General features: G+C 60.6%; 39 protein-coding genes, 1 tRNA gene and 1 pseudogene. 23 read left to right on the forward strand and 18 right to left on the reverse strand.

What is annotated here, in order from left to right:
• Positions 1-192 precede the first annotated feature (192 nt).
• Positions 193-1,041: a DUF6030 family protein gene (locus C5L13_RS25620; protein WP_105386099.1), complete on the forward strand. Its 849-nt coding sequence runs from the start codon at positions 193-195 to the stop codon at positions 1,039-1,041.
• Here the strand turns inward: C5L13_RS25620 and C5L13_RS25625 are convergent.
• On the reverse strand, positions 1,038-4,490 hold the full coding sequence (locus C5L13_RS25625; RefSeq protein WP_105386100.1) for an ATP-binding protein: 3,453 nt from the start codon (positions 4,488-4,490) through the stop codon (positions 1,038-1,040). The two genes, C5L13_RS25620 and C5L13_RS25625, sit on opposite strands and share 4 nt — an antisense overlap.
• Positions 4,490-5,722 (reverse strand): metallophosphoesterase family protein, encoded by a 1,233-nt coding sequence (locus C5L13_RS25630; RefSeq protein ID WP_105386101.1) that lies wholly within the window; start codon positions 5,720-5,722, stop codon positions 4,490-4,492. The genes C5L13_RS25625 and C5L13_RS25630 overlap by 1 nt, the downstream gene beginning before the upstream one ends.
• A gap of 111 nt (positions 5,723-5,833) precedes the next feature.
• Between C5L13_RS25630 and C5L13_RS25635 the strand changes: the two genes are divergently transcribed.
• Positions 5,834-6,820 (forward strand): aldo/keto reductase, encoded by a 987-nt coding sequence (locus C5L13_RS25635; RefSeq protein WP_105386102.1) that lies wholly within the window; start codon positions 5,834-5,836, stop codon positions 6,818-6,820.
• An 89-nt stretch (positions 6,821-6,909) separates the two neighbouring features.
• On the opposite strand, the gene C5L13_RS25640 is transcribed toward C5L13_RS25635, so the two are convergent.
• From C5L13_RS25640 to clpP, 6 genes are all read right to left on the reverse strand, one after another.
• On the reverse strand, positions 6,910-7,365 hold the full coding sequence (locus C5L13_RS25640; protein ID WP_158693532.1) for a GNAT family N-acetyltransferase: 456 nt from the start codon (positions 7,363-7,365) through the stop codon (positions 6,910-6,912).
• Positions 7,366-7,430: 65 nt separating this feature from the next.
• Positions 7,431-9,626 carry an esterase-like activity of phytase family protein gene (locus tag C5L13_RS25645; protein ID WP_105386104.1) on the reverse strand — a complete coding sequence of 732 codons (2,196 nt, stop codon included), beginning with the start codon at positions 9,624-9,626 and terminating at the stop codon, positions 7,431-7,433.
• Positions 9,627-9,772: 146 nt separating this feature from the next.
• Positions 9,773-10,048, reverse strand: a complete 276-nt coding sequence (gene hupB, locus C5L13_RS25650; protein WP_105386142.1) for a DNA-binding protein HupB — start codon at positions 10,046-10,048, stop codon at positions 9,773-9,775.
• Between the two features lie 200 nt (positions 10,049-10,248).
• A complete protein-coding gene (gene lon / locus C5L13_RS25655) occupies positions 10,249-12,669 on the reverse strand; it encodes an endopeptidase La (RefSeq protein WP_105386105.1) in 2,421 nt (806 codons plus the stop codon).
• A 406-nt stretch (positions 12,670-13,075) separates the two neighbouring features.
• Positions 13,076-14,353, reverse strand: a complete 1,278-nt coding sequence (clpX, locus tag C5L13_RS25660; RefSeq protein ID WP_105371980.1) for an ATP-dependent Clp protease ATP-binding subunit ClpX — start codon at positions 14,351-14,353, stop codon at positions 13,076-13,078.
• A 282-nt stretch (positions 14,354-14,635) separates the two neighbouring features.
• Entirely contained in the window at positions 14,636-15,268 is a 633-nt protein-coding gene (gene clpP / locus C5L13_RS25665) for an ATP-dependent Clp endopeptidase proteolytic subunit ClpP (protein ID WP_105386106.1), read from the reverse strand.
• Between the two features lie 378 nt (positions 15,269-15,646).
• Between clpP and C5L13_RS25670 the strand changes: the two genes are divergently transcribed.
• Both C5L13_RS25670 and ggt read left to right on the forward strand, forming a co-directional pair.
• Positions 15,647-16,897, forward strand: a complete 1,251-nt coding sequence (locus tag C5L13_RS25670; RefSeq protein ID WP_158693533.1) for a GGDEF domain-containing protein — start codon at positions 15,647-15,649, stop codon at positions 16,895-16,897.
• Between the two features lie 65 nt (positions 16,898-16,962).
• Complete coding sequence (ggt, locus tag C5L13_RS25675; RefSeq protein WP_105386108.1) at positions 16,963-18,720, forward strand: gamma-glutamyltransferase; 1,758 nt, start codon at positions 16,963-16,965, stop codon at positions 18,718-18,720.
• On the opposite strand, the gene C5L13_RS25680 is transcribed toward ggt, so the two are convergent.
• The gene (locus C5L13_RS25680; protein ID WP_105386109.1) at positions 18,721-19,542 is read right to left on the reverse strand and encodes a hypothetical protein; all 822 of its coding nucleotides are present in this window, start codon (positions 19,540-19,542) and stop codon (positions 18,721-18,723) included.
• 113 nt (positions 19,543-19,655) lie between these two features.
• Here C5L13_RS25680 and C5L13_RS25685 point away from each other — a divergent pair.
• Positions 19,656-20,902 (forward strand): annotated as a pseudogene (locus C5L13_RS25685) (cytochrome P450).
• Positions 20,903-20,905: 3 nt separating this feature from the next.
• Here C5L13_RS25685 and C5L13_RS25690 read toward each other — a convergent pair.
• The gene (locus C5L13_RS25690) at positions 20,906-21,727 is read right to left on the reverse strand and encodes an SDR family NAD(P)-dependent oxidoreductase (RefSeq protein ID WP_105386110.1); all 822 of its coding nucleotides are present in this window, start codon (positions 21,725-21,727) and stop codon (positions 20,906-20,908) included.
• Positions 21,728-21,879: 152 nt separating this feature from the next.
• Here C5L13_RS25690 and C5L13_RS25695 point away from each other — a divergent pair, with 152 nt between their 5' ends.
• Positions 21,880-22,347 (forward strand): MarR family winged helix-turn-helix transcriptional regulator, encoded by a 468-nt coding sequence (locus tag C5L13_RS25695; protein WP_105386111.1) that lies wholly within the window; start codon positions 21,880-21,882, stop codon positions 22,345-22,347.
• A gap of 10 nt (positions 22,348-22,357) precedes the next feature.
• On the opposite strand, the gene C5L13_RS25700 is transcribed toward C5L13_RS25695, so the two are convergent.
• Positions 22,358-22,702 (reverse strand): cupin domain-containing protein, encoded by a 345-nt coding sequence (locus C5L13_RS25700; protein WP_105386112.1) that lies wholly within the window; start codon positions 22,700-22,702, stop codon positions 22,358-22,360.
• Positions 22,703-22,709: 7 nt separating this feature from the next.
• Positions 22,710-23,993 carry an O-acetylhomoserine aminocarboxypropyltransferase gene (locus C5L13_RS25705; RefSeq protein WP_105386113.1) on the reverse strand — a complete coding sequence of 428 codons (1,284 nt, stop codon included), beginning with the start codon at positions 23,991-23,993 and terminating at the stop codon, positions 22,710-22,712.
• A 122-nt stretch (positions 23,994-24,115) separates the two neighbouring features.
• Here C5L13_RS25705 and C5L13_RS25710 point away from each other — a divergent pair, with 122 nt between their 5' ends.
• Complete coding sequence (locus tag C5L13_RS25710; protein ID WP_105386114.1) at positions 24,116-24,544, forward strand: DUF6455 family protein; 429 nt, start codon at positions 24,116-24,118, stop codon at positions 24,542-24,544.
• A gap of 6 nt (positions 24,545-24,550) precedes the next feature.
• On the opposite strand, the gene C5L13_RS25715 is transcribed toward C5L13_RS25710, so the two are convergent.
• Complete coding sequence (locus tag C5L13_RS25715; protein WP_105386143.1) at positions 24,551-24,979, reverse strand: CoA-binding protein; 429 nt, start codon at positions 24,977-24,979, stop codon at positions 24,551-24,553.
• 88 nt (positions 24,980-25,067) lie between these two features.
• Here C5L13_RS25715 and C5L13_RS25720 point away from each other — a divergent pair, with 88 nt between their 5' ends.
• The 3 genes from C5L13_RS25720 to rpsI all read left to right on the forward strand — a co-directional run bounded on the left by C5L13_RS25720 (position 25,068) and on the right by rpsI (position 27,024).
• Entirely contained in the window at positions 25,068-25,418 is a 351-nt protein-coding gene (locus C5L13_RS25720; RefSeq protein ID WP_105386115.1) for a hypothetical protein, read from the forward strand.
• 671 nt (positions 25,419-26,089) lie between these two features.
• The gene (gene rplM, locus C5L13_RS25725) at positions 26,090-26,554 is read left to right on the forward strand and encodes a 50S ribosomal protein L13 (protein WP_105386116.1); all 465 of its coding nucleotides are present in this window, start codon (positions 26,090-26,092) and stop codon (positions 26,552-26,554) included.
• Between the two features lie 2 nt (positions 26,555-26,556).
• Positions 26,557-27,024: a 30S ribosomal protein S9 gene (rpsI, locus tag C5L13_RS25730; RefSeq protein ID WP_105386117.1), complete on the forward strand. Its 468-nt coding sequence runs from the start codon at positions 26,557-26,559 to the stop codon at positions 27,022-27,024.
• Between the two features lie 74 nt (positions 27,025-27,098).
• On the opposite strand, the gene C5L13_RS25735 is transcribed toward rpsI, so the two are convergent.
• A complete protein-coding gene (locus C5L13_RS25735) occupies positions 27,099-27,560 on the reverse strand; it encodes an Lrp/AsnC family transcriptional regulator (RefSeq protein WP_105386118.1) in 462 nt (153 codons plus the stop codon).
• Between the two features lie 148 nt (positions 27,561-27,708).
• On the opposite strand from C5L13_RS25735, the gene C5L13_RS25740 reads away from it, so the two are divergent.
• The 4 genes from C5L13_RS25740 to C5L13_RS25755 all read left to right on the forward strand — a co-directional run bounded on the left by C5L13_RS25740 (position 27,709) and on the right by C5L13_RS25755 (position 31,377).
• Positions 27,709-28,500, forward strand: a complete 792-nt coding sequence (locus C5L13_RS25740) for a phenylalanine 4-monooxygenase (protein WP_105386119.1) — start codon at positions 27,709-27,711, stop codon at positions 28,498-28,500.
• 81 nt (positions 28,501-28,581) lie between these two features.
• Complete coding sequence (gene speB, locus C5L13_RS25745) at positions 28,582-29,532, forward strand: agmatinase (protein WP_105386120.1); 951 nt, start codon at positions 28,582-28,584, stop codon at positions 29,530-29,532.
• Between the two features lie 73 nt (positions 29,533-29,605).
• The gene (gene argC / locus C5L13_RS25750; protein WP_105386121.1) at positions 29,606-30,538 is read left to right on the forward strand and encodes an N-acetyl-gamma-glutamyl-phosphate reductase; all 933 of its coding nucleotides are present in this window, start codon (positions 29,606-29,608) and stop codon (positions 30,536-30,538) included.
• Complete coding sequence (locus C5L13_RS25755; RefSeq protein WP_105386122.1) at positions 30,538-31,377, forward strand: aminoglycoside phosphotransferase family protein; 840 nt, start codon at positions 30,538-30,540, stop codon at positions 31,375-31,377. Before argC ends, C5L13_RS25755 begins: the two co-directional genes overlap by 1 nt.
• Here the strand turns inward: C5L13_RS25755 and C5L13_RS25760 are convergent.
• Both C5L13_RS25760 and C5L13_RS25765 read right to left on the reverse strand, forming a co-directional pair.
• Positions 31,374-31,799, reverse strand: a complete 426-nt coding sequence (locus tag C5L13_RS25760) for a DoxX family protein (RefSeq protein WP_105386123.1) — start codon at positions 31,797-31,799, stop codon at positions 31,374-31,376. The two genes, C5L13_RS25755 and C5L13_RS25760, sit on opposite strands and share 4 nt — an antisense overlap.
• A gap of 97 nt (positions 31,800-31,896) precedes the next feature.
• The gene (locus C5L13_RS25765; protein WP_105386124.1) at positions 31,897-32,997 is read right to left on the reverse strand and encodes a COX15/CtaA family protein; all 1,101 of its coding nucleotides are present in this window, start codon (positions 32,995-32,997) and stop codon (positions 31,897-31,899) included.
• Between the two features lie 108 nt (positions 32,998-33,105).
• On the opposite strand from C5L13_RS25765, the gene C5L13_RS25770 reads away from it, so the two are divergent.
• On the forward strand, positions 33,106-33,348 hold the full coding sequence (locus C5L13_RS25770; protein WP_407070473.1) for a DUF2842 domain-containing protein: 243 nt from the start codon (positions 33,106-33,108) through the stop codon (positions 33,346-33,348).
• Positions 33,349-33,463: 115 nt separating this feature from the next.
• Positions 33,464-34,714: a GNAT family N-acetyltransferase gene (locus C5L13_RS25775; RefSeq protein WP_105386126.1), complete on the forward strand. Its 1,251-nt coding sequence runs from the start codon at positions 33,464-33,466 to the stop codon at positions 34,712-34,714.
• Positions 34,715-34,718: 4 nt separating this feature from the next.
• Here C5L13_RS25775 and C5L13_RS25780 read toward each other — a convergent pair whose 3' ends face one another.
• Positions 34,719-36,938, reverse strand: coding sequence for a GumC family protein (locus tag C5L13_RS25780; protein WP_105386127.1), 2,220 nt, complete (start codon positions 36,936-36,938; stop codon positions 34,719-34,721).
• Positions 36,939-37,123: 185 nt separating this feature from the next.
• Here C5L13_RS25780 and C5L13_RS25785 point away from each other — a divergent pair, with 185 nt between their 5' ends.
• The 7 genes from C5L13_RS25785 (at position 37,124) to C5L13_RS25815 (ending at position 43,033) form a co-directional block, all read left to right on the forward strand.
• Entirely contained in the window at positions 37,124-37,714 is a 591-nt protein-coding gene (locus C5L13_RS25785) for a polysaccharide biosynthesis/export family protein (RefSeq protein ID WP_105386128.1), read from the forward strand.
• A gap of 7 nt (positions 37,715-37,721) precedes the next feature.
• Positions 37,722-38,882, forward strand: coding sequence for a glycosyltransferase family 4 protein (locus C5L13_RS25790; protein ID WP_105386129.1), 1,161 nt, complete (start codon positions 37,722-37,724; stop codon positions 38,880-38,882).
• An 80-nt stretch (positions 38,883-38,962) separates the two neighbouring features.
• Positions 38,963-40,516 (forward strand): undecaprenyl-phosphate glucose phosphotransferase, encoded by a 1,554-nt coding sequence (locus C5L13_RS25795; protein ID WP_105386130.1) that lies wholly within the window; start codon positions 38,963-38,965, stop codon positions 40,514-40,516.
• Positions 40,513-41,754, forward strand: a complete 1,242-nt coding sequence (locus C5L13_RS25800) for an O-antigen ligase family protein (protein WP_407070474.1) — start codon at positions 40,513-40,515, stop codon at positions 41,752-41,754. The genes C5L13_RS25795 and C5L13_RS25800 overlap by 4 nt, the downstream gene beginning before the upstream one ends.
• A 52-nt stretch (positions 41,755-41,806) precedes the next feature.
• Positions 41,807-42,103, forward strand: coding sequence for a DNA-binding protein (locus C5L13_RS25805; protein WP_105386131.1), 297 nt, complete (start codon positions 41,807-41,809; stop codon positions 42,101-42,103).
• 241 nt (positions 42,104-42,344) lie between these two features.
• The gene (locus C5L13_RS25810; RefSeq protein ID WP_105386132.1) at positions 42,345-42,533 is read left to right on the forward strand and encodes a hypothetical protein; all 189 of its coding nucleotides are present in this window, start codon (positions 42,345-42,347) and stop codon (positions 42,531-42,533) included.
• A gap of 173 nt (positions 42,534-42,706) precedes the next feature.
• Complete coding sequence (locus C5L13_RS25815; RefSeq protein ID WP_105386133.1) at positions 42,707-43,033, forward strand: hypothetical protein; 327 nt, start codon at positions 42,707-42,709, stop codon at positions 43,031-43,033.
• 90 nt (positions 43,034-43,123) lie between these two features.
• Here the strand turns inward: C5L13_RS25815 and C5L13_RS25820 are convergent.
• Positions 43,124-43,200 (reverse strand) — tRNA-Pro (locus C5L13_RS25820).
• Positions 43,201-43,595 lie beyond the last annotated feature (395 nt).

The following is a 43,595-nucleotide window of genomic DNA, read 5'->3' on the forward strand; positions in this document are numbered from 1 at the left end:
GAGTTAAATGCCTTTTAAATGATTTGGTTAATGCAGAGCCCAGAAGCCGGCATTGGAGACGGTTATTTTTGATGCCAAACAGCTTACTAGCCTCAGGGTTAAGCGGGCTGAGAGAAACGGTTCCGAGCGGCTCGGCAATATGTTATGCGCCTTGACCACCGAAGGGATTTCCCTCGGTCGGAAATGAAGTTGATGCCGAAAGAGGACAAGCCAAACATCGTGACACCTGCCGATCAGCGCCGAAAGCAGCGCTCGGCCGTTTTTGTCTTCGGCGTGTTCCTGGTGGTGATCCTGGCAGGACTCGCCGCGACGGTACTTTTGGTCAACGATGGACGAAACTACAAGCGCCTGGTCCGCAAATTCGGGTTGGAAGAATATCTTCTTCCTGCGCCGCCACCGCCGGATCTGCGTGTCGACAGGCAGCGGCAGTTGCAGCCCGCGGACCGCTATCCGCCCTGGCTGCTGAGGACGAGGCTCGAACGTAGCGCCCTCTTCGAAAAGAACACGTTCCTTTCCCCCGAGGAGCGCTGCGACAAGGTGGGTGCAGAGCGGGATGCCGCTCCCGAATTTACAAGCGCGAACGATGACTGGGAATGCCTGTTCTTTGAGAGCTTCGGCACGGCAACGGAACCTGCATCCCTGTTCGTTCAAGCCAGAGGCAGTTTGCCAGATGTGCTTCAGAGCTTTCGAATCAAGCTCAGCTTTACCGATCCGCTCGTCGAGCGAGCCGTTGCCGACGAAACGATGGCGATCATCGATCGCTTCGGTATAGCGATCACTCGGGAAACGCGAGACTACCTCGCAAACAAGATCTCGAGACGTGAAGATTTCACCTCCGTGCTCGAAAACTATCGACTGACGTTCAGCCGGGAAATGATGGATGATCGGCGCCACAACCTGCTTGTTCTCCCGCGACCGCCGAAAGTCGCTTGTGGCGAACCCGCACCGCCCTCGCCCGACAAGAATCTCAGACCGATCTACCGAATGCCGATCGGGTGTCTGGTCTCGAACGGGCCGCCCAAGCCCCTGCCCGCATCCTAAAGTCTTTCCAACTGGATGAGATCCAGGCGATCTCCGATCTCCCGCCGGGCAATGTCTACCAAGCTCGTCTGATGCGTGAAGAGCACCGTCTGGAATGCTTTGCCCCCTTCCGCGAGCACACGAATGCCGGCTGCCGTGCGCTCGTCGTCGAAGGTCTGAAAAATATCATCCAGGATGAGCGGCACCGGTTCGTTGCGGCTGCAATAGTCCTCCAGGAATGCAAGACGCAGCGCCAGATAGAGCTGGTCGCCCGTCCCCTCGCTCAACCCTGGAAGCGCCACCTGCTCGCCCGTCCTGCGTTCCACGGCAAGCTGCAATTCGTCTTTCTCGTCGTAAACCTGCACCAAACGGGAGAAGCGCCCTCCCGTGAGATCGGCAAAGATTTGCCCGGCCCGTTTCATTACCGGATCGGCCTGCCGTTCCCGATAGGCTTCCATCGAATTCGCCAGGAGGTTTGATGCAAGCTTCAGCACCACCCAGCGCCGCGCAAGTTCCTTCGCCTCCTGCTCGGCAGCAAGCTTCTGGAAAACGGCGCGTTCGGCGCCTATCCCGGCCTCCAGTTCCCGGCGGCGACGAAGATTGTCGGCCTCGGCAGTCCGCAGGGCGGAAATGCGATCCACCTGCCGATCGTCTTCCGCCTCCAGACTTTCGATTGCCAGCTCCGCCGCTATCCGGTCGAACTCTACAAGAGCGGCGCGTACCTCGTCCTCATCGGAGCCATCCGCCTGCTCGATAAACCGTGTGCGACACTGGCGAAGATCCGCTTCAATGCGGCTGCGCTGCCGCAGATCCTCAAGCACGGCCGGCAGATCGGAAACGGATTTGGACGCCAATTCGGCCAATTGTTCCAGTTCGGCTTGGCGATCGCCTGCCTCCTCGGAAAGCCTTGCCGATATCAATTCGGCACGCTCCAGCGCAGCCAACAATAGGTGCCGTTGATTCTCCTCCGCCTTGGCAGACATCGCTCGCTCGTTCATCATGCCGGCCGCGACATCGGCGGGCAAAGCGGCCAAGTCCGGCGCGACGTCGCTACAAATTGCTCTGACCTCGCCTTCGAAATTCTCCATATCGCGCGCCATTCCGCGTACGCGGCGGTCGCGGTTCTCCCGTTCAGACAAAAGGTCAGGTACAGTTCGCCACACTTCGAGTAATGCGAAAGCCATGTCCACCGTCGCGTCCTCAGAAAGTCCCGTGAGGACGGCGGCGTTGGCAAAATCGGTGCGCCAGCGCTGGATATCACGGCGCAGTTCGGCCTCCCGCTCCTCCATCTTGTCGAGCGCCTCCTGGGCGGAATGACGCTTGCCCTCGCGTGACCGGCTTTCATTCCAACGATCGGTGATTTCACCGATCCGACGGTCGAGCGAACGCGCAAGTGCGATCGACGGCAGAGCGCCAGAGGCAGGCTCGATCGCCTCTGCGATCGCCGTTAGAGCGGATTTCAGCCCCTCTTCCTTGATCCGCAGCGTCTCGAACTCGTCCTTTGCCTCATCCAGCGTCTCGGACAGCACAAGGATCCGGTCCACGGCACGGCGCCATTCGATCATCCGCTCCGGGTTGGAAGGCAGGACGGGGGCGGCGTGAAAAAGATCTTCGAATTCGGTAACGGCGTCCGAGGCTGCAATCTCCGCTTCCCTGGCGGCCAGTTCGGCCGCGTCAGTCGCCTGTTCGAGCTCCCTCCGCCTCAAGGAAAGCTGGGCGTGCCGGGAAACCCGTTCGGCATCTGAAAGTGCGGCATCGGAAAGGCCGTCCGCCTCCCTGACTGCGTTCCTCACCTCGCTCAACGTATCCGCGGAAGGTTTTCCGCCCAACGCGTCGACAAGCTCGTCGCGCCGTGCCCGGGCGGTGGCGATATCCTCTCGGGAAACGATCCTCCCCTCGCCTTCCAGTACCGCGAGCTGGCCGCCGACCACCTTCGCCTCCTCGCGCAGCGCCGCAAGCTTTTGCGCCGCCTTCACGCTTTCGGCTCTCGCCGCTTCAATAACGCCCCGGTGTTTGGTCAGGGTCGCTATATCCGGCAGAGGTGCGGAAAGAAGGCGGGCAATATCCTTAACCGGCGGATCGAGGCGAGCGCAAGCGGCAGCAATATCGGCTTCCGCCCGCGAAACACGCACCTTCAAAGACTCGACGTTCGAGAGTTCACCGATCTCGGGACGCAGCGCCGCAAGCTGGTCGGCCCAAGGTTTCGGGTCGATCAGCCGCCCATTCGGCCCGTCGCTTTCCAACCGACGCAATACGTCTTGCGCATCTTCGAGCTGCTGGCGGTGCAGCTTCAGGCCGCGATCAAGCTCCATCCCTTCATCCGCAAACCTCTTGAGGCGGGCGAGGTCGGCGTCGGTCGGCTGGGCCCGTTGCAGAACGTCGAGCCCTGCAAAACCGAGGCGCCGCGCCGCTTGGGAAAGCCGCATGTCAAAACCGTCGACCTCATGCCGGACCCTGGCGATATCCTCTTTCGCGTTGAGGTACGCGCCCTTTTGAGCATGCATGGCGACTATTTTCGGCGCTGCTGCGATCAAGACCTCATCGACGTGGATGGCCTTGATCTCATCGTTGAGCCTCGACGCTTCCGTCTCGGCCAGATGCCTCGCCTCCGCATTTTGGCGGGCCGCCTCCAGCGCGCGTGCAAGCCGCTCCTCGAAATCGGCCGATATCCCTTCCAGCACCTCGTATTGCGCCAGAAGCGCGCGTTCACGATCGATTTCACGCAGCACCGGCTCGAGGCGCATAAGCCTGCGCAATCGATCCAGGGCACGTTTGGTTTCTTCCCGTTGCGTCTGAACCGCTTTCAGATCGGCCTCGATCTCGGCCTGTTCAGCCAGCAACTTCTTCCAGTCGGTCGACTTCAGCTCGTTGTCGCGCTCGCCCTTGCGGGCGTCTTCGTGCGCGTCGAGCACCTGGTAGAAGAGCCTGTCCTTCGATTTTCGCGGCGCGTAGATGCCGTCCGCATCTGCCTCGAGCTGCCTGCGCAGATCCGAAAGTCCGGTAAGTCCCGAGGCTGCCGAAAACAGCAGGCTGCCGATCTCCCCACCGCTCTTCAGCATCGTTTCTCCGCCAGCCCGCAGAGAAGCGGAATCAAGACCGAAGGCACGTTCGAAGACTTCACGCGAGAGCGTGCCGAGGAAGCGCGCCAGGATATCCTCGGGCAAGGCCTCCTCACCTTCGCTCGCGGTCAGGAGGGTATTCTTGCGGCCTCGCCTGCGGCGAAATGAAAGCATCTGCCCATCGCGGGCAACTATCTGCGCCCCCACCCGCAATGACGCCGGATCATGAAGGAAGCTATATTCCGCCGCGTTGGGAAAGCCGAACAGAAGATCCGATATTGCCGATAGGGCTGATGATTTTCCCGCTTCGTTCGGTCCGTAGATCACATGAAGGCTGGCATCGGGCCGGAATGGCAGCACCTGGTCCGTGAGCGCGCCGTAACGCAGAATGTCGAGGCGATCGAAACGCATCAAGCCCTCGCCGCGCGTGCAAGGAGAAGATCACGAGCTTCCGCCAATAGCGCCGCTGCGTCATCGTCGAGCGGCAGATCGCCAGCTCCGATACCGCTCGGCAGACGCGAAGCGATCTCCGCGATCCGCGCATCAGCGTCCGCGATGAGTTCGGACGAAAACGTACCCATGGGAACCAGTCCTTCGAGACCGAGCAGGTCCATGGATACCGCAGCACCGTTCACCACCGGCTCCACGCGTACATCGAGCTTTTCCAGCCAGATATCTTCATGGCAGCGGTGGCAGGCAGCCTGCACCTCGTCCCGGAAATCGTCGGCACGCGCCTTCAATTCGCTGCGGAAGCGGCTCTTGCCGGTCAGCCGAATGCGCAGGGCCAGCGGGCGGCCCTCCATCCTTTCCGCAGTCGTATCCAGGGTGTTTTCCAGACGGCGGAGAATGGCAGGGATGTTGTCATCCGGATCGATCTCCACGGCAAGTTCGGCGAAGCGTGCAAAATCCGTGATGATGCGCTCATAGACCATGTGACCATCCTCGACCGTCACCAGGACAGCGCCCTTGGCACCCTGTTCACGGATCGAGCGGCCCTGCAGATTGCCGGGGAAAACGATGAGCGGGTCGCTGGAAACGATCTCGAAATCGTGGACATGGCCGAGCGCCCAATAGTCGTAGCCCCGGGAGCGCAGGTCTTCGACGGAGCAAGGCGCATAGGGCGCATGCGGTTCGCGCCCGGTGAGCGAGGTGTGGAGCACCCCGATGTTGAACCAGCCAGGCTCCGGCTTCGGATAGGCAACTGCGAGGTTTTCACTTGCCGAACGTTCGGCAAAACCCTGGCCGTGCAGCGCCACCTTCAGGTGGTCCAGCCGGAACGTCCCGGGCTTGTTGACCGGAAATTCGCTGACATTCTTCGGCAGCGTGATCGTCCTGGTGATGACGCTTTCGGCGTCATGATTGCCTTTCAGCAGGAAGACCGGAATTCCGGCGCGCTCCAGCCGCGCCACTTCCCGGTTGAAGAACAGGCCGATCTTGTTGTCCTTCCAGTCGCCGTCATAGACGTCGCCGGCCACGATGAAGAAATCTATCCTGCGCTCGACTGCCTGATCGACCAGCGCCGAGAACGCCTTGCGGCTTGCCTCGATGAAAAGTTCTGCAATCGCCGCGTCCTTCGTCGCCAGCCCCTGAAACGGGCTGCCGAGATGAAGGTCGGCGGAATGGATGAAACGGAAAGAACTCATCGAATCGCTTGTTTTGATTGCTCCATAGGAACAGGTGTTTTAGGCAAATGCCGGGCACGAAGAAAGCGCAAGGCGCCATATCCTGTGGATAGGGCCATTCAGGAGGACATTATGAGAAACCACCCGTTCGGACGCACATCCTTCAACGTCAGCGAGGTCGGCTTCGGCGCCTGGCAGATCGGCGGCTCCTGGGGTGATATCAGCGAGGCGGACGGCAAGGCCACGTTGGAAGCTGCGCTTGACGCCGGCGTCACCTTCATCGACACGGCAGACGTCTATGGCGATGGCCGCTCCGAAAAGATCATCGCCAACGTGCTCAAATCCCGAGGCGGTGCCCGCCCGATGGTCGCGACCAAGGCCGGCCGCAGGCTCAGCCCTCACGTCGCGGACGGCTATACCAAGGCCAATCTCGAAAACTTCATCGACCGCAGCCTTAAGAACCTCGAAGTCGACAGCCTCGACCTCGTGCAGCTCCACTGCCCGCCGACGGAAGTCTTTTACCGCCCGGAAGTTTTCGGCGCCCTCGACGATCTTCGCCACGCCGGCAAGATCAAGAACTATGGCGTCAGCGTCGAGAAGGTCGAGGAGGCGCTGAAGGCAATCGAATATCCAGATGTCGTCAGCATCCAGATCATCTACAACATCTTCCGGCAGCGCCCGGCCGACCTGTTTTTCAAGGAAGCCAAGCGAAAGAACGTTGCCGTCATCGTGCGCGTGCCGCTCGCAAGCGGGCTGCTCTCCGGCAAGATCAGCCGCGAGACCGCCTTTGCTAGGGATGACCACCGCAACTTCAATCGTCATGGCGAGGCCTTCGATCTCGGTGAGACCTTTGCAGGCGTGCCCTTCGAAGTGGGCCTCGAAGCGGTCGAGGGTGTGCGCAAGCTCGTGCCGGCCGGCGCTTCCATGGCCGCATTCGCACTCAAATGGATCCTGATGAACGAAGCGGTGACTGTCGTCATTCCCGGGGCGCGCAATGTGGAGCAGGCCAGGGGCAACGCGGCCGCCGCGGAGCTTGCCGCGATCTCCGCCGACGTGATGACCGCGACGAAGGAAATCTATGCACGGCTGGTGGCCCCGCACGTGCATCAGCGCTGGTAGCAGATCGAACTGGAGGCTCGCCCCTCACCGGCGGACTCCACTTTTACCCGCATATCCGACCAAGGGGTCGGGGCCTATCTCGCGGCCGCCTATCGGCCAATGGTAAACCGGTAAATCGCCTTGCTGTCTGATTGTATCCGCTCCACGTCCCGTCCTTCGGCAGCCTCGATCACGCGGGGCCAGAACTCCTGAGCGGGCGCGTTCGATGCCATGACGCTCAACTCCCAAAGACCGGGATGCGTGTGAAGAACTGCCGTCGCGGCACCGCGTCCAATGCCATCTCGCCGTGCATTCGGAACGATATAGAACTCGGCGATGGAGAAATCCGTACCCCTGCCCGATGCGGACCATGTGTTGACGAAGGTAAAGCCGACGGGGTGGCCATCCTGCAGGATCAGATAGGGCCAGCGGCTTTCGACCTCCTCCCAATAGGCCTCGAAATAGGGATAGTCGGAGCCGGAGCCGCCCTCCGCGAGGTACTCGGAAAGAAAGCCTCTCAGAAGCGGCTTACGCGTCGCGGAGGCCAGCTCTATGTGGGCAGGCAACGTATCATCTCCATAAACGGCCGGGCGCGAGGCCCGGCCTTTCTTGTCCAAGCATCCATAGACGCTCAGTTCGTGCCCTTCAACTCGACCGGGAAGAGCAACGTCTCGCCGGAGGAATCGTCGACGCCGTCGTTGTCGGTGACGGCAAAGGCCTTGCCCGACTTGTCGAAGGCGAAACCTTCGAGCTTGTCGACCACATAGCCGCTGGTTGCCGACTTCAGATCCGGAATGAAGTCGTGGACCTCTTCCTTCTTCACCACCGGCAGCTCGCCGCCGATCTTGCCGGGCTTCAGGTCGGCGATCGCGACGCGATAGAGTTTCTTCAGCTTGGCATTGTCGCCGATCTGGTTGTCGCGTTCGATGATGTACAGATGGTCGCCATGCGCGGTGATCTCGGAAAGACCGACCCAGCCGGCCTCGGCCTTCTCGATCGGGTAACGGACGGCACCCCATTCCTTTGACTTCGGCTTGTAGGAAACGAGCTTGACGGTGCCCTTCGGGTCGTCCTTCCATTCGCGCTGGATCGCCATCCAGAGCGTCAGATCATCACCGGAGCCGACGGTCGTGACGCCTTCGAAGCCGAAACGGGTTTCGCCGGCAAGAAGGTCGGCAGGCAGGCCGATTTCGGCCTTGATCTCGCCCTTGGCATTGACGTTGTAGAGGCCGTGACCGGTCAGCTTTGCCGAGTCGCCTTCCGACGCCAGCCAGAAGCCGCCCTTGCCGTCGAGCGCAATGCCTTCAATGTCGAGCTTCTGCGCCACCTGACCGTTGCGGGTCACGCGCAGGACATTGGTGATCTCCGCAGGCTTCCTGGTCGTATCGATGGTGAAGATCGACGGCTGCATGTTGTAGACGGAATCGCTGACTGCGTAGAGAATGCCGTCCTTCTCGGTATCGCCGACGAGACCGGAAAGCGCGCCCCAGCCCACGACCTTGCCGTCGACATCCTTGGAGACGAGCGTCGGATATGCCGGCTGCCCTTCGGCGAGCTGGTAGATCATGACATGCGAACGGGCGAGACCATCTTCGCCAAGATCGGCCTCATTGGCCGTGGCGAGCAGGTTGCGGCCCGGAATGGCGACGGCGCCTTCCGGCGATACGCCCGACGGCAGAAGCTGGGCAAGCTGCGGCTCGGCGCCGCTATCCTTGTAGACGGCGACGACGGACGCACGCTCGGAAAGAATGAAGATGTATTTCTGACCGTTGAAGGTGGCAAATTCCATGCCTTCAGGCTCGATGCCCTTCGACTTGGCGCGGCCCTCCGGGAAATGGCCGATGCGGGCAATCTCGCGCTCCAGCGAGGCGCCGGATTCGTAAAGGACCTTGCCGCTGCGGTCGAAGATGGTGAAGCTGCGCGAACCGCCCTTCCAGTCGCCTTCATTGGCGACGACGAGACGGTTGTTGTCGAGCCACTTGATGGCGTCCGGCTCGCGGATCACACCTTCGGCTTTGCCCGTAAAGGCAAGCTGGCCGTCGGTCTTGTTGTCGATGCCGTCCAGATCGGCCTTGCCGGCGGAAAAGTGGCCGACGATCTTGGCCGTCTGGCCGTCGATGATGGCGATATGGTTGTTTTCCTGCAGCGTGACGGCGATTTCGCCGGCATCGTTGATGGCGACGAATTCGGGCTCCGGATCTTCCGGCGCGACTTCGGCAATGCCCTTCAGATCGACATGCTTGATCGACGCGCAGTCGGCAGTGCCGTCCTTGAGCGACACGATGACGAGGTCGCCGGCCGGCATCTGCGGGAGAGCGCCGCCGTTCACCTCTTCGTCGCGCTCGTTTTCGATCGCGATTGCCGCAAAGGTCTTGTCCTTGGAGATTGCGATCGAATCTGGCTGGCCGCCGAGATCGCAGGTCAGATCGACTTTCTTCGAAGCGATGTCGACGACAGCGAGCATGCCGGTCGGCTTCGCCTTGCTTTCGCCGGTGTTGACGGCTGCAAGAACCTTTTTGCCGACGGCCGCAACCGAGGTCGGTTCGCCCTTGAAAGTCAGCACGCCGAGTGCCTTCGGCGCCTTGGGATCGGTGATGTCGATGAAACCGATCGCGCCGAGCGGGCTGTCGGAATAGACGAGCGTATTGCCGTCTTCGCTGGCGGTGATGATCTCTGCCGATGTCGTTGCCTTCTTGTCCTTATCGGCAGGAAGATTGCTGGCAACGGGGAAGGATGCAATGCGATTGAACACCTGCTCGGCGCTGGCCGGCACTGCGACCGACGCCAGCAGCGCGGCGGTCATGGCGGCACGAAATGAAAATGTCATGGGAAGCCCCTCCTGTCCTTAAAACGAACAGATGGCTTGTGGGCCACATGCGTGACAGGCAGATGACAGCACCATCAAAAGGAAAAGGCCCGGAAACCCGGGCCTTTTCTTGTTCGAGACTGTACGGGTGCCTGAAAGGCAGCGCGTTAGCTGTTGACTGCGTCCTTCAGGCCCTTACCGGCCGAGAACTTCGGCACGTTACGTGCCGGAATGTCGACTTCAGCGCCGGTCGAAGGATTACGACCCTTGGACGCTTCGCGACGGGAAACGGAGAAGCTGCCGAAACCGGCAAGACGGATATCGCCGCCCTTCTTCAGTTCAGCCTGTACGGACTCAAAAACGGCATCAACAGCGGATGCGGCATCGGCCTTGGACAAGCCAGCCTTTTCGGCCACTGCGGATACCAGCTCGTTCTTGTTCATGTTTCCACCCCTTTCAACGGTTTTGGAACGACTCATGTATTTCGGGGCCGACAATAGTTTTCCGTCCGGCCTTGGCAACCCAAAAGCTCCGCAATCGCCTGAAAAACAAGGGGTCTACGAAAGTTTTCACAAAAAAAGCCGGCTTTAAGCCGGCTTTTTCAGTGGTCAGTGCCAAATTCGCATGAACGGAAGGCTGTCGATCAATGCGCGATCGCGGCGCCAACGTCGTCGACGCCCTCCACTGTTGCAATCACCGGCGTTTCCACGGTGCCGTCCCATTCGATGGGCTCGGGCTGGCGAACGAGCGCGTGACGGATCACTTCGCCCATGCGGGAAACCGGAATGATCTCCATGCTGTTCTTCACGTTGTCCGGAATCTCAGCCAGATCCTTGGCGTTTTCTTCCGGGATCAGAACCTTCTTGATGCCGCCACGGAGAGCCGCGAGCAGCTTCTCCTTGAGGCCGCCGATCGGCAGCACACGGCCGCGAAGGGTGATTTCGCCGGTCATCGCGACATCCTTGGAAACCGGAATGCCGGTCATGATCGACACCATGGCGGTTGCCATGGCAACACCGGCGGATGGGCCGTCCTTCGGGGTCGCACCTTCCGGAACGTGGACGTGGATGTCCGACTTGTCGAAGCGAGGCGGCTCGATACCGAAGTCAACCGCACGCGAACGGACATAGGATGCCGCTGCAGAGATGGACTCCTTCATGACTTCCTTGAGGTTGCCGGTGACCGTCATGCGGCCCTTGCCCGGCATCATCACGCCTTCGATCGTCAGCAGCTCGCCGCCGACTTCCGTCCAGGCAAGACCGGTAACAACGCCGACCTGATCCTCGCCCTCGGCTTCGCCATGACGGAACCGCGGTACGCCAAGGTAATCCGAGATGTTGGCGGCCGTGACGGCAACCGACTTCGTCTTGCCCTTGATGATCTCGGTGACCGCCTTACGGGCGAGCTTCATCAGCTCACGCTCGAAGGAACGAACGCCGGCTTCGCGGGTGTACTGCTGGCTGATCGCCATCAGGGCATCGTCGCTGACCGAAAATTCGTTCGGCTGCAGAGCATGTTCCTTGATCGCCTTCGGCAGAAGGTGACGCTTGGCGATCTCGCGCTTCTCATCTTCCGTGTAACCGGCGATGCGGATGATCTCCATGCGGTCCATCAGCGGACCCGGAATGTTGAGGGTGTTCGCCGTGGTGATGAACATCACGTCGGACAGGTCGTATTCGACTTCCAGGTAGTGGTCCATGAACGTCGAGTTCTGAGCCGGATCGAGCACTTCGAGCAGTGCCGACGACGGATCGCCGCGGAAATCCGAGCCCATCTTGTCGATTTCGTCGAGCAGGAAGAGCGGGTTGGATTTCTTCGCCTTCTTCATCGACTGGATGATCTTGCCGGGCATCGAGCCGATATAGGTGCGGCGGTGACCGCGGATCTCGGCTTCGTCGCGAACGCCGCCGAGCGCCATGCGCACGTATTCGCGGCCGGTCGCCTTGGCGATCGACTGGGCGAGCGAGGTCTTGCCGACGCCCGGAGGGCCGACGAGGCACAGGATCGGGCCCTTGATCTTGGTAGCGCGAGCCTGCACGGCGAGATACTCGACGATGCGTTCCTTGACCTTTTCCAGACCGAAGTGATCCAGTTCGAGGATCTTCTCGGCATTGTTGAGGTCGGCCTTGATCTTCGACTTCTTGCCCCACGGAATGCCGAGCAGCCAGTCGAGATAGTTGCGCACGACGGTGGCTTCTGCCGACATCGGGCTCATCTGCCTGAGCTTCTTCAGCTCGGCATCGGCCTTTTCCTTGGCTTCCTTGGACAGCTTGGTCTTGGAGATGCGCTCTTCCAGTTCGGCCATCTCGTCGCGGCCTTCCTCGCCGTCGCCGAGTTCCTTCTGGATCGCCTTCATCTGCTCATTGAGGTAGTATTCGCGCTGGGTCTTCTCCATCTGGCGTTTTACACGCGAGCGGATTCGCTTCTCGACCTGCAGGACGGAAATCTCGCCTTCCATGAAGCCGAGCGCCTTTTCGAGACGCAGCTTGACGGAAACCGTCTCCAGCATTTCCTGCTTCTCGGTGATCTTGATCGAAAGATGCGAGGCGACCGTATCGGCGAGCTTCGAATAGTCCTCGATCTGGCTTGCAGCGCCAACCACTTCCGGGGAGATTTTCTTGTTCAGCTTGACGTAGTTTTCGAACTCGGAAACCACGGAGCGCGACAAAGCCTCCACCTCGACGGGATCCTCGTCGGGTTCGGCCAGGACATCGGCTTTTGCTTCGTAGAACTCTTCCCGATCGGTATAGCCGTCGATCTTGGCGCGGGCGCGGCCTTCGACAAGAACCTTCACGGTGCCATCGGGAAGCTTCAGGAGCTGCAGCACGTTGGCGACCGTGCCGACCTTGTAGATCGCAGACGGTTCGGGATCATCGTCGCCGGCATTGATCTGGGTGACGAGCATGATCTGCTTGTCGGACCCCATGACCTCTTCAAGCGCACGAATGGATTTTTCCCGTCCGACGAACAGGGGCACGATCATATGCGGAAAGACCACAATGTCGCGCAGTGGCAGCACCGGATAGGTTTCGCCGCCAGATGCCGCAGACGTTGAATTCGTCATTTCATTTCCTTTCCATCGTCCCGTTTCCGGGAAACGCACCGGGCAAATCACCCAGGTATTTCACTCCCGCCCAAAGTGGAGTGTTTGAAAATCGATTTCAAGCCTTGCAAGCCTGCTGCCGCGGAGGATTATGACAATGCTATTGCAAAGCGCGCATTAACTCAAACGCTTACGCAGAACCCCAAGTACGGGAGGCGATCACCAGCAATCTGCTTCTGCAATCGCAAACAAAACGAAGCACCCGTAACAACGATGATCTTCCCGCACCGTTTCTAATGCAAGGCGAATATCGTGCAATTATTCGCCATGGAAAAATCGTGGAATAATCAAAAACAAGAAGGCCATGCTGCTTAGCAAAAGAGGCCCCAGTGGGGCCTCTTCAAGGTGATTATCGGATCATGCGGGATCAGGCGGAAACGTTGGCCTTCTCGTCCTGGCGATCCGCATAGATGTAGAGCGGACGCGCAGTACCGCGAACGACCTCCTCGGAAATCACGACTTCGCGAACGCCTTCCAGAGCCGGCAGCTCGAACATCGTGTCGAGCAGGATCTTTTCCATGATCGACCGAAGGCCGCGAGCACCGGTCTTGCGGACGATCGCCCTCTTGGCGATTTCACGCAGAGCGTCTTCGTGGAAGGTCAGCTCCACATCTTCCATCTCGAACAGGCGCTGGTACTGCTTGACAAGCGCGTTCTTCGGTTCGGAAAGGATCTGGATCAGCGCATCCTCGTCCAAGTCTTCCAGTGTCGCCAGAACCGGCAGACGGCCGATGAATTCCGGGATCAGGCCGAACTTCACGAGATCCTCCGGCTCGAGTTCGCGCAGCACTTCGCCGACGCGGCGCTCGTCCTGGGCGCGAACCGTCGCGGCGAAGCCGATCGAGGTCTTTTCGCCGCGGGCGGAAATGATCTTGTCGAGACCGGCAAAGGCGCCGCCGCAGATGAACAGGATGTTCGTCGTGTCGACCTGCAGGAATTCCTGCTGCGGATGCTTGCGGCCGCCCTGAGGCGGAACCGAGGCAACCGTGCCTTCCATGATCTTCAGAAGCGCCTGCTGAACGCCCTCGCCCGACACGTCGCGGGTGATCGAGGGATTGTCCGACTTGCGGGAGATCTTGTCCACTTCGTCGATGTAGACGATGCCACGCTGGGCGCGCTCGACATTGTAGTCGGCGGCCTGCAGAAGCTTCAGGATGATGTTTTCGACATCTTCACCGACATAACCGGCTTCGGTCAGGGTCGTGGCATCGGCCATCGTGAAGGGAACGTCGATGATGCGGGCGAGCGTCTGGGCAAGATAGGTCTTGCCGCAGCCGGTCGGACCGACCAGCATGATGTTCGACTTCGCAAGCTCGACGTCGCCGCCCTTGGAGGCGTGCGCCAGGCGCTTGTAGTGGTTATGCACCGCGACCGACAGGATGCGCTTGGCCTGTTTCTGGCCAATGACGTATTCGTCGAGAACCTTGATGATGTCCTGCGGCGTCGGAACCCCGTCGCGCGACTTGACCATCGAGGTCTTGTTCTCTTCGCGGATGATGTCCATGCACAGTTCGACGCATTCATCGCAGATGAATACGGTCGGTCCGGCGATCAGCTTCCGGACTTCGTGCTGGCTCTTTCCGCAGAAAGAGCAATACAGGGTATTCTTCGAGTCGCCGCCGTTGCTGCCGCTGACTTTGCTCATATCACTTTCCTTCCAGCACTCCGCGCTCACGTCAAAAACGGGCGCGGTCCACTCTACAGCCCGCCGGCACGCGTCCTGACGGACTGACGTACCGCCTGCCCTAAGGGTACTCTACCGATCCGGCCACACCATGCAGATCGGCGGCAACGAAACCCTCAAGAAACGCATGCTATGTCACAAAAGTTCAACACAGCATTAATAGGTACTAATAGCGCTTTCCGTGCGACTTGAAACCCTTTTTTGCTCACAACGGGGTGAGACGCACAGGATCCGCTATCAATCTCAGTCTGCGGCGCCACCCTCGAGTTCCTGACGCGAAGTCAGGATCTTGTCGATGACACCCCATTCCTGGGCTTCGTCGGACGTCATGAAGTGGTCGCGATCGAGGGTCTTTTCGACTTCCTCCAACGTGCGGCCCGTATGCTTCACGTAGACCTCGTTCAGACGTCTCTTCATCTTCAATATGTCACGGGCATGGCGTTCGATGTCCGATGCCTGGCCCTGGAAGCCACCCGACGGCTGGTGCACCATTATGCGCGCGTTCGGGGTTGCAAAGCGCATGCCATTTTCGCCGGCGCAGAGCAGCAGCGAACCCATGGATGCCGCCTGGCCGATGCAGAGCGTCGACACTGCAGGCTTGATGAACTGCATCGTATCGTAGATCGCCATGCCGGCGGTCACGACGCCGCCTGGCGAATTGATGTAGAGGGCGATTTCCTTCTTGGGATTTTCGGCCTCGAGGAACAGGAGCTGCGCGCAGACGAGCGACGCCATCTGATCTTCCACCGGACCGGTCAGGAAGATGATGCGCTCCTTGAGAAGCCGCGAAAAGATGTCGTAGGAGCGCTCACCGCGATTGGTCTGTTCTACGACCATCGGCACCAAGGCCATTGCGGTATCAACTGGATTTCTCATGTCCGTCCTTTGTCAAGCTTCTCTTGATCCCGGGCCGAAGGCAGAAAGGCGCTCCGGAATCAAATGGAATGGGTCATCCCTACATAGAGTGTCAACGCCCGGTACTTCAAGACGGAGCATCCGATATCCTTAATCGCCGTAGGATGTGCGAAACTGACCGCTATCCCGATTTTCCCGAGATCGCAGCCGGCCAGAACCTGGTTTTGTCAAGCCGCACAGGTTTTTGAGGGATCAGAGTAAAGCAGGCGTGAAGATCGCGAGTGTATTTGCGAATCCCTGCTCAATATCCCGAACGGGGAGCGAGCATAGTCGGCAACATCATTTTAAAGACTCTCTGCCATGCTGGTCATGCCCGAAGTTGGGGCGTGGGGGTTTGACGTGGATATTTTGACGGGCCTGGTGATTTGGGCTGCCGAGGCCATGACGCTTGCCGCGCTCCTCTGGTCACGCTGGTTCTACGAACGGGAGAGTTTCTACCTGAGCTGGGGCGGCGGCTTTGCGCTGCATGGTTTGGGTGTGATGCTGCTGGCTCTGCGCGGCTATATTCCCGACTTCGTGTCGATCGAGATCGCCAATACCATAGTCTTCACAGGCGTTGGCCTGTGGATCACCGGATTTCTGCAATTCGATGGCAAGCCGGTCGGAGGGTTTGTCGCCATTCCGGCACTGATCTGGATCGCCGGCATGTTCCTCGACCCGGTGCGGGAGAATTTTGCCAACCGGGTAGTCCTCTATAACGGCGCGGCCATCGTCGGCTATGCGATCCTGATCGGCATTCTCGTCTCGAACAAGGGTCGTTCTCGCTCGACCCGTCGCTTCCTGGCGGTTTTGATTGGCATCCAGCTTCTTGCCAACGGGGTCAGCGCCGTGCTGGCGATCGTGCGGCCCCCGACCTCCTTTGCATCGGCCCCGAATGCGGCACTTCTCTTCTTCCCCGCCGCCTTCTGCTTCATCGCATTTGTCGCAGGCGCGGCAAGACTGCTGACCGAACGGTCGGAGGAGAAACTGAAGGCGCTGGCCCTGACCGACCCGCTGACGGGGGTGCTCAACCGGCGCGGCCTGATCGACGAGTTCCGTGGGCTTTGCGGGGTCCAGAAGACCGACAAGCCGCTGATCGCCATGCTGCATTTGGATCTCGACTGCTTCAAGCAGGTCAACGACCGCTGCGGCCATCAGGCTGGCGACGCCGTTTTGGTCGCGTTTTCCAGGGTCGGCCAGACGTCGCTGCGAGGCCGCGGCTCGTTCGGCCGGATGGGTGGCGAGGAATTCGCATCCATCGTGCGCGTCGGTGACATGGTGGAGGCTGCCAGTATCGCGGAAGCTATCCGGCTCACGCTAAAACAGCAGACGATCAACACCGGCGACCACCAGATCAAGGTTACCGTCAGCGTCGGGATTGCCCTGGCGGTGGCCGACGACGCCAATCTCGATCTCCTGCTCAGTGCAGCCGACCGGGCGCTTTATGCCGCCAAGGAAAGCGGCCGCGACCGCACCGCCGTCGATACCGGGGGAGAAGCCTTTATCGTCCCCGCCGTCGATCGGCAGGGCGAGGACGAAGCCCCGACGGACCTGCGCGCCAACCATCAAGTGGCAGCGCTCAAACGTCTGGCGGCACTCGGCCAACGCTGACCTCTTGCCCTTCGCCCTCCGACGCCCACATTCGATGATGGGCAGAGCGTTGCGGAGGATGCATCATGCGGATGGGCCTTTTCACAGGAATCGTTTTTTCTTTGACGCTTTGGGCCGGGGCGCTGCCGGCTCAGCAGGCTTCCGACACCGTGGCGCCGGAACGAGCCACGGGCTTCACCGCCGCAAAACGCGTGGAAACGAAGAACTTCATGGTCGCGGCAGCCAATCCGCACGCCGCAGAGGCAGGCCGCGAGATCATCGCCAAAGGCGGCAATGCGATCGATGCCATGGTTGCCGTCCAGACGGTGCTCGGGCTCGTGGAGCCGCAGAGCTCCGGCCTCGGCGGCGGCTCCTTCCTCGTCTATTATGACGCCGGATCCGGCAGGCTGACCACTTTCGATGGCCGCGAGACCGCGCCGATGGAAGCAACGCCCAAGCTCTTTCTCGATGCCCAAGGCCAGCCGTTGAAGTTCATCGACGCGGTGGTCGGTGGCCGTTCGGTTGGCACACCCGGCACGGTGCGTCTGCTCGAAGACGTGCACAAGCGCTATGGAAAGGCAGAGTGGGCCAGCCTTTTCGAGCCGGCGGAAAAGCTCGCCGCCGAGGGCTTCGCCGTTTCCCCTCGCCTTGCTTCGCTCCTTGCGGCGGAAGGCGACCGACTGAAGAAATATGATGGGCCTCGCGGTTATTTCCACGACGAAGCGGGAGCGCCGCTGAAAGCCGGAGCGACACTCAAGAACCCCGCTTATGCGGAAACGCTGAACGCGATTGCATCGGGCGGAGCCGATGCTTTCTACAAGGGACCGATCGCGGAGGCGATCGTGAAGACGGTTCGCGAGGCCGCCGGCAATCGGGGCGTGCTGTCTCTTACGGATCTAGCCAACTATCGTATCAAGGAACGAGAAACCGTCTGCTTCAACTATCGCGCGCTCGATATCTGCGGCATGGGACCACCCTCCTCCGGCGCGGTCGCCATTGGACAGATGCTCGGCATCATCGAAAACTTCGACGTGAAGGCGCTCGGGCCGCAAAATGCAGAGAGCTGGCGGATCATCGGCGACGCCCAGCGCCTCGCCTTTGCGGATCGCGAACGTTATCTAGCCGACACCGATTTCGTGCCCCTGCCGGTCAAGGGGCTTATCAAGAAAGACTATCTCGGCAAGCGCGCCGACCTGCTCGACGGCGGCAAGGCGCTTGCCGCGGATGCGGTGAAGGCGGGCGAGCCGGAATGGGACCATGCCCTGCTCTTCGGCCGCGATGCGGCGATCGAACTCCCCTCCACCAGCCATTTCGTGATCGTCGACAAAGAAGGCAATGTCGTCTCGATGACCACGACCATCGAAAGCGGCTTCGGCTCGCGACTGATGACGAACGGGTTTCTGCTCAACAACGAACTCACCGACTTCTCCTTCAAGACACATGACGGAAGCCTGCCGGTTGCCAATCGCGTCGAGCCGGGCAAGCGGCCCCGTTCGTCCATGTCGCCGACAATCGTCATGAAGGACGGCAAGCCGCTGCTCGCGATCGGCTCACCGGGCGGCAGCCAGATCATCGGCTACGTCGCGCAAGCGTTGATCGCCTACATCGACTGGGGCATGCCGGTAGAGCAGATTGTCGCGCAGCCGCATCTCATCAACCGGTTCGGCACCTACGACATCGAGGCCGGTACCGACGCCGAGAAGCTTGCCGAACCGCTCAAGGCGCTCGGATATGAGGTGAAGGTCGGCGAAATGAATTCCGGGCTGCATGCGATCGAGATCACCGCCAGCGGGCTCGTCGGCAGCGCCGATCCACGCCGCGAGGGAGCCGCGGTCGGGGAATAGTCAGACTTCGGCGGCACCATAAACCAGCGCGGTCTTGGTCGGACCTGTCGGGTTCACCCAAGGCGAAGCGCAGAGGATGGTCATCGCAGCCCAGGCGTTGCGTACTGCCCCGGCGCTCGCCTCGCCGTCCTCGAGGTCGAAGCGGAAGCTGAATTCGGCAGCCGCCGGATTTGGGTGGCTCTTCTCGTTCCACCACAGAATGAGTGCGCATTCCGCACTCACATCTTCTGATAATTTTAGCCGCCCCCCTTCGAATACGTGCTCGCGTATCCGCAAGTCTCCAACCCGGAAGACCTTCGCATTGCGAGGCGGCAAAGATATCTTGCCGAAATCTTCATAGGGATCGAGACAGTCGCCGACCGTTGCGGGTTCGGCTTCGTCATCGAACTCGGCCTCGACGGATCGGCTGAACAGCGCCCAGAACCGCGGTGTACCGGCGGGAGGCATCGCCTTGACGTCCTCCTCGAATTTGATGTCCTCGTCATCTCCGGAATGGAAGGTCTGCGCGGCGGCAAGCAGCCGGTCGCCATGGCGGAATTTCAGCGTTGTCGACCAAGGCCCGTCGGAGCCCAGTGGACGCCGCATCCGGAAGACGAGGTTGGACAGCCGGTAGAGATCGGTCCCTTCCGTATCCAGGAAGAAAACATCGCGCTGCTTCTTTGGCTTCAGGACATCGAGCTTGCCTTTGGCGTCCACCTCATCTCCCAGCTTTTCACAGATATCCGCCCAAAAATCGGAGACCCTGGGACGACATGTCCCGACGTCACCGACGAACCGATCCGTATCCAGCATCAGCTTGTATTCCCGCGATGACAAACCCATCGACGTCTCTCCCGGCCGCAGACAAACGTGCAAAGCCCATCATAACCGCAATCTTTAATTGCATCAATCGCCACCCCTTTTCCGGTCACCTGAAATCCTTTAGGTCTCGACGGATGACCCGTCTGCTCGATTTCCCCCGCATCGATCCGGAAGCCCTCCGCGTCTCCCTCGACGGGCGAAACCCGGCATTTTACAGTGATCCCAACCGCGTCTATGCGGCTCTCCACGAGCACTGCCCGACGTTCTATTGGGCGGAGCAGAAACAATGGTTCTTCACCGGTTATGACCATGTGAACGCGCTTCTGCGCGACCGGCGGTTCGGCCGCCAGATCCTGCATATCGCCAGCCGCCAGGAGCTCGGCCTGCCTGAGCCTGAGCCGCATCTTGAAAATTTCGATCTGGCCGAGCGTCATTCCCTGCTGGAACTTGAACCGCCGGAACACACGCGGCTCCGCACGCTGGTCAACCGCGCCTTCGTTTCCAGGCATGTCGAAAAGCTCCGGCCGGAAATCGCGGACATTGCGGAGAGATTGATCGACGCTTTTGAGAAGGACGGCGAGACGGAACTCCTGTCATCCTTTGCGGACGTGATCCCCGTGACGATGATTGCCAGAATGATCGGCATTCCGGACGAAATGGGACCGCAACTTCTCAAATGGTCGCATGCCTATGTGGGCATGTACATGTTCAAGCGCAGCCACGCGGACGAGCATGCCGCAGATCGCGCCGCCAGGGAATTCGCCGATTACATCAGGCGCCTGATCGCCGAGCGGCGCCGCGAACCGCGCGAAGACCTGCTCACCCACATGATCCTCACGGGGCACAAGGGGCAGTATCTCACCGACGACGAACTGGTCTCGACGACGATCGTGCTCCTGAATGCCGGGCACGAGGCGACGGTCCACCAGATCGGCAACTCAGTTCGCGTGATCCTGGAAAGCGGGCTTCCGGCGACCGAGTTCTTCCGAGACGAGGCGGCAACGGAACGGACCGTCGAAGAAACGCTGCGCATCTGCGCACCGGTCCACATCTTCCAGCGTTGGGCGCTGGAGGACGTCGAAATCGACGGCGTCACATTCAGGCGCGGCGACAAGGTGAGCCTCATCCTCGCCGCCGCCAATCTCGACCCCAAAAAGTTCTCGGATCCGCTGGTCTTCAAGCCGGACCGGCAGGAGGCGCCGAACCTTCGTTCGGCGCCGGCATCCATTTCTGTATCGGCGCGCCGCTGGCACGGCTGGAGCTGAACACCGTGCTGCCTATCCTCTTCCGCCGACTGCCGGGGCTCAGGATCGCGAGGCCACCGTCAGTCAAGGATGTCTATCACTTCCATGGATTGGAGCGGCTGGAGCTGACATGGTGAGCGTCAGGCAGCGTTGGCAGACGCATCAGCTACGCCGTAACGGGCGGCGGGCTTGCTGAGCGACAGATGTGGCCGCAGTTCACCGCGGGCTGCTTCGAGCGCCTCGTAGAGCGACTTGTCCGAGAGCGACGGAATGGTGACCAGTTCACCCTGATCAAAACCGGCGAGCGCGGCATCGACGAGATCGCCGACATTCATCACCATGTTCGGATCCATATTGTCGAACGAGCCGCCGACCCGGTCGAATATTTCCGTGCGGGTCAGTCCCGGCAGAACCGCCTGAATGCGCACGCCGGTATCCACCAGTTCGGCGGCAAGCGATTCCGTCAAAGTCAGAACAAAGGCCTTGCTGGCGCTATAGGTGCCGCTGAACGCATGCGGCCACAGTGCGACCACCGATGCCGTGTTGATAATGCTCCCACTCCCACGCGCGACGAACGCCTGCGCGGCGGCGACGGCCAGACGATTTGCGGCCAGCACGTTCAGGTCCACCATCCGGTCCAGGTAGTCGATATCGCTCTGGAGAAGCGGACCGGTCGGGCCGATCCCGGCATTGTTCACGAAAAGGGTAATCGTATCATCCTCGCGCAGCCGCCGATCGACGAGCGCGATGTCGGCACGCTGCGTCAGATCCGCGCGAAGCACGTCGGCCTTGACGCCCGTCTCGCGAGCCAGACGCTCGGCTGCAGTCTTCAAGCGATCTTCATCCCGGGCCACAAGCACAAGGTCGTAGCCGCGGCGGGCCAGACGCTCGGCATAGGTCGCGCCGATGCCCGACGATGCGCCGGTCACCAAGGCAGTTCCGAGTTTCGAGGTTTTAGTCATTGTCCATCTCCTGATATGGAATTTACTGGCATATGCCACTAAATAGATGAAGACGGCCAATCGGCTATGCAAGAGGCGTGGAAGACTTTTTATTGGCGGTGGCAGAGCCGGATGAAATCGGGCACTCTCAGCCACGACGAAACAGACAGCCCATGATGGAAAAAGAACAGTTCGAGGACGGCATCTGGCTTTATTGCAGCAACAGCGCGGTACGCCGTGCCGCGCGGCAACTTGGCCAGCTCTACGAGGATGCCATGGGGGACACCGGGCTCAAGGGCACGCAATTCTCGCTCATGTCGCAGATCGCCCGCTCCGGTGAACCGACCCTGAAAAGGCTCGCGGAAACCATGGTCATGGACCTTTCCGCCCTTGGTCACACGCTGAAACCCCTCCTCCGTGACGGGTTTGTCGAACTGATCCCCGACGACAAGGACCGCAGGGTGAAGCGGGTGCGCCTGACAGATGCGGGCGCCGCGAAGCAGCGGGAACTAACCGCTCGTTGGACGGTTGCCCAGGATCATTTCGACAAGGCCTTCGGCAAGGAGAAGTCCGAGGAATTGCGGCGGACCCTCGCCTTCATTTCTTCGCCGGAATTCGCGAAGGCTTTCAACCGGGACTGAAATCCGCTTCTCACGTCCTGATCACATAATCCTTGCGAGTCGTTTCAATCACTTCCCAGGTTCCTTTGAAGCCGGGTCTCAGCACCATGCTGTCGCCCGACTTCAGATGGACGGGCTCACCGCCCTCCTCGGTCACGACCGAATGGCCGGAGAGGACGTGGAAATACTCCCATTCGTCGTAAGAGATTCGCCACTTGCCGGGCGTCGCCTCCCAGACACCGGCATAGAGCCCGCCCTCGGCCTCTTCGAAATTCCATGTTCGAAATGTCGGATTGCCGGAGACCAGCCGGTCCGGCGCCGGCGCGCCCTCTTCCGGGGTGATGGTAGAAAGGTCGAAAGTCAGCCAGGTTGCCATTTCTTCCTCAGATCTTCGACAAAGCCTGGTCGAGGTCGGCGATGATATCGGCGGCATCCTCGATACCGATCGACAGGCGCACGACGTCCGGGCCGGCGCCGGCGGCGATCTGCTGTTCTTCACTCAGTTGCCGGTGCGTCGTGGAGGCCGGATGAATGACAAGAGAACGGGTGTCGCCGATATTGGCCAAGTGGGAGAAGAGCTGCAGGCTTTCGACCAACGTCTTGCCCGCCTCGTATCCGCCCGTGACGCCAAAGGTGAAGACCGAGCCTGCACCCTTCGGCGAATACCGCCGCTGCAGGACATGGTTCGGGTCCTCTTCCAGACCTGAATAGCTGACCCAGGCAACCTTCGGATGGGCCTTCAGCCATTTGGCAACCACGGCTGCGTTATCGCAATGCTTCTGCATGCGCAGGGGCAGCGTCTCGATGCCGGTCAGGATCATGAAGGCGTTGAAGGGGGAGATCGCGGCGCCCATATCGCGCAGGCCCAACACCCGGCAGGCTATGGCAAAGCCGATATTGCCGAATGCCTGGTGCAGCACGACACCTGCATATTCCGGCCGCGGCTCCGAAAGCATCGGATAATTGCCCGATTTCGACCAGTTGAACGTGCCTCCGTCGACGATCACTCCGCCCATGGAATTGCCGTGGCCGCCCATGAACTTGGTCAGCGAGTGGATGACGATATCGGCTCCGTGTTCGAGCGGCCGGACGAGATAGGGCGTCGCCATCGTGTTGTCGACGATCAGCGGAATGCCGCGCCGCTGCGCCACCTCGGCGATCGCCGCGATATCCACGAAGGTGCCGGCGGGATTGGCGAGGCTCTCGATGAAGATCGCCCGGGTGCGGGCATCGATCTGGCCGTCGAAGCTTGCCGGATCTTCCGGATCGGCCCAGCGCACCTGCCAGTCGAAATTCCTGAACGCATGGCCGAACTGGTTGATCGACCCACCGTAGAGTTTTCGCGCCGCGATGAAATTGTCGCCCGGCTGCATGATCGTGTGGAAGGTTAGCATCTGCGCCGCGTGGCCCGAAGCGACCGCGAGCGCCGCGGTGCCACCCTCGAGCGCCGCCACCCGCTCCTCGAGCACGGCCTGGGTCGGGTTCATGATGCGGGTGTAAATATTGCCGAATTGCTGCAGGCCGAACAAGGCCGCGGCATGATCGGCATCGTTGAACACGAAGGATGTGGTCTGGTAGATGGGCGTCGCCCGCGCCCCGGTGGTGGGGTCAGGCTGGGCGCCCGCGTGAACCGCCAGAGTTGAAAATCCCGGATTGATCGTCGGCATGGTCTCTCTCCCTGAATGTCTTCAGCCCTGTTATCACGCTCCCCAAAATCAAACTGGTTGATTTTGGTCAACGACTGCTGTTCTCGCGCGCATATCCTCCCGACAATAGAGAGGAGAATGCCATGAACGATCAAGCCCCTGCCCGCCACGAAAGCCTCGCGTCCCGAATTGCCCGCTGGTGCTCCACGGCCTGGGACACGGTCGAGGAAGCCAAAACCCTAGCGAGCCTCGACAACGAGACGATCGAAATGCTGGCGCGCGACAACGCGCTGTCGAAGGACGAGTTCGTTTCTCTGCTCCGGCGCGGCCCCCATGCAGCGGACGAAATGCTAGCCCTTATGCGGGTCCTGAACATCGATCCGGAAGAGGCAAAGCTCGTCGAACCTCTGGAGTTCCGGGAGATGCACATCACCTGCTCGCGATGCGGGGAAAAGGCCCGCTGTCGCCGGGAACTGACCGACGGCACCGCTGCCGCCGACTTCGCGGGCTATTGCGGCAACGCCGACTACCTCAACGAGATGCGCGCCCGACCGGAACTGCTGGTGGATTGACGGGCGTCAAGCGACAAGGCGCGGATATTCGATCGCGGGGCAACGATCCATCACGACCTTGATGCCGGCCGCCTCCGCCTTGGCGGCTGCCTTGTCATCGCGCACGCTGAGCTGGCCCCATATCGCTTTGGGCCTCGTCTCCAGGGCGAGCGCCTCGTCGACCACGCCGTCCAGATATTCGGCTGCTCGGAAGACATCGACCAAGTCGACCGGTTGCGGCACGTCGCCAAGCGTCTTGTATACCGTCTGGCCGAGGATCTGCTTGCCCGCCTGACCGGGATTGACGGGATAGACCGTGTATCCCTTGCCAAGCAGGAACCCCATGACACGGTTGCTCGGCCGGTCCGGGTTCGGAGAAGCGCCCAGAAGAGCGATCGTCTTGGTGTTTTTCAGAATTTCGGCAATATACGCGTTGTCGTAGTGGTCATGGTTCATGACGGCAGCTCCGGTGATGGGGACGCCTCTGGCGGCGCGGTCGCTTCGCTGTATGTATGGCTCCGTCTCCGTAAAAGGGATGCAGGCCATGAAAAAATTTCTCGCAAGCCTCGCCGTTACCTGCGCCGTCTCGTTTCCGTCGGCCGAGCCCGCCTTTGCCATCTCGCGCTATAATTCGACCGGCATGTCCTGTGCTGCCGTGCAACGTGCGATCGCCCGGGAAGGCGCCGTAATCCTGCGTTATCCATCCCGAAATGTGCGCGGCATGACGCTTTATGACCGCTATGTTACCGACAGCGGCCTCTGCGACGGCCACGAGTTTGCCGATCGCGCCACCGTCCCCACGACCGACACTCCTCGCTGTCCCGTTCTCGCCTGCAAAAGGCGGCCCGATCCGGAAGACTGCTTTCCGCTACAGGCGGGATGCACCCGGTTCTGAACCGCAGGACGGCAACAACAGGCTCCGTTCCGCAAACGTTCTCGCAATTTTCCGCTTCCGTACGAAGCATATTAGAAGCATCTTATAGTTGAATTAGGGCGAACTACTATTCATCATCCGCGAAAAATCATAGCTGTGGCTTTTTCACCCAGCAGTTTATTGACGCTCAAAAATAGTACTTATTCACAAGACGTTGACAAAAAAGCCGATATTCATCGCCTTGCCAATAGCCTGCTATCGGTTTCCGCGACACGCCCACTGCCTGTGCCCACAGGTTGTATGCAGGGTTGAGTGGAGATTTCTTTCTTCCAGCCGCAGGTGTCCCCCAGGTGGCATGGCCGCAACCGGGCGCCTCTCAGCAAAAACGACATCCAACCGAAAGCAGCCCTGCAAGAGAGTTTCTAACGCCATCTGCCGCAACACGGTCCCTTTACAGAAATAAAGTGTGGTATGCGGATACCATATACATAAGCCGTTGAAATAACTTGATTTATTTTTCCACCGCCAAAATCAGCCGCCTTGACGCATCTTTGTCTCATCGGTATAAGCCGCCACAGATTGCGGACCCCTGTGGACCGCATTCTTTTTGGCGGCGCTGCCGTCAAGCCAAGCAACAAGAAACGCCCTGTATCCGATATCGGATCTCACGGGTCCAGACGAAAGAGAAAACCATGTCAACCTTCGTTCAGAAGCCCGCCGAGGTGGAGAAGAAGTGGGTGATCATCGACGCCGAAGGCCTCGTAGTCGGTCGCCTCGCCACCATCGTAGCAAACCGCCTACGCGGCAAGCACAAGGCCACTTACACCCCCCACGTCGATGACGGCGACAACGTGATCGTCATCAATGCGGAAAAGGTTGCCCTCACCGGCAAGAAATATTCCGACAAGACCTACTACTGGCACACCGGTTATCCGGGTGGCATCAAGGAGCGTACCGCGCGCCAGATCATCGAAGGCCGCTTTCCGGAGCGCGTCCTCGAGAAGGCCATCGAGCGTATGATCCCCCGTGGTCCCCTCGGTCGTCGCCAGATGAAGAACCTGCGCGTTTACGCCGGTTCCAACCATCCCCATGAAGCCCAGCAGCCGGTCGCCCTCGACGTGGCCTCGCTGAACAAGAAGAATGTAAGGAGCGCCTGATCATGGCCGACCTCTCCTCTCTGAAGGATCTCGCTCCGGCGGCCGAAAGCCAGGCTCCGGTTCACGTCCGCAAGGTCGACAACCTTGGCCGTTCCTATGCGACCGGCAAGCGCAAGAACGCTGTTGCCCGCGTATGGGTCAAGGCTGGTTCCGGCAAGATCATCGTCAATGGCAAGGACTTCTCGGCTTACTTCGCCCGTCCGGTCCTGCAGATGATCCTGCAGCAGCCGATCGTTGCAGCTGCCCGCGCCGGTCAGTTCGACATCATCGCGACCGTCACCGGCGGCGGCCTTTCCGGCCAGGCCGGCGCTGTGCGCCATGGCCTCTCCAAGGCCCTCACCTATTTCGAGCCGGGCCTGCGTTCGGTTCTCAAGAAGGGTGGCTTCCTGACCCGCGACAGCCGTGTGGTCGAGCGTAAGAAGTACGGTAAGGCCAAGGCCCGCCGCTCCTTCCAGTTCTCCAAGCGTTAATCGCCTCTGGATTTTGGACTTTCGAAAGGCGGGGCTTCAGCTCCGCCTTTTTCGTTTGGGGGTTCCGGCACCCCTCAGATCGGCAGTTCCGTCGTCGACTTCAGTTCGCGAAGAACAAAGCTGGAGACCACATTGCGCACATGCGGATTGCGCATCAGATGACGGGTCATGAAGGCTTCATAGGCTTCGACATCGCTTGCCCTGATTTTCAGCATGTAGTCGAACGTTCCAGACAACGCATAACATTCCATGATCTCCGGCCGATCGCGCACGACGTTCGCAAAAGCTTCGATCGCCTCCTCATGGTGGTCCTCCAAGGTCACATGGGCGATGATGCAGAGCTTGAGGTCGAGCTTTGCAGGATCAAGAAGGGCCACCCGTTTTCGAATAACGCCATCTGCCTCCAGTTCCTGGATCTTGCGCCATGCGGTGCTTTGCGACATCCCCGCTTTCTCCGCCAGCTCGGCAAGCGATGAACCGTCTCCGGACTGGACGAGTTGCAGAAGCCTGCGGGCAGCCTTCAGGTTTTCTTTCATCCCAGCGCCTCCTCTCGGAATATTCTCCCATTTTCAGATCCTAGTCCGGCAATCCTGAAATGTTTATCCGCATTTTTCGGGATATGATGGTGATCTGGCAGTGAGGTTGGAGGAGCCCGGCTCACTGGATCAAGATCGGGAGGCGCTCATGCCCAAACAAAGCACCTATACGGCGAAGCTGCCGGATGCGGATGGCATCTATCACTACACGACCGAAGAAGACGGGATCTGGAGCGAACTCTACCAGCGCCAGATGACGCTGCTGGCCGACAAGGCTTGTGCCGAATATCTTGATGGCGTGAAGCTGCTCGGCTTGAAGCCGGACAAGGTTCCTCAGCTTCACGATATCAACAGACGCCTCAACGAGACCACCGGGTTCGGCGTGGAAGGCGTCCCGGCGCTCATCCCCCCATCGCGCTTTTACGAATTGCTGTCGCAGGGCAAGTTCCCATTGGCGACGTTCATCCGCCGCCGCGAGCATATCGACTATATCGAGGAGCCCGACATCTTCCATGAGGTTTTTGGCCACTGCCCTCTGCTGACGAACCAGAGCTATGCCAATTTCGTTCGCCGCTTTGGTGAAAAGGCCGTCGGGCTCGGCAAGGAATATTCCTGGCACCTGTTCCGGATATTCTGGTTCACCGTCGAGTTCGGCTTGATCGACACACCGCAGGGGCGCCGCTGCTTCGGCGCAGGTGTCGTCTCCTCTCCCAATGAGACGCGGACCGCGATGGAAGGCAGGGAAAGCGAATTCCGCCCCTTCGATCTGATGACGGTGCTTAGAACGCCCTACCGGATCGATATCGTGCAACCGATCTACTACGTCATCGAGAGCTTCGCGCAGCTGGAAACGATCATCGAGGAGGATATCGGCGCGCGCATCAGGGACGCCAAGGCTCTCGGGGACTTTCCGCCGGCTTTCGAAGCCAAGGCTTCCTGAGCAAAGCATTTTGTCCGGCTGAGACTTGCCTTGTCTGCTCTCATTGTTCAACGTCCCGCCACCAATTGATGGAAGGACGCAATGGCAGAAAAGTCGATCGATCACGCCTTCATGGCAACCAGCCTCACCTCTGCCGCCACTGATCCCACCTTCGCCGGCGCACTCTCCTTCATGCGCCGGCGGTTCACCAAGAACCTGGAAGGTGTCGACGCGGTGGTGTGGGGCATTCCCTTTGATGCGGCGACGTCCAACCGCCCGGGTGCGCGCTTCGGGCCACAGGCGATCCGGCGAGCTTCCGCCATCTTCGACAACGATCCGCAATACCCCTTCTCGCGCGATCTCTTCGCCGATATGGCTGTCATCGACTATGGCGACTGCCTGCTCGACTACGGCAACCATCAGAAGACACCGGCAACCATCGAGCAGGAAGCGGCCAAGATCATTGCACACGGTGCTTTCCTGCTGACGCTCGGGGGCGACCACTACATTACCTGGCCGCTCCTCAAGGCGCATGTCGCGAAGCACGGCCCCCTTGCCCTCGTCCAGTTCGACGCGCATCAGGATACCTGGCTCGACGACGAGAGCCGGATCGATCATGGCTCCTTCGTAGCGCGCGCGGTGCGCGATGGCATTATCGATCCCGCCCGTTCCATCCAGGTCGGCATCCGCACCCATGCCCCGGAGGATTTCGGCATTCGCCTTCTCTATGGCCATGAGGTGGAGGAGATGACGGCGGACGAGATCGCCAGGGCGATCCTTGCCCATGTGGGCGACATGCCGACCTACCTCACCTTCGACATCGACTGCCTCGATCCGGCCTTTGCGCCGGGTACCGGGACGCCGGTGGCCGGTGGCCCTTCCAGCGCCAGGATTCTCTCTGTATTGCGGAAGCTGGGGTCGCTCGACATCCGCGGCGCCGACGTGGTCGAAGTCGCGCCTGCCTACGACCATGCGGATATCACCGCCATTGCCGGAGCGACCGTTGCCATGTATATGCTCGGGCTTCGCGCGGAGCGAAAGGCAACGCGTTAAATTTCTGAATCAAGTGGCTGGTAAACCGAATCCGGCCTTCAATCCAAGGCACTGACATCACAGGATAAAGACAATGGCAGCGAAAATCTTCATCGACGGCGAACACGGCACCACGGGACTGCAGATCCGCACCCGTATGGCCGGCCGCCGCGACGTCGAGCTGCTGTCGATCCCGGAAGCCGAGCGGCGCAATGCCGCCATGCGCGAGGATCTCCTGAACAGTGCCGACATCGCAATCCTCTGCCTACCGGACGAGGCCTCGCGCGAGGCAGTCTCCATGCTTTCCGGCAACAACAAGGTGCGGGTGATCGACACCTCGACGGCTTTCCGTGTCGATTCGTCCTGGGCCTACGGCTTTGCGGAAATGGACAAGGCGCAGGCGGAAAAGATCAAGTCGGCACGGCATGTCGCCAATCCCGGCTGCTATCCCACCGGCGCGATCGCCCTCATCCGGCCGTTGCGGGCCGCAGGCATCCTGCCGGATGGTTATCCGGTGACGGTCAACGCCGTTTCCGGCTATACAGGGGGCGGCAAGCAGCTCATCGCGCAGATGGAAAACCTACACCACCCGGATGCGATCAAGGCCAACAATTTCCTCTACGGGTTGCCGCTCAAGCACAAGCACGTGCCTGAAATGAAGGTTCACGGCCTGCTCGATCGCGCACCGCTCTTCGCGCCCTCGGTCGGCCGCTTCCCCCAGGGCATGATCGTCCAGGTGCCGCTCTTCCTCGAAGACCTCAAGAACGGCTTTACCCGCGAAAGCATCCATCGGACGTTGGTCGAGCACTACGCCGGTCAGGACATCGTCGAGATCGTTTCCCTCGAGGAGAGCAAGACGCTCGCGCGCGTCGATGCGGAAGAACTCGTCGGCCAGGACACGATGAAGCTCTTCGTGTTCGGCACCCCGGGCGGAGAGCATGTTAACCTCGTGGCTCTTCTTGACAATCTGGGCAAAGGTGCCTCGGGGGCAGCCGTTCAGAACATGGACCTGATGCTTTCGGCCTGATGACCGATAACATTCCATTCCCTGCCGAATGGCGGATCGAAGATGCCCGCCAGATCGCAGATACAGTCGTCGGCACGGTCTATGAAGTGACGCGTGCCGGCGGCGAGCTCGATATCGTCAAAATCCTTAAACCAAGGGCATTGGAAGATAGTCTTCGCGGTGCGGATTTTCTTGCGTGGCGGGATGGCGTCGGCTGCATTCGGCTCATCGGGCGCTCCGGCAATATCCTGTTGATGGAACACGCCGGCACGGCGACGCTTCGCGACCGCCTTGTCGCCCAGGGCGACAGGGACACTACACGGATCGCGGCCGAGGTACTGATGGAATACCATCGCCAATCCGACACGCCGCCGCCCACGAGCCTGCTGCCGCTTTCCGGCTATTTCGCGAGCCTGTTCAAAAAGGCAGAGGCCGACCGTCGCGATGGAATTGCCAGCCCCTTTTTCGAGGCGGCCGCTATGGCGGAAGAGCTGATCGCCAATCAGCAGGACATCAAGCCGCTGCACGGTGACCTGCATCACGAAAACATCATGTTCGGGCCGCGCGGTTGGCTGATCATCGATCCGGCCGGACTGATCGGCGATGCGGCGCTCGACGTCGCCAACATGTTTTCCAATCCGCTCGACCGTTTCGACCTTACACGCAACGAGGAACGCATCGGCTCGATGGCCGGGGTGTTTGCCGAAACGCTCAGGCGCGATGTCCGCACCATCCTCCGCTACGCCTTTGCCTATGGCTGCCTCTCAGCCGCCTGGCATTACGAAGACGGCAATGCCGAGGACCGCGACGACGAGCTCGCCGTCGCCGCAGCGATCCGCAACGTGTTGCGTCAGGCCTAGGCGATCCGGCGCGCTGGCGCGAATATCTGTTTCAGACCAAGGTTCAACGCGAGCCTCTCGCCCGGTCCGTGCACGGCAGCGAACAAGAGACCGGCCAGGAATGTAAAATGGTCGACGAAGAAGCCGAACTCCGCCTGATTGCCTTCCCAGCGGTTTGGACCGTGAAAGGCAAATGCCAGGAAGATAACGTAGACACCGGCGAGCAGCGCCGCTTCCGAAAAGAAGGCGCCGGTCAGGAAAGCAAGAGCCAGTCCCACTTCGAAGATCGCAGCGCACCATGCGAGGAAAAGCGCAAACGGAAAACCGGCGCCGGCGATATAACCCACCGTCGACGGCATATCGAGGAACTTGAAGCTCGTCGCCATGACGAACAGGCCGCCGAAAATCAGCCTTGCGACGAGAATTGCGATCGTTTTGGCCATTGTCCTGCCCTCTCTCCTTGGCCGCAGCCGTTTGACTATGCTCCAAGGACGAGCAGCAGGGACCTCTTCCGACATAAGGCCGGAATTTCTTCGACGTTCAGTCCCGTATGGCGACCGCCGTCTCCGGCGGATATTCACCGACGAAACCGCGCCAGTGGGCTATGGCAAATCCCAGGACGACCAGCGCGCCTGCCTGATGGGTCAGAGCAAGATGCAGTTGCACCTGCATCAGGAGGGTCGCGATGCCGAGCACGGCCTGGATCAGGATGAGGCCGAAGAGCAGAACGGAACGGCGGGCATGAGTGGTGCCGGGCGCGCTCTTCAGCAGCACGATCATATGCCAAAGCGCCAGCGCGAAGAGCAGATAGGCGCCCACGCGGTGGATGAATTGCACGGTCTTGGGGTTCTCGAAGAGATTGATCCACCAGGGTTGCTGGATGAAGAGGTCGCCGGGGATCGCCGCACCGTCCATCAGCGGCCAGGTATTGTAGGAAAGGCCCGCATCGAGGCCGGCGACCAGAGCGCCCAGATAGATCTGGAAAAGCGACATCGCCGCGACCAGCACGGCGCCGACCTTGGCACGGCCTTCCGGAGCCACGTCGTCGCTATGCGGCGATAGACCGCGCATGATCCACACACAGGCGGCGAAGATCAGGCAAGCCATGACGAGATGGGTCGCGAGCCGGTATTGCGAGACGCTGACGAGCTTGCTGAGGCCGGAGGAGACCATCCACCAGCCGATGAAACCTTGAAAACCACCGAGCGCCAGAACGCCGACGAGAGGCCAGCGCAACCGCTTTTCGACACGGCCCGTGAGCCAGAAGAAGACAAGCGGCACCGCAAAGACCACACCGATCGAGCGTGCCAGGAAACGATGTGCCCATTCCCACCAGAAGATCGACTTGAATTCATCGACCGTCATGTCCCTGTTGACCTGTTGGTACTGCGGAATGCGCTGATAAAGGCGGAATTCCTCGTCCCATTCCTCGACTGAGAGCGGCGGTATCACGCCGTGGATCGGCTTCCACTCGGTGATCGAGAGGCCGGAATCGGTCAGGCGGGTCGCCCCACCGACCAGCACCAGACAGAAGAGGGTAAAGACGACGAAACCGAGCCAGATGCGCACCGCCTTGCGGTCGCGCTCGAGGCGCTTCGTCTGTTTCAAGACATCGATAATGACTGCGTTCGTCGCGGACATGGGATACTCCCGTCGCTCGTGGCGAGAAGGCGTCTTCAGACGCCTTTCGTTCTTTGGCGTTGCTTTGCCTCATCGCCCCATGCAAAACAAGCCCCGGCACTTTGCGGCATGCGGTCGCGGATAGGAGAGAACGTCTTGGTCCCGCGTTTGAGAAGTTTCATCGGCACTATTCTCATCATTTTTCTGGTGATCATCTATGCGTTGGCCGCCACGACCGTCGCCACCCTCATGCTCGCCACCTCGCCATGGTGGGTTCATTTTCTCTATTTCCTGTTCTCCGGCCTGCTCTGGATCCTTCCGGCCATGCTGATCATCAAGTGGATGGCTGGCCCGAGGCCTCCCAAGCGCTGAATTTACCCGCGGTTAACCAGCCGCTGCGGTTTGTCGGCCAACCGGACCGGTGATAAACCGATTTTTGGCGCCTCCGCCCTATCGTGCCGGCAAAACGGCATCAGCGGGCAAAGCCATGCAGAAGCAGGAAATCCAACAGGAAGAACAGATCGTTCCAGCGCCCGGCGAACCGGGGGCGGACGACGACATGGTGCGGTTTGCCGATCTGACGCTGCGCGTCCTCAACAATCCGCAGCCGATCGAAGCCGAGTGGCGTCGTCTGGAGAGACTGGCGAAGAACTCCCTGCATCAGAGGTTCGACTGGTGTCTTGCCTGGACGCAGGCACACAAGAGCGAGGTGGTCATCATTCAGGGTGTGGCCCAGAATCGCACGCACCTCATCCTGCCGCTCGAAATCGTCACGGATAAGGGCTGCAGGGTCGCCCGCTTTCCCGGCGACCGATTCAACAACCTCAATTCCGGCCTCTTCGATGCCAATCTCGCCGAGCCTGACGCGGAGGAACTTCAGAACTTCGTTCATGCCACGCGGACAGCGTTGAAGGACACAGCCGATCTTATCGTCCTCGACAATATTCCGCTTGCCTGGCGCGGCGCGCGGCATCCGCTCTCTGGGCTGGCAACGACCGAGAACCAGAACCGCTCCTTCCAACTCCCGCTGTTTCCCAATTTCGAGGCGACGATTGCGCAGCTCAACGCCAAAAGCCGCCGCAAGAAATTCCGCTCCTCAAGCCGCAAGCTCGAGGCGATCGGCGGGTATGACTACATCTGCCCCGAAAGCAGCGCCGATAAGCATGCGCTCCTGGATCTCTTCTTCCATCAGAAGGGCGAGCGGCTTGCACAGCTTGGGCTGCCGGACGTGTTCCAGCCGGACGATATCCGGCAGTTCTTCCACCGACTGCTGGACGTGTCGCCTGAAGGTTTCGACACTCCGCTCAGCCTGTTCGCCATCCGCTTGCGCGGCGAACATGCAGGCCATATTGCCGCCATCGCCGGCCTGTCCCGCAAGGGCGACCACGTCATCTGCCAGTTCAGTTCCATCGACGAGAGCATCTGCCCCGAAGCCAGCCCTGGCGAACTGCTGTTCTGGCTGACCATCGAGCAATCCTGCCGCCAGGGTGCCGCGATCTTCGATTTCGGCGTCGGAGACCAGCCTTACAAGCGAAACTGGTGCACGCAGCAAACCGTCCAGCATGACATCCTGCTCCCATTGACATGGAAGGGATCGTTGCTGCGTCCGCTGATGATGGGCGTGACGAAGGCCAAGGCTGCGATCAAACGCAATCCCCACCTCTATTCCCTGGTTCAGCGCTGGCGAGCCGGCCATTGTCCGAAAGAACCGGCGGCACTCGCATCGGAAGCGGAATGATCAATCAGGCTGCGCGGCGGCGGCCACGGCGCGGCGAATGCAGGTCCCCGGCTTCCGCCATGACCAACAGGTGCCGATAGCCGGCCATCTCGAAATCGGTGACCAGTTTCGCCACCTCGTCTTCCCTGAAGCCCGGAACCGACAGAATGATATCCGCCGTCTCGTCGCGTGCCAGGCGGGAAATGCCGGCGATCTCGGCAGGTCCGCATTCAACCAGCACCAGATCATAGGCGTCTGCCAGCGCGTCGATGATCATCGTCAACCGATCGACGCCGCGCATGGCTTTGCTCGGATCGGACGCGCCGTGCGGTATGATGTGGGCGTCCGAAAGACGGTCCCGGTGGATCGCGTCGCCGAACGCGGTTTCGCCGCAGAGCAGATCGGTAATGCCGGGAAGTTTCGGATTTTCGGCCATCAGGCGGGTCGGGCAGGCCGAACCGGTCATGTCGATAAGCGCGACGGTTCGCCCCTGCCCGGCAATCTCGCGGGCCAGCATGACGGTTGCCGTCGAGCCTTGGTCACCACCCGGTGAAATGGCGATCGCCACAGGAACATCGTGACGTTGAAGATAATGGGCAACCGAGCCGATCGTGAAGCCCTCGTCCGAGGCGTCCGCCTTCTCGACCTGCTCTTCCGCCTTCGAGGCGATGAATTTTTCCGCCACCTTGGCGCGCGCCTTCGCTGCAGCCTCGCTCACGTCGAAACGCGCCGCCTCGGCCTGCATCTGATGCACCGGCAGGGGCGTCGCGGCTGGCGTGACGGTAGCCGCGGGAACCGGCGCCGGCAAAGCCTTCCCCTCTCGGTCCGATTCGACGTCACCCACGCCGGAAGGCCGGAGCGCACGGCCGCTGAAGAGTTCGATGATCATGACGATCAGGCATCCGAAAATAAAAGTCGCCAGCGACACGACGATGACGATCGGGACGATTTTCGGGAAATAGGGCTCCGAGGGTTCCACGGCGCGCGACACGACGCGGGCGTCGGCCGGGCTCGCATTGCTGTCGAGACGCGATGTCGCCTCGCGGAAGCGGGCGAGATAGGTTTCGAGAAGCTGGCGCTGGGCAGTGGCCTCACGCTCGAGTGCCCGCAGTCCGACTTCCTCCTCCCCGCTCTTGGCAGAGTCCGCCTTGAGACCGTTGAGCTGCGTCATCAGCTGACGCTCACGCAGCCGCGCTACTTCCGCATCGTTTTCGAGACTCGCGAGGATTTTCTTTGTTTCGCTGTCGATCTGCTGGCGAATGCCGCCGAGCTGGGCGCGCAGGCCTTTCAGCCGCGGATGGCCCTCCAGTAGCTGGGTAGATTGATCGGATATCTGGGCCTGCAGATTGGCTTCCGCTTCCTTCAGGCGCTGGATGACCTGCGATCCGACGACGTCGGTCAGCGTATCGGAAGCCCGGCCAGCTTTGAGGGCGGCACGGACGTTTTCGGCGCGCGCCTCCGCATTGGCCCGCTCAGCCCGGACACGAGCGAGCTCCGTCGAAATGTCGTTGAGCTGCTGAGTGGAAAAACTGTTGGTCTCGGTCGTCTGGAAAAGGCCGTTGGAGGAGCGGTAGTCCGCCACTTTCTTCTCCGCCTCCTGAACCTTGCCAGTCAGTCGGACGATTTCCGGCTCGAGCCACTTTGCGGTCTCGGAATGGGTGTCGAGCTTGGCGCCGCTCTGGATCTCGAGATAGACCTCCGCCATCCTGTTGGGGATGTCGGCGGCGAGCTTCTGATCATGCGAGGAAAACTCGATCGCGATGACGCGGGAATTTTCGACCGGATAGACCTGCAGCTTTTCGCGAAACTCCTGGATGACCCGGTCCTCGGGGTCGAGCGTCATCGGATCCTGCTTGAGACCGATCAGAACCAGGGGATCGGGCAACAGGGACTGGGCTGCCGGATCAAACTCCTTCAATTGCGCCAGCTTGAGATCGTGGACAACCCGCTTGATGAGATCGCTCGACTGCAGGAGTTGCGCCTGGCTGGTGACGTTCAGCGAGTCGAGAACCGGGTCATTGGCCTGCGGCGCGCCCTCTCCTCCCGACAAGTTGGGCGAACGGGATTCGATGAGGAGCCGCGCCTCGCCTCTGTAGCTCGGTTTCATCAGGCTGGCCCCGACGAGGGTAACGGCAGCGGCTATGACGGTGGCACCGAGGATCCTGGCTTTGCGTTCCCATACCGCTGCAATGATCCGCCCGAGATCGATGTCCACGTCCTGATTGCTGCCGTTTACGCCTGACATGATACGCTCCAACTACCGGTTTCGGCGGATGGTAAAGGATCATGGTAACGCGAGGGTTAATGGCATTCCGGCCAACGCTTTGGTCGTTGTGGCTCACGAAATCGTGCCGCTCTTTACCGGGCATTAACCCTAACGGATCGATAACGGACGCAATGGTATGAACAGCCGGAGCCCGGAACGCGAAAATGTCCTTCGCCCCATTCAAACACGTGACGGCCAAGCACGTGCTTGCGCTCGCACTTGGCGTGACAGCGACGGCTCTGGCCGGCTGCACGAGCTATGCTCCGGCCCCCAAGAGCTTTCAGGAAGCGACGATCCAGCCGTATCGGCTCGACAGCGGCGACCGGCTGCGGATCAGCGTCTTCGAGCAGCCCGGCCTGTCGAATTCCTACACCGTCGACCAGGCCGGCTACGTGGCCTTCCCGCTGATCGGTCAGGTTGCGGCCCGCGGCCAGACTCTGCCGGCGCTCGAAGGTGCAATCGCATCTCGCCTCAAGCAAGGTTACCTGCGCGACCCCGACGTCACGATCGAGGTTGATCGCTATCGCCCGGTCTTCGTGATGGGTGAAGTGGGGCGGCCAGGACAATATTCCTATGTGCCCGGCATGACCGCCCAGAACGCCGTCGCGATCGCCGGAGGCTTCACGTCGCGCGGCAATCAGCGGGACGTGGATGTGACGCGCAAGATCAACGGACAGGTGATCACCGGCCGAACGACGGTCGCCGCACCGGTGCTCGCCGGCGATACGATCTACGTCCGCGAGCGGCTCTTCTGACGAACCAATGACGGAGAGCGCTCCCCTGCGAATACTCCATTGCTTCCGGTCGCCCGTCGGAGGGATTTTCCGCCACGTGCGCGATCTCGTCGAGGAACACCGGGCACTCGGCCACGAGGTTGGAATACTCTGCGACAGCTCCACCGGCGGGGCGCACGAGGATCGCCTCTTCGACAGCATAAGGCCCCAGCTTTCGCTCGGCCTGATCCGCATTCCGATGCGCCGCGCGATCGCTCCGTCGGATCTTGCGGCCATCTACAGAAGTTACAAGCATATTCGAAGCTTGCAGCCGGATATATTGCACGGGCACGGCGCCAAGGGTGGCGCCCTCGCCCGGCTGATCGGCTCAGCCCTGCGGGTAAACAGGTATCGCGTAGCCCGCCTCTATTCGCCGCATGGCGGCAGTCTGCATTTCGATCGGAACACCCTGTCCGGTCAGGTGGTGCTGCGACTGGAACGTTTCCAGGAACATTTCGCAGATGCACTTGTCTTCGTCTGCGAATACGAAAGGCGCACCTACGAGACGAAGGTCGGCAAGCCGCGCAAGATATCGCAGGTGATCTACAACGGGATCAAGGACACCGAATTCGAAACGATCGAAACGGACCCGGCCGCCCCGCATTTCCTCTATATCGGCATGCTGCGCGACCTGAAGGGTCCAGATGTCTTCATCGATGCCTTTGCCCGCACCGAACGAGCGGTCGGTCATCCCCTGTCGGCACTGATGGTCGGCGACGGGCCCGACCGTGACCGTTACGAGGCGATGATGGCCGAGCGGGGGCTCGGACGCCGTATCGGGATGCGGCCGGCCATGCCGGCTCGGGAAGCCTTCGCCTTGGCGAAGACCGTCGTTGTTCCCTCGCGCGCCGAGGCGATGCCCTACATCGTGCTGGAAGCCTTGGCGGCCGGCAAGGCGGTGATCGCCTCACGCGTCGGCGGAATTCCGGAAGTGCTGGGAGACGCAAGTGATGCTCTCGCCCAACCCGGAGACGCAGAGGATCTCGCCCGCGTCATGACCGAGGCGATCACGACCCCCACCTGGCGGGAGGACGTGATGCCGAGGCCGGAAGCCTTCAAAGCGGTATTCTCCGCATCCGTCATGGCCCGGGAAATGCTCGGCCTGTACCAAAATCTGCTGACCTCGAAACCTTTGGCGGCACAGCGCTAAAGGCTTCCTTCACCTCTTTTTGCTAGGTCCTTTTCAATGCCTCCGCCTCCTTTGGACCGGATGGCCAAAAGGATCGGGCCATGAACAAGCCAAGCAAGTCCGAACAGTTCGATGTCGACAACCTTCGCAGGAGGGTTTCGGAAATCCGCTCCAGCGAGGAAAAGCGCGATCCGGAGGAGCCGACCGTACTCAATCCGCTCGCAAGGCAGATTGCGGAGCAATTCCGCAACGACAGCACTTCTCCGGCAATGCTTATCGGCCAGTTTCGGTTGTTCGAGCTGGCGGCAATGCTGGCGATCGGCCTGCTCGTCGGCACTCTGATGGTGCCCACGGACTTCAGCGGCTTCCTTGCCCGCTTCGCCCTGATCGCCACCGGCGCGACCGGCACCGTTCTATTGCTGCAGCTTGCGGACGCATATCAGATCCCGTCGCTGCGTGGCGCCAGCCGCACAGCCAGACGCGTCTTCGTCGGCTGGACGATCGGCTTTGTGTTGACGGCGGCTGTTCTTCACCTTGCGGAAGCTGATTCCTATTCCGTTGCGGCCCTTCTCGTCTGGTTTGCAACAGGCACCGGTTTCCTGTTTTTGGAACGGCAGCTCACCGCCTTCGCCATCCGCAACTGGGCGCGCAACGGCGTCATGGAACGGCGGGCCGTCATCGTCGGCGGCGGCGAACCGGCGAAGCAGCTTGTGCGCCAGCTGGAACAGCAGCCGGACAACGATATCCGCATCTGCGGCATCTTCGACGACCGAAACAGCGAGCGCTCTCCCACCGTCGTGGCCGGTTACCCGAAGCTCGGCACCTTCGCGGAACTGGTCGAATTCGCCCGTCTCGCACGCATCGACATGCTGATCATCGCGTTGCCGGCGACCGCCGAACAACGCATCCTCCAGCTTTTGCGCAAGCTCTGGGTCCTGCCGGTCGACATTCGCCTCGCCGCCCATGCCAATCGCCTGCGCTTCCGCCCCCGCTCCTATTCCCATGTGGGCGCGGTGCCGATGTTCGACATCTTCGACAAGCCCATCCGCGATTGGGATTCGGTTGCCAAGCGGATCTTCGACATCCTGTTCTCGCTGATCGCGATCAGCCTGCTCTGGCCGGTCATGCTCGCCTCGGCAATCGCCGTAAAGGCAACGTCCAAAGGACCTATCCTCTTTCGGCAGAAGCGCCACGGCTTCAACAACGAGGTGATTCAGGTCCTGAAGTTCCGCTCCATGTACACCAACATGAGCGACCAGAGCGCGATCAAGGCGGTCACCAAGGGTGACCCTCGCGTTACGCCCGTCGGGCGCTTCCTGCGGAAATCCTCGATCGACGAACTGCCACAACTCTTCAATGTGCTGCGCGGCGAACTTTCACTCGTCGGTCCGCGCCCGCATGCCGTGAGCGCCCAAACCGGCGAGCGTAAATATGTGGACGTGGTCGAGAGCTATTTTGCCCGCCACCGCGTCAAACCGGGCGTCACCGGTTGGGCCCAGATCAACGGACTGCGTGGCGAACTCGACAGCGACGAGAAGATCCGCGCCCGCACGGCCTACGACCTCGACTATATCGAGAACTGGTCGCTGCTCTTCGACCTGAAAATCCTGTTCCTGACGCCGATCCGGCTGCTCAACACGGACAACGCCTATTGAGCGCGATCGCCGACGATCATCCGGCCCACGGTCATCCAGGCCATTTCGACAGCCGGCTGGCAGCACTGAGGCTTGCCGGTACCGGCCTGATCGCGTTCGGCGTCTTTCTCTCCGGCTTCGTGATTTCCGAACCCGCCCCTTATGAGCTGATCATGGTGATCCAGATCGGCATCTGGTTCCTGATCGGCCTGAAGATTTCGCGCACCGTCGCGCCCCTCCTCGTCATGCTGCTGACCTTCAACCTCAGCGGCCTCACCTCCATGTTCGTCATGAAGGACATGAGCGGGGCGCCGATGTATTTCGCGGTGTCGATCTTTCTGGCGCTCAGCTCGGTCTTTTATGCCGCTGTTATCGAAAACGACCACCGGCGGCTGAACCTCATCTTCAAGGCCTGGGTGGCCGCCGCGATCATCACCTCGCTGCTCGGCATTCTTGGCTATTTCAATGCCTTTCCCGGCGCGCATGTCTTCACGCGCTATAATCGCGCCATGGGCGCCTTCCAGGATCCGAACGTCTTCGGTCCCTATCTCGTCGCACCGCTGCTTTATCTCCTCTACCGGATGCTGACCGGCCGGCTCATTCAGACACCTCTCCTGATCCTCGGAATTCTGATCCTCGCACTCGGGATCTTCCTTTCCTTCTCGCGCGCGGCCTGGGGCCTGCTGCTCTTTGCCGGCGCCGCGCTTGTTGTCGTCATGTTGCTGAAGGAACGCACACCGGCCTTCCGTTTGAAGATTCTCGCCATTGCAGTGGGAGCGGCCGTCTTTCTCGCCCTCACGCTGGCGATCGCGCTTCAGTTCGAACAGGTCTACGACCTCTTCATGAACCGGGCCAAGCTGGTTCAGGAATATGACGGGGCGCGCCTCGGCCGCTTCGAACGTCACAAGATCGGCTTCCTGATGGCGATGGAACGGCCGCTCGGGCTGGGGCCGATGGTATTCGGCAAGACATTCGGCGAAGACGAGCACAATATCTGGCTGAAGACACTCACCACCTACGGCTGGCTCGGCGCGGTCACCTATCAGATCATGATCTGGTCGACGCTCTGGTTCGGTTTCCGCTACATGCTGCGCGAGCGCCCCTGGCAGCCCTATCTGATGATCGCCTGGGTCATGATCCTCGGGCATGCGATCATCGGCAATGTCATCGATACCGACCACTGGCGGCACTTCTATCTGCTGCTCGGTATCGTCTGGGGCTGCGCTGCACTGGAGCATCGCTTTCTTCGAGCCGGATAGTCCCGGCCCCCAGAGTACTTGACTTGGGCTCCCGACGCGCCAGATTGTTCCCATGCTGACAGCCTCTCAATTGCGTGCCGCACGTGCCATGACGGGAATGACGGTGGAGGAGCTCGCCGCCGCTTCCGGTCTTTCAAAATCCGCGATCGAGGAAGCCGAAGCGGCCCAGGCCTTTGCGGGTGCCGATATTTCCGAGCGCCTGCGCACCATCTTCGAATCAAGGGGCATTCTCTTTCTCGGTGCCGGTGAAGGCGACGATGCGGGCGCCGGCCCCGGCGTCAGGCTGCGCCAAAAATCCCATGACGAAGGTATCCGGCCGCAGAATCTGAACGCGGCAAACGACGACTGAACCGGTTCCCGCGCAGATCTTATCTGGCGCCTCCAATCTGCTTCTCGATGCTGGCCATTTCGGACCGCCCCTCCCTCCGTGAACGAGACACCGCCCGAGCGTAAAATCGGTCCGAAAACCGAGAAAACGTCCAGTAAATTGGCCGTTTCGGCAGGTGAAAATTTTTAACGATAGAAGCGCAAAATTGCCGGGAACAAAAATTCACCGCGTGAGTTGACGTTCTAATAAAAAGGGGAAGCTGATGACAACGTATCTCAAGACCGATGAGATCGACGACAAGGGCCTCAAGAAAGTCTGGAGCGTCGCGGAATTCGCCAAGCGCTACCGGCTGGATCGCGAAGAGGAAGCGCGCCTTTTCAAACTACTTGGGCCATTCGCGTCTCAGCAGGAACTGCTGATGAATGCAAGCCGCGCACCGCGCTTCAGATAAGCCATCCGACTATTCTTCCCGTCACTTGAACCAACCGGGTTCAACGCTTGAAGATTCGCGCAGTCGTGGCGTAATTTTTCACTCGATACTTGCCCTCTCCAGCGGAACATTTTCCTCCTCCCATCGTTCGCCAAGCGTGACCATTCGCGCCGTTGTGCGCAAGGAGGAATAAGATGATGAAAATTCTATCGAGTACGGGGCTTGCCGCAGCCCTTTCGCTCGGCGCCCTTGGCGCCTTCCCCACATCCGTTTCGGCTCAGGACCTTGAGCTCCGTCTCGGCCCGGACGGTGTCCGGCCGGTTATCCGCGACAGAGATAGAGATCGCGAATACCGCCGCGGCTGCAGCCCGAGCGAAGCCCGCGCCGCCGCCCGCGACGAAGGCTTTCGTCGTCCGGAAGTGGTCCGCGTTACCGATCGAAGCGTGACAGTACAGGGCATGACCCGCAACGGCCCGGATCGCATCCGCTTCGCTAACCGTCCGGGCTGTCCGGAAATTTGATTCGTGAGCAAAAGGAAATACGAAAGCCCTGCTCCGGCGGGGCTTTTTCGTGAGAGGTTCGCCTAAATCAGGCAATGGGGGAGAGTTAAATGGTCGGGGCGGCCGGATTTGAACCGACGACCCCTTGACCCCCAGTCAAGTGCGCTACCGGGCTGCGCTACGCCCCGACCAGCTCTATGAGCAGGATTTGCCTATTCTTTTTGGCTTTTCGGCGCAAGCGGAAAAACGCGTTCTTACAAGAAAAAGGAACGAGGCGACGCTAATACGCGCTTACATGTAGAGCGTCTCACGACAGGTGAACAGTGCACCTAAGCCGAAAGAGCACCGCTTCCAGACAAGGCTGCTTGCATTCACTCGTCTGCGCGCAAAGGAAGAACGCTCTTTGTGAGACGACTAGAGCGTTTCATCGCTTGACTGAATCTGATGGGATTCCCTGTGGGCCGGTTTTGTGATTCAAGGTGCTGGCTGGGCGGAGGCCAGCATCTGATGACACGAGCTCTTTCGAATGATCTTCGCGAGCGTGTTGTGGCGGCGGTTGTGGCCGGTGAGAACTGCCGTTCGG

This window comes from Neorhizobium alkalisoli, from assembly GCF_002968635.1.
GTDB lineage: Bacteria > Pseudomonadota > Alphaproteobacteria > Rhizobiales > Rhizobiaceae > Neorhizobium > Neorhizobium alkalisoli.

Coding starts and splice junctions, on each gene's coding strand:
- C5L13_RS25620 (WP_105386099.1), top strand. CDS start 193: ATGCCGAAAGAGGACAAGCCAAACATCGTGACACCTGCCGATCAGCGC.
- C5L13_RS25625 (WP_105386100.1), bottom strand. CDS start 4,490: ATGCGTTTCGATCGCCTCGACATTCTGCGTTACGGCGCGCTCACGGAC.
- C5L13_RS25630 (WP_105386101.1), bottom strand. CDS start 5,722: ATGAGTTCTTTCCGTTTCATCCATTCCGCCGACCTTCATCTCGGCAGC.
- C5L13_RS25635 (WP_105386102.1), top strand. CDS start 5,834: ATGAGAAACCACCCGTTCGGACGCACATCCTTCAACGTCAGCGAGGTC.
- C5L13_RS25645 (WP_105386104.1), bottom strand. CDS start 9,626: ATGACATTTTCATTTCGTGCCGCCATGACCGCCGCGCTGCTGGCGTCG.
- hupB (WP_105386142.1), bottom strand. CDS start 10,048: ATGAACAAGAACGAGCTGGTATCCGCAGTGGCCGAAAAGGCTGGCTTG.
- lon (WP_105386105.1), bottom strand. CDS start 12,669: ATGACGAATTCAACGTCTGCGGCATCTGGCGGCGAAACCTATCCGGTG.
- clpX (WP_105371980.1), bottom strand. CDS start 14,353: ATGAGCAAAGTCAGCGGCAGCAACGGCGGCGACTCGAAGAATACCCTG.
- clpP (WP_105386106.1), bottom strand. CDS start 15,268: ATGAGAAATCCAGTTGATACCGCAATGGCCTTGGTGCCGATGGTCGTA.
- ggt (WP_105386108.1), top strand. CDS start 16,963: ATGCGGATGGGCCTTTTCACAGGAATCGTTTTTTCTTTGACGCTTTGG.
- C5L13_RS25680 (WP_105386109.1), bottom strand. CDS start 19,542: ATGGGTTTGTCATCGCGGGAATACAAGCTGATGCTGGATACGGATCGG.
- C5L13_RS25690 (WP_105386110.1), bottom strand. CDS start 21,727: ATGACTAAAACCTCGAAACTCGGAACTGCCTTGGTGACCGGCGCATCG.
- C5L13_RS25695 (WP_105386111.1), top strand. CDS start 21,880: ATGATGGAAAAAGAACAGTTCGAGGACGGCATCTGGCTTTATTGCAGC.
- C5L13_RS25700 (WP_105386112.1), bottom strand. CDS start 22,702: ATGGCAACCTGGCTGACTTTCGACCTTTCTACCATCACCCCGGAAGAG.
- C5L13_RS25705 (WP_105386113.1), bottom strand. CDS start 23,993: ATGCCGACGATCAATCCGGGATTTTCAACTCTGGCGGTTCACGCGGGC.
- C5L13_RS25710 (WP_105386114.1), top strand. CDS start 24,116: ATGAACGATCAAGCCCCTGCCCGCCACGAAAGCCTCGCGTCCCGAATT.
- C5L13_RS25715 (WP_105386143.1), bottom strand. CDS start 24,979: ATGAACCATGACCACTACGACAACGCGTATATTGCCGAAATTCTGAAA.
- C5L13_RS25720 (WP_105386115.1), top strand. CDS start 25,068: ATGAAAAAATTTCTCGCAAGCCTCGCCGTTACCTGCGCCGTCTCGTTT.
- rplM (WP_105386116.1), top strand. CDS start 26,090: ATGTCAACCTTCGTTCAGAAGCCCGCCGAGGTGGAGAAGAAGTGGGTG.
- rpsI (WP_105386117.1), top strand. CDS start 26,557: ATGGCCGACCTCTCCTCTCTGAAGGATCTCGCTCCGGCGGCCGAAAGC.
- C5L13_RS25735 (WP_105386118.1), bottom strand. CDS start 27,560: ATGAAAGAAAACCTGAAGGCTGCCCGCAGGCTTCTGCAACTCGTCCAG.
- C5L13_RS25740 (WP_105386119.1), top strand. CDS start 27,709: ATGCCCAAACAAAGCACCTATACGGCGAAGCTGCCGGATGCGGATGGC.
- speB (WP_105386120.1), top strand. CDS start 28,582: ATGGCAGAAAAGTCGATCGATCACGCCTTCATGGCAACCAGCCTCACC.
- argC (WP_105386121.1), top strand. CDS start 29,606: ATGGCAGCGAAAATCTTCATCGACGGCGAACACGGCACCACGGGACTG.
- C5L13_RS25755 (WP_105386122.1), top strand. CDS start 30,538: ATGACCGATAACATTCCATTCCCTGCCGAATGGCGGATCGAAGATGCC.
- C5L13_RS25760 (WP_105386123.1), bottom strand. CDS start 31,799: ATGGCCAAAACGATCGCAATTCTCGTCGCAAGGCTGATTTTCGGCGGC.
- C5L13_RS25765 (WP_105386124.1), bottom strand. CDS start 32,997: ATGTCCGCGACGAACGCAGTCATTATCGATGTCTTGAAACAGACGAAG.
- C5L13_RS25770 (WP_407070473.1), top strand. CDS start 33,106: ATGCGGTCGCGGATAGGAGAGAACGTCTTGGTCCCGCGTTTGAGAAGT.
- C5L13_RS25775 (WP_105386126.1), top strand. CDS start 33,464: ATGCAGAAGCAGGAAATCCAACAGGAAGAACAGATCGTTCCAGCGCCC.
- C5L13_RS25780 (WP_105386127.1), bottom strand. CDS start 36,938: ATGTCAGGCGTAAACGGCAGCAATCAGGACGTGGACATCGATCTCGGG.
- C5L13_RS25785 (WP_105386128.1), top strand. CDS start 37,124: ATGTCCTTCGCCCCATTCAAACACGTGACGGCCAAGCACGTGCTTGCG.
- C5L13_RS25790 (WP_105386129.1), top strand. CDS start 37,722: ATGACGGAGAGCGCTCCCCTGCGAATACTCCATTGCTTCCGGTCGCCC.
- C5L13_RS25795 (WP_105386130.1), top strand. CDS start 38,963: ATGAACAAGCCAAGCAAGTCCGAACAGTTCGATGTCGACAACCTTCGC.
- C5L13_RS25805 (WP_105386131.1), top strand. CDS start 41,807: ATGCTGACAGCCTCTCAATTGCGTGCCGCACGTGCCATGACGGGAATG.
- C5L13_RS25810 (WP_105386132.1), top strand. CDS start 42,345: ATGACAACGTATCTCAAGACCGATGAGATCGACGACAAGGGCCTCAAG.
- C5L13_RS25815 (WP_105386133.1), top strand. CDS start 42,707: ATGATGAAAATTCTATCGAGTACGGGGCTTGCCGCAGCCCTTTCGCTC.